Below are 55,744 nucleotides of genomic sequence, written 5' to 3' on the forward strand. Positions count from 1 at the left end.
CGGGGAGGCCGCGCGGCGGGCGGGCAGCGCGGCGTGAGGGGCCGGGCGGGACGCCGTCAGGCCGGCAACGCGAACCGCGTCACCGCGTCGCGCAGCGCCTCGGCCTGATCGCGCAGCGAATGCGCGGCCGCCGCGGCCTGTTCGACGAGCGCGGCGTTCTGCTGCGTGACCTGGTCCATTTCGCCCACCGCGCGGTTGACCTGCTCGATCCCGGCGCTTTGCTCGCGGGACGCGTGGCTGATTTCGTCGAGGATTTCGTTCACGCGCCGCACCGACTGCACGATCTCGGCCATCGTCTCGCCTGCATGCGTGACGAGCGTCGCGCCGTGCTGGACCGTCTCGTTCGACGATACGATCAGCGACTTGATCTCCTTGGCCGCCGTCGCCGAGCGTTGCGCGAGCGAGCGCACTTCGGCCGCGACCACCGCGAAGCCGCGGCCCTGTTCGCCCGCGCGCGCCGCTTCGACGGCCGCGTTCAGCGCGAGGATGTTGGTCTGGAACGCGATCCCGTCGATCACGCCGATGATGTCGCCGATCTTGTGCGAGCGGTCGGTGATCTCGTTCATCGTGCGCACGACGTCGTCGACCACCGCGCTGCCGCGCGTCGCGACCTGCGCGGCCTGGCCGGCGAGCGACGCGGCCTGCGCGGCGCTGTCCGCGTTCTGCTTCACGTTCGCGGTCATTTCATCCATGCTCGATGCGGTCTGCACGAGCGCGGCCGCCTGTTCCTCGGTGCGCTGCGACAGGTCCGTGTTGCCGGAGGCGATCTCGCTCGCGCCGACGTTGATGTTCTCGGTGCCCATCCGGACGCGCGACACCATGTCGATCAGCCCGCCCTGCATCGTATGCAGCGCATGCAGCAGGCTGCCGCGATCGTCGTGCTTCACCGTCACGCGCGCGGTCAGGTCGCCCTGCGCGATGCGCTGCGCGGCGTCGAGCGCCACTTCGAGCTCGCCGCCGAGGTTCGCGCGCACGCTTTTCAGCACCAGCACCATCACGGCGGTCGCGATTGCACCGAGCACGGCCGTCATCGCCAGCCAGCGGCCGACGCTCGCGAGCACCGCCGAGCGCACGTCGTTCATGTACATGCCGGTCACGAGATACCAGTCCCACGGCGCGAAGCGTTGCACGGCGCTGGTCTTGTCCTGCGGCTTGTCCGCGCCCGGCTTCGGCCACAGATATTCGACGAAACCCTTGCCGCCTTCCGCGTTGCCGGCCTTCACGATCTCGACGAACAGGTGCCGGCCGTTCGGATCGGTGAAATTCGACACGTCCTTGCCGTTGAGATCGGACTTGATCGGATGCATCACGATCACCGGCTTCGAATCGTTGATCGAGATATAGCCGTCTGCACCGTAGCGCATCGCGGCGATCGCCTCGAGCGCCTTCTGCTTCGCTTCGGCTTCCGGCAGCGCGTTCTGCTGCGACAGCTTGTAGTAGTGATCGGTCACGCTCGCGGCCTGCGCGACCAGCGACGCGAGCTGATCGCGGCGATCCGCGATCATCGAGGTACGGGTCTGCCATGCGCCCAGCCCGGCGATCACGAGCAGGCCGAGCCACAGGATGACGATCATCGAGGCGAGTTTCTGATTCAGGGAGAGAGTGCGCATGGTAGGAGGTCGGTCAGTCGTGGAAGCTCGCCGGGTCGGCGTGACGGGATAAGTCTCTTGACGGCGCGCCATGCGTGTCGCCGTAGACGGGAAATCCCTTAGAGGCGGCCATTTCCGCATGCCCGGGACGCAAGCGCGGGCATCTATGCATATGCATAACAGCGGCCGCTATACTGTCGGGCGATGGCGTGCGCGCCGCGCCCGCACGGGCGGCGGCGCGACGCCGAACCAAACCGAAGGGAGGCAACGATGCGGATTCTGGTGGTAGGGGCCGGCGCGGTCGGCGGATACTTCGGCGGCCGGCTGGCCGCGGCGGGGCGCGACGTGACGTTCCTGGTGCGCGACGGCCGCGCCGCGGCGCTCGCCCGCGATGGCTTGCTGATCCGCAGCCCGCGCGGCGACCTGACGCTCGCGAACGTGCAGACCGTGCGCGCGGGCGACGCGGGCGCCGACGTCGCGCCGTTCGACCTCGTGCTGCTGAGCTGCAAGGCGTACAGCCTCGACGACGCGATTGCGTCGTTCGCGCCGTTCGTCGGGCCGCAGACGCTGATCCTGCCGATGCTCAACGGGATGCGCCACCTCGACGTGCTGCGCGAGCGCTTCGGCGCCACGCAGGTGCTCGGCGGGTTGTGCGTGATCGCGGCGACGCTCGATCGCGAGCAGCGCATCGTGCACCTGAACGACACGCACGGCGTGTCGTTCGGCGAGCTGGCCGGCGGCGAATCGCCGCGCGTACGCGCGGTGGCCGACGTGCTCGGCGGCGCGGGCTTCGATGCCACGCTCAGCGACGACATCGCCGCGCGGATGTGGGAGAAGTGGGTGTTCCTCGCGACGCTCGCCGCGAGCACGTCGCTGTTTCGCGGGTCGATCGGCGACATTCTCGCCGCGCCGGACGGCCGCCGCCTGCTCGAGACGATGCTCGCGGAATGCAGCGCGATCGCCGAATACAACGGCCACCGGCCCGACCCGGCGGCCAGCGAGCGGATGCAGCGGATGGTGCTGACGCCGTCGCCGCTGACCGCGTCGATGCTGCGCGACGTCGAGAACCATGCGCGCGTCGAAGCCGATCACGTGATCGGCGACCTGCTCGCGCGGCGCGACCCGCAGGCGGCCGATACGCTGTCGCCGCTGCGGATCGCGTACAACCACCTGAAGACGTACGAGGTGCGCACGGCGCGCGAGCACGCGGCGGCGTAAGCCGGCGCGGGCGGCCGTCCGCGCCGTTCCGCGCTGCAACAAATTTGCCGTCCGGCACCGTTTATGGCCGGATTGCGCAAAAAAGTATCGGAAATCAGGCGTAAAGTTGGTGGAGCCGCGCGCTCGATCGACCTACATTGCTTCCCATGCGACCGGTCGCATCGCCGCGCGAGACACGCGGCGATGCGCGCACCGCCGAACAGGCCGGCCAGCGAACCATGGGAATGGAGACGCCAACATGATGCACCCCGATCTCGAAGTGGTCGAAGTGCGACGCGACGAGTCGTTCAAGGTCTGGTCGCATGGCTATCCGTATCGCACGATCCGCTGGCATTTCCATCCCGAATTCGAGCTGCACCTGATCGTCGCGACGCACGGCAAGTATTTCGTCGGCGATCACATCGGTTCGTTCGGCCCCGGCCATCTCGTGCTGCTCGGTCCGAACCTGCCGCACAACTGGGTCAGCGACATGGCCGAAGGCGAAACCGTCGAGCGCCGCAATCTCGTGATCCAGTTCGATCCGTCGTTCGTGCGCCGCTGCATGGACGCGTTCCCCGAATGCCGCGACGCGCAGGCGCTGCTCGACGATGCGCGGCGCGGGGTCGGCTTCGACGCGGCGACGAGCGCCGCGATCGCCCCGCTGTTCGATGCGTTGCTGACCGCGCGCGGGATGCGCCGCATCGCGCTGTTCATGACGATCCTCGAACGGCTGTGCGGCGCGGCCGAACGCACGTTGCTCGCGAGCCCCGCGTACGACCAGGCCGACGTCACGCCGACGCGGCTCAGTCATGCGCTGTCGTATATCGGCAAGAACCTCGCGTCCGAGCTGCGCGAATCCGATCTCGCGCAACTGACCGGGCAGAGCGTCAGCGCGTTCTCGCGCGCGTTCCATCGCCACACCGGCATGCCGTTCGTCCAGTACGTGAATCGTCTGCGGATCGAATCCGCGTGCCAGATGCTGCTCGCCGACGACGCGAGCATCACCGATATCTGCTTCCAGGCCGGCTTCAACAACGTGTCGAACTTCAACCGCCAGTTCCGCGCGGTGAAGGGGATGGCGCCGTCCGAATTCCGCGCGCTGCAGCGCCTGAACGCGCGCAGCCGCGAGCTGGCGCTGCATGCGGCGCCGACCGGCAATCCGCTGCCGCCGCGCGTGCTGACGCCCGGCGCCCCGGAGCTCGTGCCGCAGCCCGGATGATCGCCGGGCCGTTGCCCGCCTGAGTTTTCCTAACCGTTTCACCCCGCCGATCGCGCCGTTCACGTCGCGAGGGGCGCATTCACCCACGAAAAAGCTGCACACAATTCAGGAGACACCGTCATGACGCACGCATCGCCCGCTTCATCCCCCCGTCGCGCCGCCCGCCTGGCGGCCGTTGCCGCGCTCGCCGTCGCGGCCCTGTTGCCCGCCGCCGCGCATGCCGCGCCGCTGCGGATCGGCATGACGTTCCAGGAACTGAACAACCCGTATTTCGTGACGATGCAGAAGGCGCTGAACGACGCGGCCGCATCGATCGGCGCGCAGGTCGTCGTCACCGACGCGCATCACGACGTCAGCAAGCAGGTGAGCGACGTCGAGGACATGCTGCAGAAGAAGATCGACATCCTGCTCGTGAACCCGACCGATTCGACCGGCATCCAGTCGGCGATCACGCAGGCGAAGAAGGCCGGCGCGGTCGTCGTGGCGGTCGATGCGAACGCGAACGGCCCGGTCGATTCGTTCGTCGGCTCGAAGAATTACGACGCGGGCGTGATGTCGTGCGAATACCTCGCGAAGGCGATCGGCGGCAGCGGCGAGGTCGCGATCCTCGACGGCATTCCGGTCGTGCCGATTCTCGAGCGCGTGCGCGGCTGCAAGGCCGGGCTCGCGAAATTTCCGAACGTGAAGCTCGTCGACACGCAGAACGGCAAGCAGGAGCGTGCGACCGCGCTGTCGGTCACCGAGAACATGATCTCCGCGCATCCGAACCTGAAGGGCCTCTTCAGCGTGAACGACGGCGGCTCGATGGGCGCGCTCGCCGCGATCGACGGCTCCGGCAAGGACATCAAGCTGACGAGCGTCGACGGCGCGCCCGAGGCGATCGCCGCGATCCAGAAGCCGAACTCGAAGTTCATCGAGACGACCGCGCAGTTTCCGGCCGACCAGGTGCGCATCGCGCTCGGCATCGCGATTGCGCGCAAGTGGGGCGCGACGGTGCCGAAGGTGATTCCCGTCGACGTGAAGGTCGTCGATCGCGGCAACGCGAAGGGTTTCAGCTGGTGAACGACGTGCGACGCGACGCGAAGGGCGGCGGCGCGGCCGACGCCCTTCGCACGGAGAAGCCGATGGACACGATACTCAGGCTCAGCCACATCACGAAAAGCTTTCCTGGCGTGAAGGCGCTGTCCGACATCGATCTGGAGATCGCGCGCGGCGAGATCCATGCGCTGCTCGGCGAGAACGGCGCGGGCAAGTCGACGCTGATGAAGATCCTGTGCGGCATCCACCAGCCGGATGCCGGCACGATCGAGATCGACGGCGCCGCGCGCCATTTCGCGGACTATCACGACGCGGTCGCGGCCGGCGTCGGCATCGTATTCCAGGAATTCAGCCTGATTCCGCATCTCGATGCCGTCGACAACCTGTTCCTCGGCCGCGAGCTGCGCAACCGCTGGGGGGCGCGCGACCGCAAGCGGATGCGCGCGGCGGCCGCGGCCATCTTCGCGCGCCTGGGCGTGGCGATCGATCTCGACGCGCCGATCCGCACGCTGTCGGTCGCGCAGCAGCAGTTCGTCGAGATCGGCAAGGCGCTGTCGCTCGACGCGCGCATCCTGATCCTCGACGAACCGACCGCCACGCTGACGCCGGCCGAGGCCGAACACCTGTTCGCGATCATGCGCGAGCTGAAGCGGCAGGGCGTCGCGATGATCTTCATCTCGCATCACCTCGACGAGATCTTCGCGGTGTGCGACCGCATCACGGTGCTGCGTGACGGCCAGTACGTCGCGACGACCGAGGTCGCGCGCACCGACGTCGAGCAACTGGTGCGGATGATGGTCGGTCGCCGGATCGAAAGCAGCTTTCCGCCGAAGCCGGCGCTTGCGGCCGACGCGCCGGCCGTGCTCGAGGTCGACGCGCTGCAGATCGAGCGCGACGGCCCGGTGAACCGCTTCGCGCTGCGGGCCGGCGAGATCCTCGGCTTTGCCGGCCTGGTCGGCTCGGGCCGCACGGAAACCGCGCTCGCGGTGATCGGCGCGACGCGTGCGCATCGCAAGGAGTTGCGCGTGCGCGGCACGGCGGCGAAGCTCGCCGATCCGGCCGACGCGCTGCGCGCGGGCATCGGCATCCTGCCGGAAAGCCGCAAGACGGAAGGGCTCGTCACGTCGTTCTCGATTCGCGACAACATCTCGCTGAACAACCTCGGCAAGTACCGGTCGATGCGCTGGCTGATCGACCGGCGCGGCGAGGCGCGCACCACGCACGACGTGATGCGGCGCGTCGGCGTGAAGGCGCCGTCGATCCACACCGAGGTCGCGACGCTGTCCGGCGGCAACCAGCAGAAGGTCGTGATCGCGCGCTGGCTGAACCATCACACGTCGGTGCTGATCTTCGACGAGCCGACGCGCGGCATCGACGTCGGCGCGAAAGCCGAAATCTACGGGCTGATGCGCGAACTCACCGCGCGCGGCTACGCCATCATCATGATCTCGTCCGAGTTGCCGGAAATCGTCGGCATGTGCGATCGCGTCGCCGTGTTCCGGCAGGGCCGCATCGAGGCGACGCTCGCCGGCGACGAGATCGATCCCGACACGGTCATGACCTATGCCACGGCCGGCACGCGAGGAGCGACCCATGAACCTGCCTGATTCTTCTTCCACGCCTTCCACGACGCTCGCGGCCACCGCCGGAAACGGCGACGCGCCGCCGCCGCGCGCGATGTGGGCGCAGCTGCGCCGCTCGACGCTGTTCTATCCGCTCGTCGGCCTCGTCGTCGTGTGCATCGCGATGATGATCGCGAGCCCGAGCTTCCTGTCCGCCGCGAACCTCGAGAACGTGCTGCGCCAGGTGTCGATCAACGCGATCATCGCGGTCGGCATGACCTGCGTGATCCTGACGGGCGGGATCGACCTGTCGGTCGGCTCGGTGATGGCGCTGTCGGGCACGCTCGCGGCCGGGCTGATGGTCGCGGGCGTCAACGCGGTCGCCGCGCTGGCGATCGGCATCGCGGTCGGCCTCGGCTTCGGCTTCCTGAACGGCGTGTTCGTCGCGTTCGCGGGAATGCCGCCGATCATCGTCACGCTCGCGACGATGGGCATCGCGCGCGGCCTCGCGCTGATCTACACGGGCGGCTATCCGATCGACGGGCTGCCCGACTGGGTCGCGTTCTTCGGCAGCGGCAAGGTGCTCGGCATCCAGGCGCCGGTGCTGATCATGCTGGTGGTCTATGCGATCGCGTGGCTGCTGCTCGACCGGATGCCGTTCGGCCGCTACGTGTATGCGATCGGCGGCAACGAGCAGGCGACGCGGCTCACCGGCGTGCGGGTCGCGCGCGTGAAACTGATCGTCTACACGCTGGCCGGCGTCACGTCGGCGCTCGCCGCGATCGTGCTGACCGGGCGCCTGATGAGCGGGCAGCCGAACGCGGGGGTGGGCTTCGAGCTCGACGCGATCGCGGCGGTCGTGATGGGCGGCACGTCGATCTCCGGCGGGCGCGGCGCGATCCTCGGCACGCTGGTCGGCGCGCTGCTGCTCGGCGTGCTCAACAACGGGCTCAACATGATCGGCGTGAACCCGTATGTGCAGAACGTGATCAAGGGCGGAATCATCCTGCTCGCGATCTACATCAGCCGCGAACGGTCGCGGTAATGAAAAAATCATCGGTTATCCGAATCACTCAGGAAAGAGACAACTCATGACGACACCCGAAGCCCAGCCGCGCATGACCGCGGTCGTCTGCCACGGCCCCGAGGACTATCGCGTCGAACAGGTCGCGAAGCCGAATCCCGGCGCGAACGAGCTCGTGATCCGCATCGCCGCGTGCGGGATCTGCGCGAGCGACTGCAAGTGCTACACCGGCGCCAAGATGTTCTGGGGCGGCCCCAGCCCGTGGGTGAAGGCGCCGGTGATTCCCGGCCATGAATTCTTCGGCTACGTCGAAGCGCTCGGCGACGGCGCGGCCGAGCATTTCGGCGTCGCGCTGGGCGACCGCGTGATCGCCGAGCAGATCGTGCCGTGCGGCAAGTGCCGCTACTGCAAGTCGGGCCAGTACTGGATGTGCGAAGTGCACAACATCTTCGGCTTTCAGCGCGAGGTGGCCGACGGCGGGATGGCCGAGTACATGCGCATTCCGCCGACCGCGATCGTCCACAGGATTCCGCTCGGCGTATCGCTCGAGGATGCGGCGATCATCGAGCCGCTGTCGTGCGCGATCCATACGGTGAACCGCGGCGACGTGCAGCTCGACGACGTCGTCGTGATCGCGGGCGCGGGCCCGCTCGGGCTGATGATGACGCAGGTCGCGCACCTGAAGACGCCGAAGAAGCTCGTCGTGATCGACCTGATCGACGAACGGCTCGAGCTCGCGCGGCAGTATGGCGCCGACGTGACGATCAACCCGAAGCGCGACGACGCGCGCGAGATCGTCCGCGCGCTCACCGACGGCTATGGCTGCGACGTATACATCGAGACGACCGGCGCGCCGGTCGGCGTGAACCAGGGGCTCGACCTGATCCGCAAGCTCGGCCGCTTCGTCGAGTTCAGCGTGTTCGGCGAGGATGCGACCGTCGACTGGTCGATCATCGGCGACCGCAAGGAGCTCGACGTACGCGGCGCGCACCTCGGGCCATACTGCTATCCGGTCGCGATCGACCTGCTCGCGCGCGGGCTCGTCACGTCGAAAGGCATCGTCACGCACGGTTTCGCGCTCGAGGACTGGGACGACGCGATCCGCGTCGCGAAATCGCCCGAATCGATCAAGGTGCTGCTGAAGCCGGCCCGCTGACGGCCGGCGTGCGCCTCACCGGAGAGATCATGGAATACGTCATAGGCGTCGACATCGGCACGCAGAGCACCAAGGCGCTGCTGGTCGACCGGCACGGCGCGATCGTCGCGCGGCGCTCGGCCGGCTACCAGCCCGATACGCCGCGCCCGCTGTGGGCCGAGCAGTGGCCGCAGGTGTGGTTCGACGCGGTGCTCGACTGCATCGGCGGCTGCGTGAGCGACGCGCGCGCGCAGGGCGTGCCGGCCGACGCGATCCGGGCGGTGTGCGTGAGCAGCCTGTACGGCGGCTCGGGCATCCCGGTCGACAGCGACATGCGGCCGCTGCATCCGTGCCTGATCTGGATGGACCGGCGCGCGACCGCGCAAGTCGACTGGGTAGACGAACACGTGAACGTCGAGCGGCTGCGCGTGATCACCGGCAACGGCGTCGACAGCTACTACGGCTTCACCAAGATGCTGTGGCTGCGCGACCAGCGGCCGGACGTGTGGGCGAACGTGCGCTATTTCCTGCCGCCGAACGCGTATGTGATCTACCTGCTGACCGGTGAAGTCGCGGTCGATCACAGTTCGGCCGGCAATATCGGCGGCGTGTACGACGTCGCGCGCCGCGAGTGGTCCGACGACGCGCTCGACATGCTCGGCATTCCGGCGACGATGATGCCCGAGCGGCTGGTCGATTCGACGGACGTCGTCGGCGGCCTGCTGTCGCAATGGACCGCGCAACTCGGGCTGCCGGCCGGCACGCCGGTCGTCGCGGGCGGCGTCGATGCGGCGGTGGCGACCTTCGCCGCCGGCGCGACGCGCACCGGGCAGCACGTCGCGATGATCGGCACCAGCATGTGCTGGGGTTACGTGAACCGGCACGTCGATGCGCGGCACGGCCTCGTCAGCATGCCGCACGTGTTCAACGGGCAGCGCGACCTGTACGTGTTCGGCGGTGCGATCGCGGCCGGCGCATCCGTCGCGTGGTTTCGCGACCAGTTCTGCCACGCGGAAACCGACGCGGCGCGCCTGCTGCCGCACGGCGATCCGCACGTGCTGCTCGAGGAGGCGGCCGGGCGTGTGCCGGCCGGCGCCGACGGCGTGCTGTTCCTGCCGTATCTGATGGGCGAGCGCAGCCCGGTGTGGGATGCGAAGGCGAGCGGCGCGTTCGTCGGGCTGAGTCTCGCGCACACGCGTGCGCATCTCTATCGAGCGGTGCTCGAAGGCGTCGCGTTCGCGTTGCGTCACAACATCGAGGCCGGCCGCCGGGGCGCGGCGGCGCTGGACGATCGGTTGATCGTCGTCGGCGGCGCCGCGCATTCGGCGCTGTGGATGCAGATCATCGCGGACGTGACGGGTTTTCCGGTGTGGACGATCGAGCAGGACGTCGAAGCCGCGATGGGCGCCGCGCTGCTTGCGGGCGTCGGCGCAGGGCTCGTGTCGGACGATGACGCGCAGGGCGGCTGGGTCACGCTCGTCGAGCGCGCACGGCCCGATGCCGAGCGTGCGAACACGTACGACGCGCGTTTTTCGCTCTATACGGCGTTGTATCCGGCACTCAAGCCGATCATGCACAGGCTGGGCACCTCATCATGAACACACGATTCGATTTCACCGGGGCAACGGTGCTCGTCACGGGCGCGTCGAGCGGAATCGGCCGCGCCTGCGCGGTCGCGCTGGCGCAAGCGGGCGCGCGCGTCGTCGCGGCGGGGCGCGACATGGCCGCGCTCGACACGCTCGCCGGCGAGATTGCGTGCGATACGTTGCGCCTGGACGTCGGCGGTGACGAGCAATCGATCGATGCCGCACTCGCCGCGTACGAGGCGTTCGACGGCCTCGTCAATTGCGCGGGGATCGCGTCGCTCGAACCGGCGCTCGAGGTCGGCGCCGCGCAGTTCGATCGTGTGATGGCCGTCAATGCGCGCGGCGCGGCGCTCGTCGCGCGGGCCGTGGCGCGCAGGATGATCGAGCGCGACGGACGCGGCGCGGCGCACGCACGGGGCAGCATCGTCAACGTGTCGAGCCAGGCCGCGCTCGTCGGGCTGCCCGCGCATCTGAGCTATTGCGCGTCGAAGGCGGCGATGGACGCGATCACGCGCGTGCTGTGCATCGAACTCGGGCCGCACGGCATTCGTGTGAACAGCGTGAACCCCACCGTCACGCTCACGCCGATGGCGCAGTTCGCGTGGAGCGAACCGGAAAAGCGCGCGCCGATGCTGGCCGCGATTCCGCTCGGCCGGTTCGCGGAGCCGGAGGAGGTCGTCGAACCGATCCTGTTTCTGCTGAGCGATGCGGCGTCGATGATCAGCGGCGTGTCGTTGCCGATCGACGGCGGGTATACGGCGCGCTAGATCGCGTCACGGAAGTCGCGGCGCGGCCGGCGCGCGGCTAGACCGGGTCCTTGCTCGGCGGCCCGTCCGGTTGCTGCGGATTGTCGTGATGACCGGGCGGCGACGCGAACGGATCGTCTTCCGGATCGCGGTTCGGGTCGGCCGGTGGCTCGGGCGTCGGGGTCGTGTGATCGCTCATGGAGAACTCGCGCGGTGCGTGACGGCGGTGGCGCGGCGGATGCGCCTCGTCTCCGTTATAGCCAATCGGGCGCGTGTTTGCAGCGCGATTCTTGCGACCGGTGGACGATCGTCGGCGAAATTCGTCCATTGACGGTGTTCGTGCGGGATCGTGCAGAACCGCACCATCGAAGTCAGCGCAAATCCGCCGGCGTATCGACGTCGCGCAGGATGCCGGGATCGTCGACATCGAGCAGGGTCACCGGCACGCTGGCGAACAGCGCACGGGCGCCCGTGTCGCCGTCGAGGGCGGCGAGCGCATCGAAATGGTGCGCGGCGAAGCCGACCGGATGGCCGCGCACGCCGCGATGCGCGGGCGCGACGATCGACGCGTTGTCGGCTTCGAGCGCGCGGGTGACGGTTTCGTAGGTGGAAGCGGCGATCCACGGCATGTCGCCGAGCGCGACGAGCCAGCCGTTCGAATCGGGCGTGGTGCGGACGCCGGCCGCGAGGCTTGCGCCCATCCCGCGCAACGCATCGGGGGCATAGACGACCTGACAGCCGGCTTCATTCAGCAGAATCGCAAGCTTTTCGGCGCCGGGACGCACGACGGCGATCACGTCGGCGGTGGCGGCCGCGAGACGGCGCGCGGCGGCGACCGCCACCGGCGTGCCGTCGGGAAGCCGGGCGAGCAGCTTGCTGTGCAGGCCGCTCGGGTCGAAGCGTTGACCAAGGCCGCCGGCGAGCAGGACGCCGGTGGCGAGTGACGCATAGGACATCGGCGCGGGGGGAGGGAGACAGGTGCTGCGATTGTGCGGGAGCCCGCGGGGATCGGCAAGTGAGGATGTTACCGAGTCACGCGTGTCGGATCGGGAAAACCGTCATCGCGACGTTTCGTCGAGCAGGCTTTCGTCGACGGGACCGCAAATTGCGTGCGATTCGTTCTGCATGACGGCCCAATAGCGGTCGCCGTATGACCAATGCCACCATTCGGACGGGTAATGCGTGAGGCCGGCGCGGGTCAGTGCGTCGATCAGGAACTGGCGGTTTCGTGCGGCCGGGCGGCTGATGAACGGGTTATGTGTGTAGCAGGCGCCGGATGATTGGTGGTCGGTGGCATCGAGTATGCAGCCGATGTCGAGTTCGGCGGCTGCGGTCGTTTTGGTCAGACGAATCGCCGATATGCCAGAGTCTGGTGGAAGATGCGCCTCGGTTCGAGCGGCGGGGCCGGCGACGCTTGCCAGAGCGTCATGATGTGCGCGTACGCGCGGATTTTTTCGTCGCGGGTGTCAGCTGAGCGCCGAGTCGCGTACTGCCCACCACACCGATGCATGCGTATCCAGCACGATCACCGCGACGTCTCCCAATCCTCTTTCGCAATCGGATCGAGAGGATTGTCGTAGCGCATGACCGAACCGCGCAATATGTCCAACGGCTGAGCTTCGCGCGAGCGATACGGCCGAATCTCGAACGTCGGTTTGCCGTGGTCGGTGACGATCAATCCCTCGCCCGACACTTCGACGAGCCGGAAGTATTCGAGTGCGCGCCTTGAATTCGGATTTCGATACGGGAGCGTGCGGCATCATGATATGAGCAGGGTCATTTGACGAGGTCGTTTTGGACCCGTCTTTCGACGCGGCATGACCGACTCACGCTACGCATCCGCCCACTTCCTCAACAGGTTGTGATAAATCCCGGTGAGCGAAATGACCATCGGATCCTTCGCCCCTTTTTCCGCGGAAAGCGCTTGAATCTGCGTATCGAGCTGAAACAGCAGCGTGCGATCGCCGTCGTCGCGCACCATGCTCTGAATCCAGAAGAACGACGCCACGCGCTCGCCGCGCGTGACCGGCGTCACATGATGCAGGCTCGACGCCGGATACAGCACGAGGTCGCCTGCCGGCAGCTTCGCGCGATGCACGCCATACGTGTCCTCGACGCACAGCTCGCCGCCGTCGTACGCATCGGGTTCCTCGAGGAACAGCGTCGCCGACAGATCGCTGCGCACGCGGAAATCCGTGCCGCGCAGCAGCCGGATCGCGTTGTCGACGTGCGTGCCGAACGTTTCGCCGCCTTCATAACGATTGAACAGCGGCGGAAACACCTTGAGCGGCAGCGCCGCCGAAAAGAACAGCGGATGGCGCGCGAGCGCATCCTGGATCGCGTCGCCAACGGTGCGTGCGACCGGCGAGCCTTCCGGCAATTGCCGGTTGCGTTTCGCGAGCGCCGACTGCGCGCCGGACGTTGCGTTGCCGTCGACCCATTCGGCGGCATCGAGCAGTTCGCGGCATTGCGCGACTTGCGCTTGGGTCAGTACGCCGGGGATGTGAAGCATCATGATGCGGATTCCATTGCGTGCGGCGCGAGTTGCATGGCCGCCGAACGAAAAGCATCGAGCGGCGACGACACGAGATACGCGCGCATTTTCGCGATGAACGCGGGGGTCGCGGTGGCCGGCACCCGCGCGAGCCAGACGAGCGCCTCGTCGACGCGCCCGCGTTCGGCGAGCAGCCGCGCATAGTTGAACTGGCCGCGGAAGTCGCCGGCGACGGCCGCGCGGCGATAGTGGTCGAACGCGGCGTCGGTGTCGACCGCGACGACCCATCCGTCCTCGTAGAAACCGCCGATCAGGTTGATCGATTTCGCATGGCCGAGCGCGGCCGCGCGGCGGAACCAGTCGAGCGCGTCGGTGCGGTTCTCGTCGACGCCGTTGCCGAGAGCGAGTGCGGTCGCGTAGTTGTACATGCCCCAGTCGAGGCCCGCCTGCGCGGCCAGCCGGTACCAGTACACGGCGACCGGCGCGCAGGCGGCCGTGCCCCAGCCGAACTCGTAGCAGCGTCCGAGCATGTTCATCGCCATCGGGTGGCCGGCTCGCGCCGCGTGCCGGAACCAGTTGAACGCGGCGGCCGGATCGCGTGCGACGCCGTGCCCGTCGAGCAGGTATTGCCCGTAGACAGCCTGCGCATCGACGATGCCGTGCTCGGCCGCCGCCGCGACCCACGCGGCGGCGCGCTCCGGCGGCCCGGCCAGGATGTCGGCGAACTCGCGCGGCGATACCGACGCGAGCGCCTTCAGCGATACGGCCTCCATCGATCAGTAGCGCGCGTTCAGCGTGACGAACGCCGAACGGCCCGGCGCGATCGACGCATAGTGCGCCGGATACGCCTGATCGAAGTAGGTGCGGTTGAACAGGTTGTTCACGTTCAGTTGCAGGTCGAGCTTCTTGTTGATCCGGTACTGCGCCATCGCGTCGAAGCGCCAGTACGACGGTACGGCGCGCAGGTTCGCGGGATCGCCGAACACTTCCGACATGTAGAACGCGCCGCCGCCGACCGTGAATTTCGGCGTGACGTCGTAGTTCGACCACATCGTGAGGCTGTGCTTCGGCGTATTCGGGAAGCGGTTGCCGTTGTTCGCGGTGTCCTTGCCGTTGTCGCGCAGTTCGCTCTTCATGTACGTGTAGCCGCCGAACACCTGCCACTGCTTCGTGATCTGGCCGGCGAGGCCGAGCTCGAGACCCTGCACGCGTTTGTTGCCGACCATCGCGTACTGGTTGTTCGGCAGCGTCACGCGTGCGTTCGTCGTGTCGATCTGGAACAGCGCGGCCGTCAGCGACAGCTTGTCGTTCAGCACGTTCCACTTCGTGCCGAGTTCGATGCTGCGGTTCTTTTCCGGCGAAAGCTGATCGGCGTTCGGGCCGACGCCGCCGCGGCCCGGCGTGAGCGACTGCGTTTCGCTGCCTTCGCCGAGCAGCATGCCGGCAGGCGTCGACGACGTCGCATACGACGCATAGATGCTGCCGTTCTGCGCGGGCTTGAACACGAGGCCTGCCTGCCAGTTGAAGAGCGTGTCGTCGCGCGTGTACGTCTTGCCGCCATTCGCCTTGGTATCGGTGAAGCGGGTCGAGTAGTCGTCGACGCGCACGCCGGCGTTGACCTGCCAGCGCGGCGTGATCTCGATCGTGTCGAAGCCGTAGATCGACTTCGTCGTGGTGCGCGCATGCGCATAGTCGTTGTTGCGCGTGATCGAGCCGGCCCACGGATCGTTCGGGTTCGGCGACCACAGGCTCGTGCAGTTGTAGCCCGACGGCGCGCCGATGCCTTTCTGGCAGATCGTGCCCTTGTCGGTCGCGACCGTGTACGAATCGCGCTTGCCCCATTCGCGCGACAGTTCGATGCCGGTCGTGAAGCTGTGCTTGAACGGGCCCGTGCGGAATTCGCCGAACAGCTCGGTCAGGTTCGCGAGGCTGTTGATCGAGCTGTTGCGGTTGTTGTTGCGGCGCCAGACCTTGCCGTTCACCACGTTGCCCTGGCTGTCGTCCGGCTGCGTCCAGATGTAGTCCTGCGTCGATTCCGTGTAGCGCGTGGTGTTGCGCACCGTGAGGTTGGGCGTGATGTCGTGCTCGATCTTGATCGTGCTGATGTCCGACGTGGTCTTGCGGAAGTCGCGGTCGATCAGGCCGTAGAAGTTGTGGCGATCGACGGGCGCCGGATAGATCGTGTCGACGTTCGCGGGTTTGTTCGACGTCGTGTAGAAGTACGGGATGCCGCCGTCGGGCATGTCGTCCGTTTGCAGGTGGTAGTAGCTCGCGGTCACGCGCGTCGACGTGCCGAGGCCGAACGCGATCGACGGCGCGACGCCCCAGCGCTCGTTGTTGACGGCGTCGCGGCCGGCGACGTCGTTGTTGTGGCTCATCAGGTTCAGGCGGAACGCGGCGTGATCGGCGAACTGCCAGTTGCCGTCGGCGGTGAAGCGGCGATAGCGGTCGGTGCCGAGGCCCGCGCTCGCGGCGGCCGTCGTGCCGAGATGCGGGGCCTTCGTGATCAGGTTGATGCTGCCGCCGGCGCCGCCGCGGCCGCCGTACGCGCCGTCGGAACCCTTGGTGATCTCGACGCGCTCGGTGTTGAAGATCTCGCGCGTGGTGGCGCCCGTGTCGCGCATGCCGTCGACGAACATGCTGCCCTGCGTGTCGTAGCCGCGGATGAACGGACGGTCGCCGAGCGGGTTGCCGCCTTCGCCGGCGCCGAACGTGATGCCGGGCACGGTGCGCAGCGCTTCGGTCAGCGTCGCCGCGCCGCTGCTCTGGATCAGTTCCTGCGGGATCACGGTGACGGATTTCGGCGTGTCGACGAGCGGCGCGGTGAATTTCGCGGAAGCGGAAAAGTCGGCCTTGTAGCTGTGCTCGGTCTTGCCCTGGATCTCGATCGGCGCGAGATGGCCTTCGGTGCTGGCGGGCGCCGCGGGCGGCGTGCCGTCGGCGAACGCGGGGCTGGCGGCGAGCACGCTGCAGAGGGTGGTGAACTTGCCGAGCTTCAGCTCGTCGGGACGGGACTTCATGGTGCGCTTCGACCTCGCGGTGTGGCCCCGGGGCAGTGCGCTGCGGAAATGTGCATGCCGGCGGGAATTATTACGATTTGTTTTCAGGCGGCATTCTATGTAATTTCCTGTTAAATGAGAAGCGTTCTTGTTCGCGTTTGTGGGGGAATTGTTGACGAATGTGACGGGGTGGTCGCGAGGCGGCCCAGGAGGCGCAAGCATGGCCGAATGGCTGGATATGACGGACCGGCAGGTCGGATTGGATTGGTTGTGTCGCGACGCTCGCCATGACAGCAAAGTGATAGTAGGGGCGTGTCATGCCGGTGATCACCGTTCGAAATTTGCCCGATGAAGCGCGCCGCGCGCTTCGGATCCGTGCGGCCCGACACGGGCGCAGTACGGAAGCGGAGGTGCGCGACATCCTGGAGCAGGCCGTTCTGCCGGGCGGGCGGCTCGAGCTCGGAACGCTGCTCGCGGAAATCGGGCGGGAAGCGGGCGATGTCGATATCGGCGTGCCGCGCGACGAGACGCCAGCCGGTCCGATGGGCTTTGAATGATCCTTGTCGATACGAACGTCATGTCCGAACCGCTGCGGCGTGAGCCGAACGCGGCGGTGATCGAGTGGCTCGATGCGCAGAACGTCGAGACGCTGTATCTCGCGGCGATCGGTCTCGCGGAATTGCGGTTCGGCGTGGCTGCATTGCGGGAAGGGCGCAGGCGGGATTGGCTGCAGCAGAGTATCGGGCAGCGTGTGCTGTCGCTGTTTCGCGGTCGGATCCTGCCGTTCGACGACGCGGCGAGCAGGGCGTACGCGAGCTTTTGCGCGCGGACGCGTGCCGCGGGCAACGCGATCGCGGTCGCCGATGGCTACATCGCCGCGACGGCCGAGGCAAACGGCTCGATCGTGGCCACACGCGACGTCGCGCCGTTCCAGGCGTTGGGGCTGCGCATCATCGATCCATGGGCCGTCCGGTTCGCGATCGCCGGTTCTTTTGGCGTGCCGAAATGCAAAACGCGCCGTGCGTGGCGGCGCGTTTTGAATCGAACCATCAGGCTCGTTCCCTGACGCAACGGCGGCAGGGCGCGAGCGTTTCGCAGTGGCGTCAATCGATCCCGTGAAACACCGCGTCTTCCGGGCCGAGGTACGCCGGCGGACGCCACGTCGCGTCGCGCATCGAATGCTGGACGAGATTCTCGACACCGAGCAGCACCGCGAAGATCGCCATCCGCACCGGAATGCCGTTGTCGGTCTGCCGGAAGATCGCGAGACGCGGGTCGCGGTTCAGGTCGACCGACAGGTCGTTCGCGCCGGGCCGGCTGTCGCGCGGCAGCGGGTGCATGATCAGTGTGTCCGGCTTGCATACCGAGTCGACGAGCGCCTGATTGATCTGGAAATCCGGCGTGTAGCCTTCGAACGACTCGTCGGTGAAGCGCTCCTTCTGAATTCGCGTCGCGTAGACGACATCCGCGCCGCGCAGCCCGGCCGCGAGGTCGGTCGTCTGCTCGACCACATGGCCGTTCGTCGCGATCTGGTCGACGATGTACGCCGGCATCTCGAGCGTCGGCGGCGATACGAGCGTGAACTTCAGCCCGCGGTACAGCGCGAGCAGCTTGACGAGCGAGTGCACGGTGCGGCCGTACTTCAGGTCGCCGACCAGCGCGATGTGCGCGCCGTCGACGATCTTGCCGAGCCGCGAGAATTCGCGCTGGATCGTATAGAGGTCGAGCAGCGCCTGGCTCGGGTGCTCGCCGGGGCCGTCGCCGCCGTTGATCACCGGCAGGTTGGTCGCGCGCGCGAATTCGGCCACCGAGCCTTTTTCGGGATGGCGGATCACGAGCGCGTCGACGTAGCCGGCCATCACGCGGCTCGTGTCGTAGATCGATTCGCCCTTGGCCATCGACGAGAACGTGAAGCCCGTCGTGTCGCACACCGAGCCGCCGAGCCGGCAGAAGGCCGCGCCGAACGACACGCGTGTACGCGTGCTGGCCTCGAAGAACAGGTTGCCGAGCACGGCGCCTTCGAGCACGCGCGAAATCTTGTGGCGTCGCGCAATCGGCTGCATGACGTCGGCCACGCGGAACAGCGCCTCGACCGAATCCCGCGAGAACTGGTCGACCGAGATCAATTGCGGCTTGCCTTCGAACAGGAACTGCTTCGCGAGCCCTTGTTTGTCTACGCTTTGCGTATAGTTCTCGCCATCCGGCGCCGAGCGCTCGACGATCTCCGACACGAAGCGCTCGACGATCTCGGGCATCCCTCGCGATTCCTGCGAATCGTCGGGAAGTAGCCAGGTATCCAGCGCGCGCCGGCTGACGCCGATGCGATTCGCGAACGCCTCGCGGGTCATGTTGAGGCGGCGCATCGCGTCGCGGAGGAAGGCTTGCTGGGGAACGGTCATCGGCGGCTCCTGGGCGGAAAATATACGCGGTGCGTATATTAGTTCCTGGCGCAATGAAGTCAAGAAAAATCTGCGTGCAAGCGGGGTGTGGCGCGCATGACACTCGGCGGGGCCGTACTGGCGCGCGGCGTGCGTCTCCGTATAATCAGGTCAGGCCCCGTGTCCGGCAGCGTGCCGGGCGCCAGCCGCACACGATTCGCCCGATCGGGCATGTTGATTCGAAGGAGAATGAGAATGACGCGTACGATTGCTGCAATGCTGCTGGTGGTGACGGCGGCGCTCGCCGGGTGCAATACGGTCGCCGGCGTGGGCCAGGACATTTCGAAGGGCGGCCAGGCGATCAGCGATTCGGCTGAAAAGGCCAAGTAAGCCGACCGGTTCCGGCATGCAGAAGGCGCCGGCCTTCCCGCGGTTGCGGGGAGGCCGGCGCCTTTTTTTGCGCCCGAGTCGACGCCGGCGGCGTCAGGCGCGCTCGACGAATGCGTAGCGGCCGTCGACCTTGCGCGGCGTGAACCAGCCGTAGTCGGGGAACACCCGGTTGCGGACGAACCATACGTAGCCGACCAGCACGACCGTGATCGCAAGGCTCGGCAGCGCGGCCGACGGATCGCGCCCGAGATCGGCGACGGTCTTCGGTACCTGCAGCAGCGACAGCAGAATGAACGCGTGATACGCGCCGACACGATGGGTCGCAAAACCCCAGATGAACAGCAGCGACAGCGGCACGGTCAACGCGAGGAACACGGTGACCAGCACGCCGCCGGCGCCGGACGCGAAGAAGTAGTACGCGAGCATCAGGCTGATGACCAGCTGCGCGATGCCGAGCGCGATCAGGATCCGGATGTGCACCTTGTTCTTGCGGCAGCGTTCGGGGTCCGGGCGCGACGCGATCAGATGCGCGAGCACGCGATCCTTGAGCCCCTGTCCGGACAGCTCGGCCAGTGCGTCGGCCTTCCTCGTTCCCGCGGACAGCAGCACCGCGATTCTTGTTTTGGCTTCCTTCCTGTTCATTGCTTGGCCTGGCGGATTGTTGTTCGATGGTTGTCAAAGGGTCCGGCCACGCGAATATTGCATCTTGCGCAGTCGTGCGCAACGGTTTTGCGGGGCGCGGACACATTCCTACAGTCGTTGGCTGCATGGCCGGAAGGCGGTGCGACGGGAAGACGCCGCCATCGTTTTCGGCGGGACCAAGGAACGCGAGTCAATCGGTGGCGGTTCGCGCGGCGAGCGTGGCGGGTGATTCGACGGGCGGCTCGCGCCGCCGCGTCGCGCCGACGAGCATGCCGGCGACGACGAGCGCGATGCCCGCGACACGCGTGCCGGTCAGCGTTTCGCCGAACAACGCGACCGCGAACAGCACGGCCGAAACCGGCGCGACCGCCGTGAACAGGGCGGCCTCGGTGCCGCTCGTGCGCGCCGAGCCCGCATACCAGCACAGGTAGCCGAGCACGGTCGGAATCAACGCGTAGTAGACGATCGCCGACACGGCGCCGACGGTCCAGCCGCTCGCCACCGCGCGCCATTCGAACGCGGCCGGCACGAGTGCGAGCACGAAGCCGAGGCCCGACATCGCGGTGGAAAGCGCCAGCGGCGGCAACGGCGCGGCAAGCCGCCGGTTGAGCAGGATGAAGACCGCTTCGCAGGCGACGGCCGCCAGCACCAGCGAATCGCCGGCAAGCGTCTGGAGCGACGGCATCGCGTGGCCCGGCGCGAACGTGACGAACAGCACGCCGGCCGTGGCGAGCGCGGCGGCCAGCCAGTCGCGCGGCGTCTGCCGCTCGCGCAGCACGACGGCCGCGATCAGCGTCGACATGGCCGGCAGCGTGCCGAGCATCACGCCGGCATCGAGCGGCGACGACAGTTTCGTGCCGCTGATCAGCAGCACCGTATAGCCGACGCCGCCCGCCGCGGCCTGGATGACGAGCAGCACGGCGTCGCGTGCGGCAATGCGCGGCCAGCGCATGCGCTGCGCACGCATCAGCGCGAACAGCAGCGGCGTCGCGATCAGGAAACGCAGCGCGGTGGCCGCGAACGGCGGCAGGCCGCCGGCCGCGAGACGGCTCGCGATGACGGTGCTGCCGACGCCCGCCATCGCGGCGGCGAGATAGAGATAGCCGATCAGTCGTGTCTTCATGCGCCGCATCGTCGCGTACGGCGGTGGGGGGTGTCTTGAACGAAATTGCAGCGGGGCGGGCGTCGAATGTGGTGCGCCGTCGACATGCACCGACGCAAGAGGTCACGGCTGACGTCTAGGCGGCAACCGCCGTCGAATGCAATGCGCGCGGCGGCCCGCGGCCCGCGCACCGACAGCGCTATTGACCCGCCTGCGTGAACCGCCCCGGCGTGATCCCGAACTGGCGCGCGAACGCGCGCGTCAGGTGGCTCTGATCGGCGAAGCCGGCCTCGGCCGCAGCCTCGGCGATCGGCAGGCCGCCGGCCAGCAACGCGCGCGCCAGCCGCGTGCGCGACTGAACCAGATAGGCGTGCGGCGTGATGCCGAGCTCGCGCGCAAAGCCGCGCAGCAACTGGAAGCGGCTCACGCCGCTCAGGTCCGCCAGCTCGGCGAGCGATACGGGTACGGCCGGCGCTGCGTCGAGCCGCTCCCGGGCGACGCGGACCGCCGGCGCGACACCGGCCGCCGGCAGCGTGCGGCTGGCGTGCCGGGCGAGCAACCCTGCGACGAGCATCACGAGCGCTTCGTCGCGAGCCAGCGGCTGGGTTTCGCCTGCGACGATGCGTGCATGCAGCCGGCCGACGGCGGCCGCGAGCCGCGCGTCGCGCACGGCCGGGTGCGCAAGCTCGACGCCGCCGAGGCCTTCTTCCGCCGCGACGCCCGCGACCAGCGCCGGCGCGAGGTACAGCATCCGCCAGCGACGGCCGGTGCCGGCCTCGAGCGGCGAGCCGTCGTGCATTTCGCCCGGGTTGACCATGATCGCGTCGCCGGCCAGCGCGTCGACTTGCCCGCGGCCGCTCCACGACCGGTGCGCACCGCTGACGATCACGCCGACCCCGAATTCGTCGTGCGCGTGGCGCGGAAACGCGCGATCGGATTCGAGGCTGATCGCCTCGATGCCTTCGCCGGTGCGTCGGTAGTGGGTGACACGGTGCATGTGCGCTCCTCGCGCCGGTCGCGGCGCGGATCACGTGCACTTTAGCGCGTTCCGGCGCCGTGCGCCCTTCATCCTTTTGGCGGATACCGCGCGGCGCGCGCAGCCCGCACCATGTGCACATCGGCAGCGTACACGGCCCGCCGGGCCTGAAGCTGCGCGGGAGACGGCAGGTGGAACGACAGGATCCGGTATTCATTCAGGTGGGCGCGCTCGCGGACGGCTTCGCGCCGGAGGCGAACACCCTCGCGCCCGTCGACGCGCTCGTCGGGCGGACGCTGGCGCTCGAAGACGCATCGGGCGTATGGCGCGTCGATACGTTCGAGCCGGGCGCGTTGCAGTGGCGCGATGCGGCGACCGATACGGGCGGCCGCGCGCCGTGCCGCGTGACGCGGCTGCGCGACGGTCTGTACTTCGTCGACTACATCGATACCACTGCCCGCGCGACGTCGGTCAGCCTCGTGATCGATCTCGACAACGGCGTGTGGACGTCGGTCGTCGGTACGCTGCCGACGGAGGCCGACACGCGCATCGATGCGTTCACGCGCGTCGCGCGCGGGCTGCCGCTGACGGCCGTCGACGCGCAATTCCGGCACGGCACGCTTGGCGGCCACGCCCGGCCGGGGCCGCTGCATGCGCCCACGCGCGAGCTGATCGGCAAGCGGACGATGTACCGCTACAGCCCGACCGAATGCTACGAGCACATCTACCTGAACGAGAACTTCTACGCGTGGCAGTGCCTGCAGGGCGTGGAAGGTGGGCTGGCCGACGTCGACCGCTGTCATTACTTCAAGATGGCCGATGAGCTGTATCTGTTCGTGTGGCGCGAAAAGGTGGTGCCGACGCTCGGCGTCGTGCTGATCGACCTCGCGCAGCGCAAGACCGACGGCAAGATCTTCGGCTACCAGGGCGGCGATTTCGGCACGCTGTCGAATTTCCAGATCGGCGCTTATGCGCAGGTGCTGAACGAAACCGTGCATCCGCTCGGCGGCGAGGCGCAACGATGACTGCCGTGCTGGGCAGCGGCCGCCTGCGTGCGGATTTCGGCGGACGCGTCGTGCTCGTCACGGGTGCTGCGCAAGGGATCGGCGCGGCGATCGCGCGCCGTTTCGCGGAATCCGACGCATTCGTCGCGGTGGCCGACCTGAACGGCGAAGCAGCCGCCGCGCAGGCCGAGGCGCTGGTCAGCGCGGGCGGCGAGGCACGCGCGTATCAGGTCGACGCCGCGAGCCGGGACGAACTGGATGCGCTCGTGGCGGCAGTCGAGCACGACGGCGGCCGGCTCGATGTCGTCGTCCACAATGCCGCGTATTTTCCGCTGACGCCGTTCGAGCAGATCGACGCGCCGACGCTCGACCGGACGCTGTCGGTCAACCTGTCGGCACTGTTCTGGCTCGCGCAGGCTGCGTTGCCGGCATTCGAGCGCGCGGGGGCCGGGCGGCTGCTCGTCACGTCGTCGGTGACCGGGCCGCGCGTCGTCTATCCGGGGCTCGCGCATTACGCGGCGTCGAAGGCCGGCGTGAACGGCTTCATTCGCGCAGCGGCGCTGGAACTGGCGCGCCGCCACGTGACGGTCAACGGCGTCGAGCCGGGGATGATCCGCACGCCGGCGGCCGGCAATCTCGGCGACGCATCGGTCGCGGCGCAGATCGCACGCGACATTCCGCTGGCACGAATGGGCGAGCCGGAGGACATCGCGAACGCGATGCTGTTTCTCGCGTCGGCCGACGCGGCGTACATCACCGGGCAGACGATCGTCGTCGACGGCGGAGCGACGTTGCCGGAAAGCGGGGCGGTGCTGGCGGACGGGTAGCGGTAAGCCCGCGAGGGGGGGAAGCGTCGAGGCCGTGTCGGCGTAGGCGTGCGACCCACGCCATGGAGGGCCGCGCTATACGCGCCCGCCGCGACTACAGCCAGCCGTTGCGGATGAACTCGACGATCGAATAGCGACGATGCTCGAGATCGTGCCGGCGGACGGCCTCGACGATGCGCGATACGCCATCCGCATAGGGCGTATCGCCGGACACGCGCGATTCGAACTGCAGGCTGCATGCGCCGTCGTCGATGCGTATCCGGTGAAGCGCATGGCGGCCGAGCTGATCGTCGCGGATGCCGAATTCGCCGCGCTGCACGGCCGGGTCGCGTACGGAGCGAATGTCTGCCGGCCGCACGCCGAGCGACTCGGCGATGCCGACGGCCGTGCCGGGGACGGACGTCTTGCCGGCCTGATGCGACTCGGTCACGCTGATGTCGCAGTCGCGGAACAGGTGGCCGCTGGTTTCCAGCATGCTCATGAACTTGAGCATCAGGATGTTCGTGTTCGGACACAGCACGACCGGAAAGCCGTATGTCCCGGTTTCGAGGTCGGAGCCGGTCGACAACTCGACGAGCGGCGATGCGGTGGCCTGGCAGAACGCGATCGCCGCGGCGAGTTCGCGGCCGGAACCGGCATGGACGACGATCGACCGGGCGTCGGTTCGCGTGGCGTCCGACCACGGCATCACGCGACAGGTGGCCGGGTCGAGCCGGTGCGAGCCGAGCAACTCGTTGGCGAGCTTGCCGGTTCCGATGACGAGTACTTGCATGGGATGGACGGGTTGAGGTTCGGGATGCGTGTCCGCAGTGGCGCAGGCCGTCGGGCGGGCCACGCTGGTCCGACTGTCGTGCCGCGCGCCACGCCTGGCGGGCATCGCGCATTATGCCCGGCCGTGCGACCGCGCGCTCGTCGAGCCGCGCCCGCGACGTCGCGGCGCCCCGCGCCGCATGGATCGCGATCCATCTCGCGATGCCGCCAACCGCGCTTGGCGCCCGATAACCACGGCGAAACGACAGCGGAACTGCGCTGCCGCACCGTCATCCCGTTCGCACGAACGCGTGAACGGCGCTACGCTGTCGGCATTTCATCTCATCACCCTCGATCCAGGAGAACACATCGATGGAACACGACCTGAACGGCAAGGCAGTCGCGATCACCGGCGGCTTCGGTCATCTGGGCGTCGCGACGGCCGCGTGGCTCGGCGCGCGCGGCGCGCGCGTCGCGCTGATCGGCCGCGGCGCGGCCCCGGCGACGCAGGCGCTGCCCGGCGTGCCGGCCGATGCGCTGCGCATCGGCGGCATCGATCTCGTCGACCCGCAGGCCGCCACGCAGGCGCTCGAAACGGTCAACCGCGAATTCGGCCGGGTCGACGCGCTCTTGAACATCGCCGGCGCATTCGTGTGGCAGACGATCGCCGACGGCGATGCCGCCACGTGGGATCGCATGTACGAGCTGAACGTGAAGACGGCGCTGAACGCGTCGAAGGCCGCGCTGCCGTACCTGATCGCGAGCCAGGCCGGCCGCATCGTCAACATCGGCGCGGGCGCGGCGTTCAAGGCCGGCGCGGGGATGGGCGCGTATGCGGCCGCGAAGGCCGGCGTCGCGCGGCTCACCGAGGCGTTGGCGGCCGAGTTGCTCGATCGCGGCGTGACCGTGAACGCGCTGTTGCCGAGCATCATCGACACGCCGCCGAACCGCAAGGACATGCCCGACGCCGACTTCTCGCGCTGGGTCCGGCCCGAACAGCTCGCGGCGACGATCGGCTTCCTGCTGTCGGCCGACGCGCAGGCGATCACCGGTGCGTCGATTCCGGTGAGCGGCCGCGTGGCGTAGTGCGCCGAGGGCGGGCTCGTCGGGTCCGGGCGTGCGTACAATGTCGCACCGGATTGCGCGCCCCGAACCCATGACTCAGCCCACCATCCTGATCGTCGAAGACGAACAGGCGATCGCGGATACGATCGTCTACGCCCTCGGCACCGACGGCATGCAGACCGTCCACTGCACGCTCGGGCAGACGGCGCTCGACCGCCTGCGCGGCACGCGTGTCGATCTCGTGGTGCTCGACGTCGGCCTGCCGGACCTCAACGGCTTCGAGGTATGCCGGCGGCTGCGCACGTTCACCGATGTTCCGGTGATCTTCCTGACCGCGCGGCACGACGAGATCGACCGGATCGTCGGGCTCGAGATCGGCGCTGACGACTACGTCGTCAAGCCGTTTTCGCCGCGCGAGCTGGCGGCGCGGGTGCGCGTGATCCTGCGCCGCTTCCACCGGACGGCCGCGCCGGAACCGACACCCGCAACCGCGCCGGCCGATGCGCCGGCACCGGTCGCGTCCGGCTTCACGCTCGACACCGACGGCGCGCGCGTGTCGTGGCTCGGCCACGCGCTGGACCTCACGCGCTACGAATTCGGGCTGCTGGCGCTGCTGGTCCGGCATCCGGGGCGCATCTACTCGCGCGAACAGTTGATGGATCTCGTCTGGCACGAGGCACTCGATTCGGCCGACCGCACGGTTGACACGCACATCAAGACGCTGCGCGCCAAGCTGCGCGCGATCGATCCCGAGCGCGACCCGATCCGCACGCATCGCGGGATGGGTTATTCGCTGCAACCGTAACGACCGGCACCACCCATGCATATCGGCCTGCGCATCTTCTTCGGTTTTTTCCTGATCGTCGGTCTGGCCGCGCTGATCACGCTGCGCGTGTTCGTGCAGGAGGTGAAGCCCGGCGTGCGCGAAGCGATGGAGGACACGCTCGTCGACACCGCGCAGGTGCTGGCGACGCTGGCCGCCGACGACATGGCGAACGGCCATATCGCCGACGGCACCTTCGCGCGGCAACTCGGGAAACTGCACGAGCGGCCGGTCAGCGCGAACGTGTGGGGCATCCAGAAGAACGCGATCGGCTACCGCCTCTACATCACCGACGCGCACGGCATCGTCCGCTACGACTCGTCCGGCAGCGCGGTCGGGCAGGATTATTCGCGCTGGAACGACGTGTACCGGACGCTGCGCGGCGAATACGGCGCGCGCAGCACGCGCAGCGATCCGAACGACGACAGCAGTACCGTGATGCACGTCGCCGCGCCGATCCGGCGCGGCGACGAGATCATCGGCGTGCTGACGATCGCGAAACCGAACCAGACGGTCGCGCCGTTCATCGCGCGCAGCCAGCGCAAGATCATGCTGTACGGCGCGTTGCTGATGGGCGGCGCGATCCTGATCGGCGCCGCGTGCACGTGGTGGCTGGTGCTCGGGCTGCGGCGCCTGCAGCGCTATGCGCGCGCGATCGCGGCCGGCGAGCGCGCGTCGATGCCGCTGCAGGGCGCGAACGAGCTGGCCGAGCTCGGGCGCGCGGTGGAAAGCATGCATCAGCGGCTGGAGGACCGGCAGTACGTCGAAACCTACATCCACACGCTCACGCACGAGATGAAGAGCCCGCTGGCCGCGATCAGCGGCGCGGCCGAGCTGTTGCAGGAAGACATGCCGGTCGCGAACCGCCGGCGCTTCACCGAGAACATCCGCCGCCAGGCCGGCCGCCTCGAACAGATGATCCGCAAGCTGCTCGCGCTGGCCGAGGTCGAGCAGAAGCAGCGCCTGTCGGTGCACGAGCCGGTCGCGCTGCGGCCGGTGCTCGAACAGCTCGTCGACGATATCGAGCCGCGCGCGCGGCAGCGCGGCGTGAGCCTGCGGATCGATGCGAACGACGCGGCCGAGCCGGCGGTCGTCGACGGCGATCCGTTCCTGCTGCGGCAGGCGCTCGGCAACCTGCTCGACAACGCGCTGGATTTCGCGCCGCGGGGCAGCACGATCCGGATCGCGCTCGAACGGCAGCCGGCGGGCAGGGCGCACGTCGCGGTCGTGCGCGTCGCCGACGACGGCCCCGGCGTGCCCGACTATGCGCTCTCGCGCGTGTTCGAACGCTTCTATTCGCTGCCGCGCCCCGACGGGCAGGATCGCAGCACGGGCCTCGGGCTGTGTTTCGTCCGCGAAGTCGCGATGCTGCACCGCGGCCAGGTCGCGCTCGCGAACCGCGCGGAAGGCGGCGCGTGCGCGACGCTCACGCTGCCGTCGGCGGGCTGACCGCGCTTCACGCCCACCACACATTCGCTTCACGCCGGCTTCAATCGCCCTTCACCGGGGCCGCTCATGCTGACCGTACCTTCCACTCCGGTACCTCCCAGCAATGAATCGAGTCCTGTTGTTCAAGTCCATGATCACCGCGTTGCTCGCGCTGGCGATCCTGATCCCGCTGCAGATGGTCCAGAGCATCGTGCGGGAACGCGCCGACTATCGGCAGAGCGCGCTGCAGAGCATCTGGGCGAGCTATGCGGGGCCGCAGACGGTGACGGGGCCGGTGCTCGTCGTCCATTACACGGAAGTCACGCGCGCGAGCGACGACGTGCGGGCCGGCGGCAAGGCGAAAACCGTCCTGAAAAGCGAGGCGAAACGGCTGCTCGTGTTCCCGAAGACGCTGAACGTCGACGGCACGCTGTCGGTCAGCACGCGCTATCGCGGCATCCACAAGGCGCTCGTGTACGGGCTCGACAGCCGGATGACGGGCACGCTGCCGCTGCCGGACCTGAAGAAGCTGCCGCAGGCCGACGGCCACGTGAGCTTCAAGATCGACAGCGCGGTCGTCGCGCTCGGCATCGGCGACCTGCGCGGGCTGAAGGCGCAGCCCGACCTGCGCATCGGCGGCAAGCGGATCGACGTTGAGCAGGGCACGCGGCTCGAGAGCCTGCGCCAGGGCGTGCATGCGAACGTCGATCTCGCGGCGCTGGCGGAGGCAAACGCCGGGGCGACGGTCGTGCCGTTCAGCATCGGCCTGCCGCTGGCCGGCGCGGAATCGGTCGCGTTCGCGCCGGTGGGCGACCAGAACGACTTCTCGCTGAAATCGACGTGGCCGCATCCGAGCTTCGGCGGCGAGTTCCTGCCGGCCGAGCGCACGATCGACGCGCGCGGCTTCGTCAGCAACTGGCACGTGACGTCGTTCAACACGAAGGCGCGCGAGCAGGTGGCGTCCGGCAACGGCAACGGCGACGGCGGGATCGAGATGGCGTCGGTGTCGGTGATCGAACCCGTGAACGTCTATCTGCAGGCCGAGCGCGCGACGAAATACGGTGCGCTGTTCGTGATGCTGACGTTCGCGAGCTTCTTCATGTACGAGCTCGTGAAGCGGCTGCGCATTCACCCGATCCAGTACACGCTGGTCGGCCTGTCGCTCGCGCTGTTCTTCCTGCTGCTGCTGAGCCTGTCCGAACACATTGCGTTCGGCTATGCGTATCTCGCGGCGAGCGGCGCCTGCATCGGGCTGCTCGGCTTCTACCTGTCGTTCGTGCTGCACAGCGTGAAGCGCGGCGCGACGTTCACCGCGCTGCTCGCGATGCTGTACGCGGCGCTCTACGGGCTGCTGCTGTCGGAGGACAATGCGCTGATGCTCGGCTCGCTGCTGCTGTTCGCGATTCTCGCCGGCATCATGACGCTCACGCGCCGCGTCGACTGGTATTCGCTCGGCGCGGCGTGGCAGCCGCTGGCCGACAAGCCGACGGCCATGAAGCCGGGCGCGCCGGCGAAGTAAGCCGGCGGGCTGCAGGCGAGTGCGCGCGCCGGCCGGGAATGCCGCGACCGGCGCGCGCTTTCATGCGAGCCCGATGCGTTTCACGCAGCCGTCTCGGGACGACGGAACCGCGCCCGCGGAATCTCGGCGATGGCCGCGATCTCGATCAGCAGGTCGGGATGGTAGAGACGCTCGACCTGGACGGTCGTCGTCACGGGATAGGGGGCGGCGAAGTACGTGTTGCGGATGTCGCCGGCCTGCATGAATGCGTCGATGTCGGTCGCGTAATGGACGAGCGAGATCACGTCGCGCATCTGCCCGCCCAGTGCGGCCAGTACGTCGCGGAGATTGCCGAGTGTCTGGCGAACCTGCGCGCGCATGTCGCCGGCGCCGACTACCTGCCCGTCGCGGTCGAGCGCGACTTGCCCCTTCAGATGCACGATCCGGCCGTCGCCCTGGATCATGGCCATCGAGAACGCGCCGAACGGCGCCCAGACTTCCGGGGGATTCACGGCTTCGGCCATCGCGCAGCTCCTATGGAACGGAAACAGGACGAACGCAGCGGCATGCGGCGTCCGACGATCGCACCATGATGGACGCGTTCATCGTCGATCCGGCCGCCCTGCCGAAAGCGGCGGCGGCCCGGATCGCCCTATACTGACCACTCCACCTTACCGGACCACGCCGTGCCGAACCAAGTTTCCGGAGATCCGTCCGTCGACGATCCCCGTCCGACCCCGCCTGTCCAACCCGAACTGGAAGACTGCTGCAACAGCGGCTGCTCGCCGTGCGTCTTCGACCTGTACGACGAAGCGCTCGCGCGCTATCGCGTCGAGCTGGCCGAATGGGAGGCGCGGCAGGCGCAGCGCGAGCCTCACCGATGAACCGGAGGCCGACGAGCCGTCACGCCGCGCCGCGCATGCGCCGTGTCCGTGTCACGCACCTCCACTGACGGTGCGGATTCCGTCGCGTGTCGCGCGTCACGCATCCGCATGCAGCCGCCGATGCAGCGGGCCGAGCGCCATCGACAGCGCGATGCAGGCCAGCAACACGACCGTCAGCGTGAACATCGACGCCCTGAATCCCTGCACGTAATCGAGCGCGGCCGGATGCACGCCGAGCCGCGCGAAGAACACGCCGCCGATCGTCGCGGCGCCGACGGCCGCGCCGATCTGCAGCATCGCGCTGACCATCCCCGACGCGACCCCCGCGCGGGCCGCATCGACTTCCGCGAGCACGATCCGCACGACCGACGGCAGCACGAGCCCTTGCCCGACGCCGATCGCCGCGATGCCCGCGTAGAAGCCGGGGCCCGGCGCGCCGTCGCGGGCGAGCGCGGCGGCGATCGCGACGCCCGCCGCGAGCATCGCGAAGCCGAGCGTGAGCACGCGATAGCCTCCGAACCGGGCGACGAGGCGCGGCATCAGCAGCGGGCTCGCGAGGAAGCCGAGCCCGAGCGGCAGGATCGCGAACCCGGACGCGAGCGGCGACCAGTTCAGGCAGCCCTGCAGATAGATCCCGTAGCTCAGGAAGAACGCGCTCAGCGTGTAGAACAGGAACGCGAGCAGCAGCCCGAGCGCGACGACCGGGTTGCGGAACAGGCGCACGTCGAGCAGCGGATCGTGGCCGCGCGCGAGCCGGCGCGCTTCCACTGCCAGCAACGCGCCGAGCATCGGCAGCGCGCCGACCCCGCACGCGATCATCCATAGCGGCCAGCCGGCTTCGCGACCGTGCGTGAGCGGGTACACGAGCATCAGCAGGAACAGCGACATCAGCACCGTGCCCGGCACGTCGATGCGCTGGCCGCGCGGCGGGCGGTTTTCCGGGATGAAGCGCCAGCTGCCGAGCAGCGCCAGGATGCCGATCGGCAGATTGACGAGGAAGATCGCGCGCCAGCCGAGCCCGAACGGATGCAGGCTGATCAGCGCGCCGCCGCCGAGTTGGCCGATCACGGCCGCGAGGCCGAACGCGAACCCGTAGAAGCCCATCACGCGCACTTGCTCCTGCGGGCTGAACACGCTGCGGATCGTCGCGAGCACCTGCGGCGCGAGGATCGCGGCGAACAGGCCCTGCAGCACGCGGCCGCCGACCAGCACCGTGCCGTTGCCGGCGAGCCCGCACAGCGTCGACGCGAGCACGAAGCCGGCCATGCCGATCATGAACATGCGCTTGCGTCCGTACAGGTCGCCGAGACGCCCGCCGGTGATCTGGACGACCGCGTTCGCGCACGCATAGGCCGACACGACGAGCTGCAGCTCGGTCTGGCGCGCGCCGATGCCGTCGCGAATGGCCGGCAGCGCGAGGTTCACGATGAAGTAGTCGAGCGGCGGCAGAATGGCGCCGACCAGCAGCACCACGAGCGCCCAGCCGCGGTGGCTGCGCGGCGTCGCCGCGGCAGCCGCGCCGGCCGGCGCGCAGGGAGCGAGGGTGTTGTTCGTCATGAAAGCAGGATCCAAAAAAATGAGGGCCCGATAGTCGATCGACGGATGTAGGCCGTTGCCCCCGTATTCTGGGGATCGCTCATGTTTCGGAAAAGCGGGAAAGAGTGGTAGCATCCATCGGGTTAATCGATGGATAAGGAATGACGATGCGCGGTTTCGATCTGGACCAGTTGCGCACGTTCGCGGCGGTCGCGGACGCCGGCAGCCTGACGGCCGCCGCGCCGCTGCTGCACCTGTCGCAATCGACGGTCAGTGAGCAGGTGCGCAAGCTCGAATCGCGCGCCGGCGTGCCGCTGTTCGTGCGCAGCAAGCGCGGCGTCGAACCGACGCCCGCCGGCTCGCGGCTGCTGCAGCACGCGCGGCGCATCGTCGCGCTGAACGAGGCCGCGTTCGACGAGCTGCGCGGACAGGCGATCAAGGGCGAGCTGCGCGTCGCGATCACCGACTATTACCGGACGAATGAAGTGGCCGGCATGCTGGCGCGGCTGCGCGAGTGCTATCCGCAACTGAGCCTGCACGTGAGCGCGATGAAGAGCGTGGAGATCGAGGCGGCGCACGCACGCGGGCAGATCGATCTCGGCGTCGTGATGAACATGTCGAGCGGGCCGTTCCGGCCGGCGTCGGCCGACACGCGCTGGGTGCTGCGGCGCGAACCGCTGTCGTGGGTCGCGTCGCCCAAGCTCGCCGAGCAGTTGCCGGAGCCGCTGCCGCTGGTGTTGCTGCCGGACGACTGCATGATGCATCAGGTCGCGGTGCGCTCGCTCGACGAGCAGCACACGCCGTACGTGCTCGTGCATAGCGCGTCGGGCGTCGCCGGGTTGCAGTCGATGCTCGCGGCGGGGCTCGGGGTCGGTTGCCTGTGCGCGTCGGCGATCGGCGACGGCCTGATGCGGCTCGGCACGAAATACCGGCTGCCGCCGCTGCCCGACGCGGTGTTTTCGCTGACGCCGCCGCTGCCGGGCGAACGCGAGACCGTCACCCAGGCGCGCGAGGTGCTGTCGCGTCAACTGCTGATGTAAAACCATGCCGCGCGACACGCGGCGGCGCGTCGCCGAGCGGCGCGCCAGGGGGCCACAGGCATGAACGACGACGAACTGAAGAACCAGATGGCCGCGAAGCTGCAGCACGCGCTGGAGCGCGTGGTCGACGAGCGTACGCTGATCCACTTCCTGCGCGTGCTCGGCCATGACTGGCACACGGAGCGGCAACTCGAGGCCGACGCGCCGCTGTCGCCGTACGCCCGCGCGGCGCTCGGCTGGGAAAACCGGTCGATCGGCGAGTACCTGGAAGCGATGATCGACTGGGCGGAGGCGTCGGAAGAAGGGCTGCGTTTCTACGATGTGCCCGACAACCCGTGGCGGCGCATCGCGGACATCCTGTTCGCCGGCAAAATCTACGAATAGCGCGGCCCGCGGATTCACGCACGCCGCTTTCTACTCGGCGCCTTCGCCGTCCGCATACGCACGCAGCCCGTTGGCCAGCGCATCGAACACGGCCCGGCAGCGCGGGCTCGCCCGCAAGTCCTCATGCATCACGACCCAGGTTTCCAGCCGAATCGCGGGCCCGTTCGGCAGCACGCGCACGAGCCGCGCGTCGCGTTTCGCGAGCGCCGTCTGGCAGAAGCCGATCCCGTAGCCGGCGCGGATCATCGCGAGTTGCGCGAGGTTGCTGTCGGTGCGCAGCGCGAACGCGTCGCGTTTCCACAGCGGCATGCCGCGCCCCGCCGAGCGGATGAACGGCGTGACCGTATCGAAGCCGATCAGCGCGTGATGCGCGAGCGCGTCGGTTGTCGCCGGCGCGCCGTGGTGCGCCAGGTAATCGTCGCGCGCATACAGCCCGACCTCGATTGCGCCGACGCGCCGCGCGACGAGCGCGTCCTGCGCAGGCGGCGCCATCCGGACCGCGATGTCGGCCTCGCGCTTGAGCACGTCCTGGACGCGGTCGGTCGGCACCAGTTCGATCACGAGCCCCGGATGGTCGCGCCGCAATTGCGCGAGCATCGGCGGCAGCACCTCGACGGCGATCACGTCGCTGGCCGAGATCCGCACGATGCCGCGCACGCCGGCGCCGTGGCTGGCCGCCGCGCGCTCGAACGCGGCCGCCGCGCTGCGCAACGCCTCCGCATGGCCGCGCAGCGCGAGCGCGGCTTCGGTCGGCAGCAGGCCCGACGGCGAGCGCGTGAACAGCGTCTGGCCGAATGCGGCCTCGAGCGCCGCGACATGGCGGCCGGCCGTCGGCTGGGTGATGCCGAGGGCCCGTGCTGCGCCGGACAGCGAGCCTTCCGTCAGCACCGCGAGGAAGGTACGGTAGCGTTCCCAGTTCAGATCGGTGGTCATACATAAATGTATAGCTGATCTGCTGGGTTCAGCAATTCCTTGATGGTGATCGGCGCGCCAGAATGCGTGTCGTGACGGTTCCATTCAAGGAGGGCGGCAATGACGACGGACGCAGGCGGGACGCAACGGCTGGCACTCGTGCTCGGCGCGAGCGGCGGGATTGGCGGGGAAGTCGCGCGGCAGTTGCGCGATGCGGGCTGGCAGGTGCGCGCGCTCAAGCGCGGGCTCGATGCCGAAATCGCGGAGCGCGACGGCATTGCCTGGGTGCGCGGCGACGCGCTGGATCGCGACGCGGTGGTGCGCGCCGCACGCGGCTGCAGCGTGATCGTGCATGCGGTGAACCCGCCCGGATACCGGAACTGGGCCACGCAGGTGCTGCCGATGGTCGACAACACGATCGCGGCGGCCCGGGCCGCGCAGGCGACCGTCGTGCTGCCGGGCACGGTCTACAACTTCGGCGCCGATGCGTTTCCGGTGCTGCGGGAAGACGCGCCGCAGCATCCGGCGACCCGCAAGGGCGCGATCCGCGTCGAACTGGAGCGGCGGCTGCAGGACGCCAGTGTGCACGGCGTGCGGGCGATCGTCGTGCGCGCCGGCGATTTTTTCGGGCCGCAGCTCGGCAACAGCTGGTTTTCGCAGGGGTTGGTCAAGCCGGGGCGGCCCGTCGCGGCCATCAGCGTGCCGGGCCGCGGCGTCGGCCATCAATGGTCGTATGTGCCGGACGTGGCGCGCGTGATGGTCGAGCTGATCGAGCGGCGCGAGATGCTGGAGCCGTTCGCGCGCTTTCATCTGGGCGGGCATTGGGATGAAGACGGCCTGCAGATGGCGCAGGCCGTGCAACGCGTCGCGCAGCGGCACGGCATGCGGCCGGCGCTGCGCGATTTCCCGTGGTGGCTCGTGTGGGCGGCCGCGCCGTTCGTCACGACACTGCGCGAATTGCTCGAGATGCGTTACCTGTGGCGCGAACCGATCCGGATGGACAACGCGCGCGTGACCGCGGTGCTCGGCCGCGAGCCGGTGACGCCGCTTGATACGGCGGTGGAGGCGACGCTGGCGGGGCTCGGGTGTCTCGGGTGAGCAACGGTGGGTAGCACGGGCAGCGCCCGGGCATGGAAACGCACCACGGCGAACCGATGAAGCCCCCGGACCACAATTCTCCACATACCCGCGTGCGTCGGATGCGCATCATGTCGGTCAACACCGATAGGGCGAAAACGGGGGCGAGATGGTGCATTTCGGATGGAAAGCGTCGGTTGCGGGCGCAATCATGTTCGCATTGAGCGGGTGTACGGATCTGGCCGGCGTGCTGTATTGCGACAACTCGCAGTTCAACTTTCCCGACTATCACTGCTTTCAGCCGTACCGGTAGGGCTGGCACGGCGACTGAACGCCGTCGCCTCCGTATGCCGTGCAGTTTCCCGTTCCCGTCAAGCCACGACCGGCAACACCTCGACCGCATAGCGATGCGTGAGACTGCGCCCGAGCACCGGATCGTGCAGCTCCATCTCGAATGCGTCGCCGTCGTCCATCGCCGCGATCGCGCCGTGCACGGCGACGGTCCCGCCATACATCGCGCAGCGCGCGGGCATCGTGCGGCGGTCGTCGAAACGCTGCCACAGCACGTCGGGCGCGAGCAGGCCGCTGACCGCGCCGTGCTGGTACGCCACCCGGTCGCCATCGCGCGCAATCAGCCACGAACGCATCTCGAGCGCATCCCAGTGATCGGCGACATCCGCATAACGCCACGCGTCACGGCCGAGCGGCTTCGCACACACCTGCTTCGACACGGCGACGCCGTACGCTTCGACTTCGCGATCCGTGTGATCGGAGCCGACCGTGACCAGCGTGCCGGCCGGGCTGTCGACCAGCACGCATTCGATCTCGCCGCCCGAGCGCGCGCCGAGCACGCCGATCGACGGCGCCTGCGTGAGCAGCGCGGACGACACGCGATAGAAGCACGGCGTGGTCGACGGCGGCGCGACGCCGAGCGCCGCGAGTTCGTCGATGTGCGCCTGGATCGCGGCCGGGTCGCGGCCGGCCCAGCCGGCGATCACGACGCGTTCGACGTCGACGTCGACGGCGGCCGGCGCGCGGTGCAGGGAAATCACGTTGAACGACAGGGTTGGCATGCGGCTATCCGTTTGAAGTGCGAATGAATGGTCGGCGGGTGGCGGCGCTCAGTCGTCGAGCGGCCGGTGCGCGGTCTCGCGCGCGGCGACGAGCGCGATCGACGTGACGACGAGCGCGGCGGTGACGTACAGCGACACGGCCGTCGTCGTGCCCGTCTGCCGGAACAGCGCGGCGATCACGAGCGGCGCGAAGCCGCCGCCGACGATGCCGGCGAGCGTGTACGCGAGCGACGAGCCCGCGTAGCGCACGCGCGTCGGGAACTGTTCGGTCACGAACGCGCCCTGCGGGCCGTACATCACCGCATGGATCACGAGGCCGATCGCGACGGCCGCGACGATCGCCGCGGGGCGCGCGGAATCGAGCAGCGCGAAGAACACGAACGCCCACACGATGCCGGCGAGCGCGCCGGCGAGATACACGGGCCGGCGGCCGAAGCGGTCCGACAACGCGCCGAAGAACGGCACCGCGAGCGCATTGCAGGCCGTGCCGATCATCACGGCCGTCAGCGCGACGGGGCGCGACAGGTGCAGCACGGTCGTCACATAGGTGAGCGTGAACACGACGATCAGCGCATACAGCACGTCCGAACCGATGCGCGAGCCGCCCGCGATCAGCAGGCGCTTCCAGTGGTACTTCAGCACGTCGGCGACAGGCACGTCGGCGGTCGCATGCGATTCGGCGAGCTGCTCGAACTGCGGCGTTTCGTCGACGCCGCGCCGCAGCCAGAAGCCGAACACGACGAGCAGCGCGCTGGCCGCGAACGGCACGCGCCAGCCCCACGACAGGAAGGTGTCGGACGTGGTCGACAGCGTGACGAGCGCGATGCAGCCGGTGCCGAGCAGCGTGCCGAACGACGGGCCGATCTGCGTCCACGACGCGGACAGCCCGCGCCGTTTCTGGTCGCCGTGCTCGACCGACAGCAATACCGCGCCGGCCCATTCGCCGCCGAGCGCGACGCCCTGCACGAAGCGCAGCGCGACGAGCAGGATCGGGCTCAGGATGCCGGCCTGCGCGTAGGTCGGCAGCGCGCCCATCAGCGCGGTCGTCACGCCCATCAGCACGAGCGTGAGCATCAGCACCGCGCGGCGGCCGATGCGGTCGCCGAGGTTGCCGAATACGAAGCCGCCGAGCGGGCGCGACACGTAGCCGACCGCATAGGTCGAGAACGCGAGGATCGTGCCGGCCAGCGGATCGACCGACGGGAAGAACAGATGGTTGAAAACGAGCGCGGCGAGCGTGTTGTAGATCGTGAAGTCGTACCACTCGAGCGACGTGCCGATCATGCTCGCGGTCGCGAGTCGGCTGTTGCGGACACGGCGGGGCGCGTGGGCGGCGGGCTGGACGAGAGTGCTCATGGTATCGGGCAGGTCGGGACGGATGACGGGATGAAGCGCGGGCCGGCGTGGGCGGCGGCGTCGAGCGTTCAGGCAGGCAGGGCGGCAGCGGTCGCGGCGGCGGCCGTTTCGGCTTCGACGTCGCATCGCTGGACGGGCAGCGGCGCGGCGGCGCGCCACAGCAGGTCGAAGGTGCGCACGTCGTCGTGTCCGGCGAGCGTGGCGGCGACGCGGCGCGTGGCCGTTGCGTCGCTGCCTTCGATCAGCACCAGCGCATCGGCGGCCGGGCGGGCGGCGGCGGCGCCGAGCGGTGCGGACAGGTCCGGTGACGTGCGGAAAAGCCGTGCGGCATGGATGCCGGGTTCCTGCAGCGCGGCGTCGAAGCGCGCGCGCAGGTGCGGCACGTCGATGCGATCGGGGGCCAGCACGAACAGCGCGAGATGCGCGCCTTCACCGTCACCGGCCTCGATCGTCAGCTCGCCGACGCGCCGCTGCGTACCCGTCATGCGCTCGAAGTTCGCGAGCGACCACGCGGTCTGCTGCGTGAACGCGCGCCGGTATGCATCGCCGCGGAACACGTCGAGCGCGTCCGTCACGTACAGCGCGAGGTATCGGCGCGGGCCGCCGTCGGTTGCACGAAACCGTCGCGCATGCGTGAAGCCGGGAATCGCGACACGCTCCTGCATGTGCTCGCGGTCGTACCACGCGTTGAAATCGGCTTCGTGCGCGGGGTCGATATCCGTCCAGACGCAAAGCTGGCCGTGCGGAAGGGAAAGGCGGGTCATTGCGGGGTTCCTCGTGACGCGGTGGGGCAGGAACTGCAGTGTCCCGAAGACGGGTCGCGCCCGTCCAACAAGAAAACAAATTCGCGGTGAACAGGTTTTCTTATGAGCGGCGTGGGCGTCGTTTTGCGGCGGGCGCGGCAGGCGGAGCCCCCTTCGTCGTGCGCTTCGTTGTCGTCGGTGCGTTCGTCTTTGTCGTGGTCGCCTTGCGCGCGGGCGTTACATCGACGAGCGTTGCGTCGACGCGCTCGGTGGCCGGCTTCGCGAGATTCCCGGCAGCCGCCATCGCGCGCGCCACTTCGCTCGCGAGTTCCGCGATGCGCGCGGCGACCGGCAGCCCCTGGCTGCGGTAAGTCGCGACGAGTGGCAGCGGCGGGAATTCGGGCGCGACGTCGAGCAGTTCGAGCGTGCCTTCGTGCAGCTCGCGCCCGATGATCGCCGGCGGCAGCGCGGCCACGCCGAAGCCGTCGGCGACGAGGCGGATCATCGCCGCGACCGACGTGATGCAGTTGATGCTGGCCGGCCGTTCGACCGCCGCGAACAGCCGCTCGATCGTCGCGTGCGGCCCCGAGTGGCGCGAGAAGCTGATGATCGGAAAACCGGCCAGCCGCGCGACGTCGAGCGGCTGGCCGCCGAGTCCGAGGCGCGGGCTCGCGGCCCAGCGCACCGGGAATTCGCACAGCGGCAGGTTCGTGAAGTCCGGGCCCGGCACCGGGTCGGTCTGCAGGATCAGGTCGACGCCGTCGGTGCTGAGCAGGCGAATCAGATGCAGCGTCGTGTCGCTCGTGATCTCGACGTCGAGGCGCGGATAGCGCTCGCGCAGTTGCGCCATCAGCGCGGGAAACCAGCTGTGCACGATCGATTCGATCACGCCGATCCGGATCAGGCCCGCATCGCTGGCCGCGTCGATGTCGCGCCGCATTTCCCCATCGAGCCGCACGATCCGCTCCGCGTAGGCCAGCATGCGCCGGCCCGCCGGCGTGAGCGTGGCCGAGCGCGTGTTGCGGTCGAACAGGCGCACGTCGAACGCTTCCTCGAGCGATGCGATGCGGCTCGACACGGCAGCCTGCGTCGTATGCAGTTTCTCGGCCGTGAGCCGGAAGTTTTCCAGCTTCGCGAGCCAGACGAAGGTTTCCAGAAACCGGATGTTCATCGAATTCCGAACGGTGAGGCGGTGCCGCGCCAGGCGGCGGATCGGGACGATGTTAACGGATTCGGAAGCGCGTACGCACGCGCCGCACGTTCGGGTGGCGTCAAAGCCGGTCGAACGCGAGCGTCGGCACGTCGACGACCATCGCGCCGCCGTCCGCGACGAGCGTCGCGCCGGTCACGAACGACGCGTCCGGCGACGCCAGGAACGCGCAGACGGCCGCGATCTCGTCGGGATCGGCCGCGCGCCGCAGCGGCACGTCGGCGCTGACGCGGGCGTACGCACCGTCGAGCGAATCGCCGTGCGCGGCCATCAGCGGCTCCATTTCCGCGTCGGCCATCGGCGTGCGGACCCAGCCCGGGCAGACGGCGTTCGCCCGCACGCCGTGCGGACCGTAGTCGCGCGCGAGCGATCGCGCCAGGCCGAGCAGCGCGTGCTTGCCGACCGTGTAGCCGCATACGCCGGGCCCGGCCGCGAGCGCCGCGATCGACGCGACCAGCACGATATTGCCGCGCTGCGCGATCAGGTCGGGCAGGCACGCGCGCGCGCTGACGAATGCGGTGTCGAGGTTCGCATGCATCGCAGCGCGCCACTGCGCGTCGTCGGTTTCGTCCGCACGGCCGATGCCGTGGCCGCCCGCGCAGGCGACAAGCGCATCGACGCGGCCGAAGCGTGCGGCGATGCGCGGCAGGAAGCCGGCCCAGTCGGCGGCGCTCGCGGCGTCGCCGGCCAGCGCGAGGCCCCCCGTTTCGGCAGCCAGCGCGTCGAGCGGCGCCTGGCGGCGCCCGATCAGCACGACGCGGTCGCCGCGGCGGGCGAAGCGGCGCGCGCAGGCGGCGCCGATGCCGGTGCCGGCGCCGGTAATGGCGATCGTGCGGGGGGGCGGGTGCGTCATGTCGTTCTCCGGAAAGGGGGCGTTCCGGCCACTTTAGGCGGCGCCGGCGCGCGCCGGTATCCACCGAAAGGATGAACGCGGGTCGTCCGAACGGCCGGCGTGGCGGGCACGGTGGCCTTGGCCCATTTTGCAAAGGCTGACGATGTCCGACGCCGAATCGCTCTATCCTCCACATTTTTGCGATAAGCCACGAAAGCCCGGCAAAATAGCGCGGGCGGGCGCGCAGCGACGGGCGGCGCGTCGGCCGCCGATTCCGTCGTACGAATGGCGCGGCCGGCAATGGCGCGAGCGGGCGTCCGATGCGCAGGTATCGCGTCTGCCGACGGAGCGTGTCGCCACGGCGTATCGCCCGGTTGCGCGCTGGCGCGATCGGACCATCGACAAAAGAACAGGGAGGGGCCGGCAATGAGGCTGGACGACGAAAGGGAAAGCACGAACGTCGAGGATCGACGCGGCGCCGGCGGGTTCGGCGGCGGGCGCGCGACGATCGGCATCGGCACGATCGTGATCGCGCTGGCTGCCTCGTATTTCTTCGGAATCGACCCGCGCGTCGTGCTCGAAGGTGCGTCGGCGCTGCAGGGCCGCCAGCAGCAGGCGCAGCCCGCGCCGACCCAGCACCAGGGCGTACCGGCGAACGACGCCGGCGCGGTGTTCACGCGCAAGGTGCTCGGCAACATCGAACGCACGTGGACGGGCGTGTTCAACACGCAGCTGCATGCGCAGTACGAACCGCCGAAGCTCGTGATGTTCACGAACTCGACGCCGACCGCGTGCGGCACCGGCCAGACCGCGATGGGGCCGTTCTACTGCCCGGGCGACCGCAACGTGTACATCGATCTCGGCTTCTACGACGAACTGCGCAAGCGTTTCGGCGCCGGCGGCGACTTTGCGCAGGCCTACGTGATCGCACACGAAGTCGGCCATCACGTGCAGAACCTGCTCGGTATTGCCGACAAGGTCGACGCCGCGCGCCGGCGCTCGAGCCAGGCGCGCGCGAATGCGCTGTCGGTGCGGATGGAGCTGCAGGCCGACTGCTTTGCCGGCGTGTGGGCGAACAACGCGCAGCGCGCGAACCAGCGGCTGATGGAACCCGGCGATTTCGAGCAGGGGCTGAAGGCCGCCGCGGCGATCGGCGACGACCGGCTGCAGCAGCAAGGGCAGGGCTACGTCGTGCCCGAAAGCTTCACGCACGGCACCAGCGAGCAGCGCGTGTACTGGCTGCGGCGCGGGATGGAGTCGGGCGAGGTGAGCGCCTGCGACACGTTCGCCGCGAACGCACGCTGAAGCCAGGCGCGCGCACCGTCGCGCGCCGGCATCGTCCCGGCTGAACCGGTTGAACCAGCCACCTGGCCGGCCCGGGACGATTTGCCGATTTGTGCTCACCGGCGCTTTTCGGCGCCGGTAGGCTGGCCCGGACGTTGAAATTCGACGCGTTCGCCACCCAGCCGATTTCCGATGCCGACCTCATCCGTTCCCGCCGACCACGCTCCCGCCGACTGGCCACGCGCGCTGCGCGCGTGCGTGGACGCGTTCGATGCGTTCGCGAGCCCGTCGGCGATCGTGTTCTACCGGCTCGACCAGAGCGGCGAACCGGCCGATTTCGAGCTGTTCGGGATGCCGGAATCGATGCACCGCACCTATGTCGCCCGCTACCGGATGCTCGATCCGCTGCACCCGTCGCGCTGCGCGGCGGGCGACCGCGCGGTCGTCACGCTCGCGTCCCAATTGCCTGACGAGCGACGTGACGCATCCGCGTACTGGACCCGTTTTCTGCGGCGGCACGACGTGGCCGACGTCGTCGAGATCTGGCTGCGCGACGCGGGCCGCACGGTCGGCGCGTTTTCGCTGCTGCGCTTCGGCATGGGCGACGCGAATCGCAACGGCAACGGTACGGCAGGACGCTTCGCACCCGGCGAGATCGACGCACTCGCGCGGCTGCAGCCTGTCGCCGAAGCCGCGCTGAGCCCGCTGCTGCGCGCCCGGCGCGGGATCCACCGGATCGGTTGCGAGGAACGGCTGACCTACCGCGAGGAGCAGATCGCGCGGCTCGTGCGCGACGGTTGCTCGAACAAGGAAATCGCGCGCGATCTCGCGCTCGGACAACCGACGATCAAGACCCACCTGATGCGCATGTACCGCAAGCTCGGCGTGTCGAATCGCACGGAGCTGGTCGGCGCGCTGTTCCTGTAATCGTTCTGCAAGCTGGCCCGCGAGATCGTGCAGTACCATGCGCGCTCGTCGTATCGATAACAATTCAAGAAAAGGGCCGGGAACATGGACGTCGCGATCATTGCCGCTTCGATTTTGGTCATCGCGTTGAGCGTCGCGCTGCCGATCTTCATCGTCAGGACGGTCAGAAGCGGAACCTACGACTCGCTGTACTTCCTGATCCCGCTTGCGCTCGGCGTGTATTGGCTGGACTACCAGGCGTACGACTTCCTCGCGTCGATGGCGCACGGTTTCAGAAACTGACGATTCAATGACCGGACCCCGGTCCGGCATCCAAACCACGGCAGCCCCCGGCGGATCGCGCACGTCGCCCGCGGGCCGCGTCGCGGGCTCGAACCGCTACCGCGCGCCACGCGCTGCCAATTTGCGCTCACCGGGCGCGATTCCTCGTCGATACAGTGGTCCGACGCCCGCGTGCCTCGCCCGCACGCGGTCCAGCCACGACAATCAACGAGACGCCCATGAGCAACACGAACTTCGTCGCCGTCAGCGACACCGTGCGCACCTTCGTTGCGCGCGATTTCGGCCTCTTCATCGACGGCGCCATGCAGCCCGCGCACGCGGCCGCGCGGCTCGACGTGTACGACCCCGCGACGGGCGAGCGGCTCGCCACCGTCGCGGACGCCGACGCACACGACGTCGACCGCGCGGTCGCCAGCGCCAGACAAGCGTTCGACGCGCGCGTGTGGAGCGGGCTGCGGCCGGCCGACCGCGAACGCATCCTGCTGAAACTCGCGGACCTGATCGAAGCCGACGCCGAAACGCTCGCGCAGCTCGAAACGCTGAACCAGGGCAAGTCGATTCACGTGTCGCGTGCGATCGAAGTCGGCGCGAGCGTCGAATACGTGCGCTACATGGCCGGCTGGGCGACCAAGATCACCGGCCAGACGCTCGACGTGTCGATCCCGTTTCCGCCCGGCGCGCGCTATACGGCCTATACGCGCAAGGAGCCGGTCGGCGTGGTCGCCGCGATCGTGCCGTGGAATTTCCCGCTGATGATCGCGGTGTGGAAGCTGGTTCCCGCGCTCGCGGCCGGCTGCACGATCGTGCTGAAGCCGTCGCCGGAAACGCCGCTCACCGCGTTGCGCCTCGCCGAGCTCGCGCGCGAGGCCGGCGTGCCGCCCGGCGTGTTCAACGTCGTCACGGGCGGCCGCGTCTGCGGCGCGGCGCTCGCCAGCCACCCGTCGATCGCGAAGATCTCGTTCACGGGCTCGACCGCGACCGGCAAGCTGGTCGGCGCGGCGGCCGTGCAGAACATGACGCGCTTCTCGCTGGAGCTCGGCGGCAAGAACCCGATCGTGATGCTCGACGACGTCGACGTCGCGCAGGCGCTCGACGGCGTCGCCGCCGGCGCGTTCTTCAACCAGGGGCAGGTGTGCGCGGCCGCGTCGCGCATCTATGTGCATCGCAGCAAGTTCGCGCAACTCGCGGACGGCCTCGCGGGCGTCGCGCGGTCGATGAAGCTCGGCGCGGGCCTCGACACCACCGCGCAGATCAACCCGCTCGTGTCCGCGCACCATCGCGACAAGGTCGTCCAGCACATCGAAGGCGCGCGCCGTGCGGGCCTCACGTTCCTCGCGGGCGGCACGCCGGCCGACGATCTGCCCGGCTATTACGTGAAGCCGGCCGTGATCGCCGATCCGCATCCGGACAGCGCGATCGTGCGCGACGAGGTGTTCGGCCCGGTGATCGTGGTCGTGCCGTTCGACGACGCGGCCGACGCGGTGCGCCTCGCGAACGCGTCGCCGTACGGCCTCGCCGCGAGCGTCTGGAGCAACGACCTGAAACGTGTGATGAACCTCGTGCCGCAGATCGAGGCCGGCACGGTGTGGGTGAACTGCCATATTCCGCTCGATCCGTCGATGCCGTTCGGCGGCTACAAGCAATCGGGCATCGGTCGCGAATTCGGCCAGTACGCGATCGAAGGCTTCACCGAAACCAAATCCGTCTGCATCGCGCACTGACGCGCGACGCTCGAACCCGATTCAACGATCCGACAGTGGAGACTGCAATGAGCTACAACGAAGCGAAATTCTGGCACCCGATGCTGCACCCGAACGAGATGAAACAGCGCAAGCCGATCCGCATCGTGCGCGGCGACGGCTGCTACGTGTTCGACGAGGCGGGGCGCAAGCTCGTCGACGGCGTCGCGGGCCTGTGGAACGTGAACGTCGGTCACAACCGCCAGGAAGTGAAGGACGCGATCGTGCGCCAGCTCGACGAACTCGAATACTTCCAGCTGTTCGACGGCATTTCGCATCCGCGCGCCGAGGAGTTGTCGAAGAAGGTGATCGACCTGCTCGAACCGGAAGGGATGCGCCGCGTGCTGTACAGCTCGGGCGGCTCCGATGCGATCGAGACCGCGCTGAAGATCGCGCGCCAGTACTGGAAGGTGCGCGGCCAGGCCGATCGCACGAAGTTCATCTCGCTGAAACAGGGTTATCACGGCACGCACTTCGGCGGCGCGTCGGTGAACGGCAACACGGTGTTCCGCCGCAACTACGAGCCGAACCTGCCCGGCTGCTTCCACGTCGAGACGCCGTGGCTGTACCGCAACCCGTTCACGCAGGACCCGGAGGAACTCGGCCGGATCTGCGCGGAAATGCTGGAGCGCGAGATTCAGTTCCAGAGTCCCGACACGGTCGCCGCGTTCATCGCGGAGCCGATCCAGGGCGCGGGCGGCGTGATCGTGCCGCCGGCCAACTACTGGCCGCTGGTGCGCGAGGTGTGCGACCGTTACGGCGTGCTGCTGATCGCCGACGAAGTCGTGACGGGCTTCGGCCGCAGCGGCTGCCTGTTCGGCAGTCGCGGCTGGGGCGTGCGCCCGGACATCATGTGTCTGGCGAAGGGCATTTCGTCGGGCTACGTGCCGCTCGGCGCGACGGTCGTGAACGCGCGGATCGAGGATGCGTTCGCCGCGAATGCCGATTTCGGCGGGGCGATCATGCACGGCTACACGTACGCCGGCCATCCGGTCGCATGCGCGGCCGCGATCGCGAGCCTCGACATCGTCGTGAAGGAGGACCTGCCGGCAAATGCGGCGAAGCAGGGTGCGTATCTGCTCGAAGCGCTGCAGCCGTTCGCGGAGCGCTTCGCGGCGGTCGGCGAGGTGCGCGGCAAGGGGCTGATGCTCGCGCTCGACCTCGTCGCGAACAAGGACACGCGCGAGCCGATCGATCCGCTGTCGGGCTATGCGAACGCGGTCGCGGAAGTCGCGCGCGAGAACGGCGTGCTGGTGCGCCCGGTCGGCACGAAGATCATCCTGTCGCCGCCGCTCGTGATCCAGCGCGAACAGCTCGACCGGATCGTCGACGCGCTCGCGGCCGGCTTCGAGGCCGTGCCGTTCGCGTAACGGCGTGATCGCACGACGGCCAATCCGCGGCGGAAGGGGGGAACGCCGTCGCGGGTTTGCCGATTTGCGCTATGACCGGATTATTTTGCCTGCGTATTTTTTCGACATCGGATCACGCCGTGATCGACAGGGGCCCGGGATCGAAGCGCTGAAGCGCCGACCGGGGCCGACCGCAGAGCATCTGGCCCCCGGCCGCTGACGAAGCGCCGGTTCGGGCCAACCTACGAAGGAGACAACGATGTCGGGATGGTCAGGAGTGACCGGCGCCGCGGGCGATACGCCTGGCGGCTCGCCGGCTGAAGCGGGCGGCGGCACCGCGTTGAAGGCGGGGGCGGTCGGTTTTCCGACCGCGCTGGCGAGCGCCGTCGGGCTCATCATGGCGAGCCCGGTGATCCTCACCGCGACGTCGGGCTTCGGGATGGGCGGCTGGGCGTTCGCGGTCGCGATGATCATCGCGTTCGTGATGATGCAGGCGCAGGCCACCACGTTCTCAGAAGCCGCCGCGATGCTGCCGACGGCCGGCTCGGTTTACGATTACCTGTCGTGCGGGCTCGGCCGCTTCTGGGCGATCACCGGCACGATTTCCGCGTATTTCCTCGTGCACGTGTTCGCCGGCACGGCGGAGACGATCCTGAGCGGCATCATGGCGCTCGTGAATTTCGAATCGCTGAACGCCGCGTTCGAGCAGCACAACAGCTCGTGGCTCGTCGGCGTCGGCCTCGTGGTCACGTTCGCGATCACCAACATCATCGGCATCAAGGTGTTCAGCAAGCTCGAGATCGTGCTGACGGCCGGCATGTGGCTGTCGCTGATGATCTTCGGGATCCTCGGGCTCGCGGCCGCGCCGGCCGTGCATCTCGACGGCTGGTTCGGCGGCTCGGAAGTCGGCACGTCGATTCCGGCCGTGCTGTCGCTGGTCGGGATGGCGATGTTCATGTTCGTCGGCTGCGAGTTCGTCACGCCGCTCGCGCCGGAAATGAAGGCGCCGGGCCGCACGATTCCGCGCGCGATGGCGCTCGGCCTCGTCGGCGTCGCGATCTGCATGTTCCTGTACGGCGCGGCGATCCGCCGCCAGGTCGCGAACGTGCCGGTGAGCCCCGACGGCCTCACGCACCTGCTCGACACGCCGGGCGCAATTCCCGCGTTCGCGCTGCAGGTGCTCGGGCCGTTCGGCCGCGTGTGGTTCGGCATCGCGTTCCTGTGCGCGGGCGCCGCGACGATCAACACGCTGATGGCCGGGCTGCCGCGCATCCTGTACGGGATGGCGATCGACGGCGCGTTGCCGCGCTGCTTCGCGTACCTGCATCCGCGTTTCAAGACGCCGGTGGTCGGCATCGTCGCGGCGGCGATCGTGCCGATCTTCCATGCGTGGCTGATCAACGGCAATCTCGACAGCATCCTGCATCTCGTGCTCGCCGCGACCTGCGCGTGGGGCACCGCGTACCTGCTCGTCACCGCGTCGGTCGTGATGCTGCGCATCCGCCGCCCGGACCTGCCGCGGCCGTACCGTTCGCCGCTGTTCCCGCTGCCGCAGATCGTGTCGAGCGTCGGCATCGTGCTCGCGATCTGGTACATCACGCCGCCCGGCATGAACCCGCGCGACATCTACGTGCCGTTCGGCGCGATGCTCGGGCTCACCGCGCTGTACGCGCTGTTCTGGACGCTCGTCGTGCAGCGCCGGCATCCGTTCAGGCCGGTGCCGGTCGAGGACGTGCTGCGCAACGAGCACGTCGCGTCGTGAAGGCCGCGCTTGCCCCGCGGCGCGCGGCGCCCGATGCGCCGCCGCCCGGCCATCGGCCCGGCGCGATCGCCGCGCGCGTGCTCGCCGACCTGCGGGCCGTGCGCGATACGGATGTGGGCGGCGCCACGGCGCGGCTGCCGAACGGCGTGCATGTGAGCGTCGACGAGCGCGTCGAGCGCCAGTTCCTGATGCATACGGTCAGCGTGAAGGTGACGGTAGCCGCCAACGGCCCGGCCGCGCGGGGCCGCGCGCGCGTGCGGCAGACCGGCTGGCTGCGCCGCACGGGCGTCGATGCGGTGCCCGGACCCGGATGCGACCGGGTCTTCATCGACACGCTGGCCGCGCTGCTCGCCGAGCCGTCGCTGGCCGACGCGCTGCGGCCGCTGCACCTGACCGACTGCGTCATCGACGCACACGGCGGCGTTGCCCGCAACGGCCGCTGGACGCTCGCGGTCGTGCCGTTCGGCGGCAGCGAGATCGTGAACCGGATGCCGTCGTTTCGCCGCTACGTCAGGCTGATCGACGAGCAGGCCGCCGCGCTGTCGGCGGCCTGTCTTGCGTTCGAAACCGCACTACACGGGATTTTGCGAGGGTAAGCTGTGGCGATGCGTGCCGCGCAAACCCGGCGGCCGCATCCAGGAATCAGGGTTTTACCGGAGATGCCGATGCTGTTCCAGTCACGCTCACACGAAGACGTGCACGATCACGGGCTCGCGATCGCGGGCTGGCATCAGGTTTACCGTCAGATGACGCCGGGCCGCTTCAAGGGCACCGTCACGCAGGTGCTGTACGACGATTTCCACTTCTTCCGCGAAACGACCAACCGGCGCGTCGCGCAAACCGGGCTCGCACCGGTCGCGCGCACGTCGCTCGCGGTGCCGCTGTCCGTGCCGCTCGCGGGCACGTTCCAGGGCCAGCCGGTCGACGGCTATGCGCTGCTCGCGCTGCGCGCCGGCGAGGATTTCGAATTCCACACGCCGGAAGGGATGGGGCTCGTCGGGATCAGCGCGGCGTCCGACATGGTCGACGAGCTGTGCGAAGCCGAATTCGGCGCGGCCGGCGCGCGCCGGCTGCGGCACGTGACGCGGCTGTCCGACGCGCAGGGCGTCGCGCTCGGCGTGCGGCTGTCGGCGCTGATCGACGAGGCCCAGCGCAACCCGGGCTGCCTCGAATACGCGGCGACCCGCAAGATGTTTCGCGACGCGATGCTCGGCATGTTCCTCGATGCGCTCGAACAGGGTATCGGCGTCGAGCGCCGCGACATCACGCACGCCACCTACAGCGATATCGTCAGCCGCTGCGAGAAGCATCTGCGCGACCGGCCCGAAGAACCCGTCACCGTGCTCGAACTGTGTCGCGCGCTGCGCTGCAGCCGCCGCACGCTGCAAACGAGTTTCCAGCGCGTGGCCGACGTCACGCCGGTCGGCTACCTGCGCACGATCCGGCTGAACGCGGTGCGTCGCCTGCTGCGCACGACGTCGGCGCAGCAACTCGGCGTCGGCGAAGCCGCCGCGAGCTGGGGTTTCACGCACCTCGGCTATTTCGCGCGCGAGTATCGCGACCTGTTCGGCGAGCTGCCTTCCCAGACCACGCGTCCCGAATGACGCACGCGCATCGCGACGGCGCCGCCCGGCGTCGTCGCGGGTCGCCCCCCCCACCGTTTGCCGATTTGCGATAGAGGTCCGGAATTTTCGCTGGATAAAGTCCTGTCACCCATATCGAAAACACCATCGGTTCGCACTGCGAATCGATGATCACAGAGGGGCGGGACATGAAGAACGGACGACGACTGACCGCAGCCGCGGCCATGCTGGGCTGCCTGCACGCACACGCGCAGACTTCGGGGAGCGTGACGCTGTACGGCACCGTGGACACCGGCATCATCTATTCGACGAACCAGCAGTTCACACGCGCCGACGGCAGCACGGGCGGCGGCCATGCCTGGCAGATGGGCGGCGGCAACCTCGTGCCGTCCCGCTTCGGCTTCCAGGGCGCCGAGCCGCTCGGCGGCGGCCTCGATGCGGTGTTTACACTCGAGCAGCAGTTCCTGTCCGCGAACGGGCAGGCGCTGCAGGGCGGCACCGCATTCAGCCGGCAGGCATGGGTCGGGCTGCGCCAGGACGGAATCGGCACGCTCGGCCTCGGCCGCCAGTACGACTCGTACACCGACATGCTCGGCGCGTACGTATCGAGCAACAACTGGGCGACGCCGTACGGCTCGCATCTCGGCGACGTCGACAACCTGAATGCCGCGTTCAACTTCAACAACGCGGTGAAGTTCACCAGCGCCGATTTCAACGGCTTCACGTTCGGCGGCACGTTCAGCTTCGGCGGGCAGGCCGGCGATTTTTCCGCGAAGCGCGGCTATGCGGTGGCCGCGACGTACACGCGGGCGCCGGTGGCGTTCTCGGTCGGCTACCTCGACCTGCACCAGCCGCTCGACGCGGCGCTCGGCGGCGCGAGCGGCTATATCGGCGATTTCGCGTGCAGCAACCCGGGCGCGATGTACTGCCTGCTGCAGGATGCCGGCTCGATGCGCGCGTTCGGCGCAGGCGGGTCGGTCACGCTCGGCGCGGCGACGGTCGCGCTGACCTATACGCACACGCGGCTCGGCGACAGCCGCTATTTCTCGACCGACGCGCAGCCGCGCACGCAGGCGTTCACGTTCGACATCGGCGAGCTGAACGTCACATACATGTTCACGCCGGCGCTGCAAGGCGGCGTCGCGTACATCTTCAACGCCGCGCATACGGACGGGCGCGGCACGACGCGGTTCCACCAGGTGAACGTCGGCGCGAACTACAGCCTGTCGAAGCGCACCGCACTCTATGCGGTTGCGATCGGCCAGGTCGCGAGCGGCACGGGGCTCGGCACCGACGCGGACGGCAACGCGGTCAACTATGCGCAGATTCCGGTGCTCGCGAACAGCAATTCGAGCCGGCAGCTGGCGGTGATGGCAGGGATTCGTGTGAACTTTTGACCTCGAACGGCGGGCGGCGGCACGCCGGTCGCGTGCCGCCGTGCGGTCTTCACGGGCATGGGGCGGCATCGGGCGATCGATGGAAAGCCATGCTTGAAAAAAATCGTCCGTATGCTTGACTGAATGGACCCGGATCGACGGCATCCGCGCGTCAGGTTGCCCGGCTTGCGGCTTGCCACAATACCTTCACGGTCTGCGTGAACAATGGCGACGCTTCAGGCGACTTGACCCGTCGCCGGCGTTGCACACGTGTGCAACGCATGATTGTTCCGCTCCATACGCCGATCGAGAGAGACCACATGACCCTGCTGAGCCGCCTGCGCGCGCTGTCCGCCGCCGTTGCGCTATCCGTTGCCGCCACGCACGCCTTCGCGGCGGATCTCGTCATCGCGGGCCGCGACGACATCTACGGCAAGGGGCTGGCCGACGCCGTCGCCGGCTTCAACAAGCTGCATCCGGGCACCGAGATCGAGCTGCTCAAGCTGCCGAACGCGAACCTGTACCAGAAGCTCAAGCTGTCGATGCGCGAAGGCACCGGCGCGTACGACCTCGTGATGATGGACGACACGTGGGCGCCGGAATTCATCGGCAACGGCTGGCTGAAGCCGCTGCCCGCGTCGCTCGCGGACGCCGATCTCGTGCCGTCCGCCGTCGCGCTCGGCCGCAATGCGGCCGGTGCGCTGTACGCGCTGCCGATCGTCGGCAACGTCGAGATGTTCGCGTACCGCAAGGACCTGCTCGCGAAGTACAAGCTGCAACCGCCGCGCAACTGGGACGACGTGCTGAAGATCGCGCAGACCGTCGGCGGCGTGGACAAGAGCGTGTCGGGTGTCGTGTTCCGCGGCACGAAGGGCAACCCGGTCGTCACGGGCTTCCTGCCGATCCTGTGGGCGTACGGCGGCGACGTGTTCGACCACGCCGGCAACGTGACGATCGATTCGCGCGAAGCGCAGGCCGCGCTGAAGACGTTCCTCGCGCTGAAGGCGTTCGCGCCGAAGGACGTCGACGTGTACGGCGCGGCGGAAGTGCGCGACGCGCTGCAACGCGGCACGGCCGCGCAGTCGATCGAGGTGTGGCCGGCGTGGGTGCCGGCGCTCGACGACGCGAAGCAGTCGCGCGTGGTCGGGCAGATCGCGCTGCAGCCGCCGCCGGGGCAGACCGCGGGCCCGGCGCCGATGCTCGGCATCTGGCAGATGGGCATTCCGAAGGACGCGCCGCACGCGAAGCTCGCGCAGGATTTTCTCGCGTACCTCACCGCGCGCGACACGCAGACGCGCCTCGCCGGCATCGGCATTCCGCCGACCCGCCGCAGCGTGTTCAACGATCCGGCGCTGGTGCGCCAGTACCGCTGGTATCCGGATCAACTGAAGGCGCTCGAGGCCGGCCGTGCGCGGCCGCGTGTGAAGGACTGGCAGCAGGTCGAGAGCATTCTCGGCGATCAGTTGCAGCTCGCGCTGACGGGGCAGGCCGCGCCCGACGCCGCGCTGCGCCAGGCGCAGCAGAAGATCGCGCAGGCGACGGCCGCGGCCGGCAAGTGACGGCTCACGTCGATCCGCTGGCCGGAGCTCGCGCATGAAAGCGTTCGGCCGCAGCCTGCCGTTCGTCGCGCTGCTCGGGCCCGCGCTGTTGGTGCTCGCCGCGCTCGCGCTGTATCCGGTCGCGCAGGTGCTGATCGACTCGTTCTGCCGGGTCGACTACTCGGCCGGCCGCCGCGCGTTCGCGGGGCTCGCGAACTATCGCGCGGTGCTCGGCGACGACGCGTTCGCGGCCGGCTTCGGCAACACGTTGCGCTTCACGATCGTCGCGTCGCTCGCCGAAGTCGCGCTCGGCTTCGGTCTCGCGCTGTTGTTCGTGCGCGCGTTTCCGGGCCGACGCATCGCATTGCCGCTCGCGATCCTGCCGATGATGCTGTCCACGCTCGTGTGCTCGGCGATCTGGCGCAACTGGCTGAACTTCGACGGCTTCCTCAATGCGCTGCTCGCGGCGTTCGGCATCGAAGGCGTGCGCTGGCTGTCCGATCCGCATCTCGCGCTGTGGTCGCTCGCGCTCGTCGACGTCTGGCAGTGGACGCCGATGGCGTTCCTGATCGTGCTGGCCGGGCTGCAGTCGATTCCGCAGGAACTGTACGAAGCCGCGCGCACCGACGGCGCGAGCGAGTGGCAGTGCCTGCGCGACATCACGCTGCCGCTCGCCGCGCCGCAGATCGGCCTTGCGCTGCTGCTGCGCTCGATCGACACGTTCAAGCTGTTCGACAAGGTCTATGCGCTGACGGGCGGCGGCCCCGGCAACGCGACGCAGACGCTGTCGACCTATATCTACGACACGGGCTTCCGCTTCTTCAACGTCGGGCCGGCGAGTGCCGCGTCGGTGCTGATGCTCGCGGCGTCCGCGCTGCTGGTCTCGGGGTACGTATGGCAGACGGTTCGCAAGCGGCGCGCATGACGACGCGATCGACGGGTATCCCGCGCGCCCGAACGCGCGCCGCATTCGGTCAAACGGTGCCGTGGGCGCTGCGCATCGTCGCGCTCGCACTGTTGCTGCTGCCGTGCCTGTGGATGGCCGGCGCGGCCTTCATGCCGACGCTCGAACGCCTCGATCATCCGTTGCGGATCTGGCCGGCCGCGCCGACCGTCGAGCATTTTGCGTCGGTGTGGTCGAACGGTATCGGCGCGCCGCTGTTCAATTCGCTGCTGGTCGGCTTCGGCACGACGCTGCTCGCACTGGCGCTCGCGTTTCCGGCCGCGTATGCGCTCGTGCGGCTGCGGTTTCCGGCGCGGCTCGACCTGCTGTTCCTGGTGCTCGTGCTGGCGTTGAAGCTGATGCCGCCGATCACGATCGCGGTGCCGCTGTTCGCGCTCGCGAAGCGGCTGCACCTGCTCGATTCGACGCTCGGCCTGATGCTCGCGTATCAGATCTATGCATTGCCGATGGCGATCTGGATGCTGCTCGCGTTCGTGCGCGACGTCCCGATCGAGTACGAAGAGGCGGCGTGCATCGACGGCGCGGGGCTCGCGCGGCGGCTCGTGCAGATCGTGCTGCCGCTGTGCGCGCCGGGGCTGATCGCGACCGCGATCTTCGTGTTCATCGCGGCCTGGAACGAATTCCTGATCGCGCTGCTGTTCGTGTCGACGCCGAGCCGCTTCACGCTGCCGCTCGCGATCGCCGGCTACGTGACGGAGAACGGGATCGACTGGGGCGACCTGATGAGCGCGGGGCTGATGGCGTCGCTGCCCACGCTCGCCGTGGCCGGTTACGTGCAGCGCTACCTGTTGCGCGGGTTCGCGGGCGGATTGAAGTGACGCGCGGGGTGACCGCGCCCGGTCCTGCGTCGTCACGCGCAGCTGTTTCGCACCACCTGCGTGACCGGCACGACGCGCGTGCGCGACGGGCCGTCGAACGTCTGCAGCCGGTCCGCAAGCAGGTCGATCGCCGCGAGGGCGAGGCCGCGCGTGTCCTGCCGCAGTGTCGTCAGCCGATAGGCGTCGTATTCGGCGGCGGGGATGTCGTCGAAGCCGATCACGCGCAGGTCGTCCGGTACGCGCAAGCCGAATTCTCGGCGTGCGACGTCGATCACGCCGAGCGCGAGCAGGTCGGACGAGCAGAACACGCCGTCGGGCCGCTCGCCCGTCGCGAACAGTTGCCGCGCCGCGTCGATTCCGCCGGCGTGGGTGTCGGACGGCGTGTCGAGCACGCGGACGAGCGTCGCGTCGAATGCGTCGCGTTGCGCGAGCGCCTGTTCGAACGCCGCGGCGCGCGACCGCGCGCTGTAGCTCGTGCCGCGCGGCCCGACGAACGCGAGCCGGCGCGCGCCGGCCCGCACGAGCCGCTGCGCGGCGTGGACCGCGCCCGCCGCGTTGTCGCTGACGACCACGTCCGCGCCCGGCAGGTTCGCTTCGCGGTTGATCATCACGACCGGAATCCGGTGTTCGAGATACTGCTGCGCGACCGACAGCGGCGGCGACGCGGACGTCATCACGAGGCCCGCGATCCGATAGCTGAGCAGTTGTTCGAGCGATTGCCGGATCTGGCGCGGGTCTTCCGCATTGGTCACGAGCGGCGTGAGCGCGCGCTGCCCGAGCGCGGCCATCAGGTCCGACAGCAGCCGCGCGCGAAACGGGTTCTCGAATCCGGCCGTCACGACGCCGATCATGCTGCTGCGCTGCGTGATCATGTCGCGCGCGATCAGGTTGACCTGGTAGCCCAGCGCCCGCGCGGCGACCATCACGCGTTCGCGTGTTTGCGGCGCGATGCTTGCCGTCGGCGAGAACGCGCGCGACACTGCGGAGCGTGAGACGCCGGCCCGCGCCGCGACATCCGACGCCGTGACCCACGGTTTTCTTTCCTTGTCATTCATCGATTCATGATCCCTTCGAGCCACGATACGTGCGTGCCGCCTGCCGACTGGATGTCGGCGCTCGACGACGCGCGGCCGCTGCATACGCTGACCCTACCGGGCAGCCATGACACCTGTGCGTATACGGTCGACGATTTGCTCGTGCGCACGCAGCGCGCGCCGCTCGAGGCGCAGCTCGCGCATGGCGTGCGGCTGCTCGACATCCGCTGCCGGCACGTGCGCGATGCGTTCGACATCCATCACGGCGGCATCGCGCTCGGCATGACGTTCGACGACGTGCTGGCAACCTGTACGCGCTTTCTCGATGCGCATCCGCGCGAATGCATCGTGATGTCGGTGAAGGACGAATGGCCGGCGCATGCGTGCACGCGCGGTTTCGATGCGACGTTCGACGCGCATCGCGCGCGGCATCCGCGGCTGCGCTGGCATGCCGGCGGCACGCTGCCGACGCTCGGCGACGTGCGCGGCGCGGTCGTGCTGTTGCGGCGCTTTCGCAGCGGCCGGCCGCTCGGCATCGACCTGACCGCGTGGCCCGACAACGCGACGTT

54 protein-coding genes and 2 pseudogenes (1 of these 56 cut by a window edge) are annotated in these 55,744 nt (G+C 68.8%); 34 read left to right on the forward strand and 22 right to left on the reverse strand.

Features of this window, described 5'->3' with window-relative positions; translation table 11 throughout:
* Positions 1–56: 56 nt before the first annotated feature.
* Complete coding sequence (locus H0X95_RS24385; protein WP_034202125.1) at positions 57–1,610, reverse strand: methyl-accepting chemotaxis protein; 1,554 nt, start codon at positions 1,608–1,610, stop codon at positions 57–59.
* 249 nt (positions 1,611–1,859) lie between these two features.
* Between H0X95_RS24385 and panE the strand changes: the two genes are divergently transcribed.
* The 8 genes from panE to H0X95_RS24425 all read left to right on the forward strand — a co-directional run bounded on the left by panE (position 1,860) and on the right by H0X95_RS24425 (position 11,117).
* On the forward strand, positions 1,860–2,807 hold the full coding sequence (gene panE, locus H0X95_RS24390) for a 2-dehydropantoate 2-reductase (RefSeq protein WP_059722020.1): 948 nt from the start codon (positions 1,860–1,862) through the stop codon (positions 2,805–2,807).
* Positions 2,808–3,045: 238 nt separating this feature from the next.
* Positions 3,046–4,005, forward strand: coding sequence for an AraC family transcriptional regulator (locus H0X95_RS24395; RefSeq protein ID WP_006485849.1), 960 nt, complete (start codon positions 3,046–3,048; stop codon positions 4,003–4,005).
* Between the two features lie 120 nt (positions 4,006–4,125).
* Positions 4,126–5,067, forward strand: coding sequence for a substrate-binding domain-containing protein (locus H0X95_RS24400; protein ID WP_059722022.1), 942 nt, complete (start codon positions 4,126–4,128; stop codon positions 5,065–5,067).
* Positions 4,986–6,650, forward strand: a complete 1,665-nt coding sequence (locus H0X95_RS24405) for a sugar ABC transporter ATP-binding protein (RefSeq protein ID WP_374762763.1) — start codon at positions 4,986–4,988, stop codon at positions 6,648–6,650. The genes H0X95_RS24400 and H0X95_RS24405 overlap by 82 nt, the downstream gene beginning before the upstream one ends.
* Positions 6,637–7,650, forward strand: a complete 1,014-nt coding sequence (locus H0X95_RS24410; protein WP_058903298.1) for an ABC transporter permease — start codon at positions 6,637–6,639, stop codon at positions 7,648–7,650. The genes H0X95_RS24405 and H0X95_RS24410 overlap by 14 nt, the downstream gene beginning before the upstream one ends.
* A 46-nt stretch (positions 7,651–7,696) precedes the next feature.
* Positions 7,697–8,785: an erythritol/L-threitol dehydrogenase gene (locus tag H0X95_RS24415; RefSeq protein WP_006496169.1), complete on the forward strand. Its 1,089-nt coding sequence runs from the start codon at positions 7,697–7,699 to the stop codon at positions 8,783–8,785.
* A gap of 29 nt (positions 8,786–8,814) precedes the next feature.
* Positions 8,815–10,362 carry an FGGY-family carbohydrate kinase gene (locus H0X95_RS24420; protein WP_059722075.1) on the forward strand — a complete coding sequence of 516 codons (1,548 nt, stop codon included), beginning with the start codon at positions 8,815–8,817 and terminating at the stop codon, positions 10,360–10,362.
* Positions 10,359–11,117: an SDR family oxidoreductase gene (locus tag H0X95_RS24425; protein ID WP_059722024.1), complete on the forward strand. Its 759-nt coding sequence runs from the start codon at positions 10,359–10,361 to the stop codon at positions 11,115–11,117. The genes H0X95_RS24420 and H0X95_RS24425 overlap by 4 nt, the downstream gene beginning before the upstream one ends.
* A 37-nt stretch (positions 11,118–11,154) precedes the next feature.
* On the opposite strand, the gene H0X95_RS24430 is transcribed toward H0X95_RS24425, so the two are convergent.
* From H0X95_RS24430 to H0X95_RS24460, 7 genes and pseudogenes are all read right to left on the reverse strand, one after another.
* Complete coding sequence (locus H0X95_RS24430; protein WP_162838543.1) at positions 11,155–11,295, reverse strand: hypothetical protein; 141 nt, start codon at positions 11,293–11,295, stop codon at positions 11,155–11,157.
* A gap of 172 nt (positions 11,296–11,467) precedes the next feature.
* A complete protein-coding gene (locus tag H0X95_RS24435) occupies positions 11,468–12,052 on the reverse strand; it encodes a nucleotidyltransferase family protein (RefSeq protein ID WP_006485855.1) in 585 nt (194 codons plus the stop codon).
* Positions 12,053–12,154: 102 nt separating this feature from the next.
* Complete coding sequence (locus H0X95_RS24440) at positions 12,155–12,517, reverse strand: M15 family metallopeptidase (protein WP_310495847.1); 363 nt, start codon at positions 12,515–12,517, stop codon at positions 12,155–12,157.
* A 104-nt stretch (positions 12,518–12,621) separates the two neighbouring features.
* Positions 12,622–12,859: pseudogene (locus tag H0X95_RS24445) on the reverse strand (type II toxin-antitoxin system Phd/YefM family antitoxin).
* A 68-nt stretch (positions 12,860–12,927) separates the two neighbouring features.
* On the reverse strand, positions 12,928–13,611 hold the full coding sequence (locus H0X95_RS24450; protein WP_058903293.1) for a Fe2+-dependent dioxygenase: 684 nt from the start codon (positions 13,609–13,611) through the stop codon (positions 12,928–12,930).
* Positions 13,608–14,363 (reverse strand): tetratricopeptide repeat protein, encoded by a 756-nt coding sequence (locus H0X95_RS24455; protein ID WP_006485843.1) that lies wholly within the window; start codon positions 14,361–14,363, stop codon positions 13,608–13,610. The genes H0X95_RS24450 and H0X95_RS24455 overlap by 4 nt, the downstream gene beginning before the upstream one ends.
* 3 nt (positions 14,364–14,366) lie before the next feature.
* On the reverse strand, positions 14,367–16,610 hold the full coding sequence (locus H0X95_RS24460) for a TonB-dependent receptor (protein ID WP_058903292.1): 2,244 nt from the start codon (positions 16,608–16,610) through the stop codon (positions 14,367–14,369).
* A 296-nt stretch (positions 16,611–16,906) separates the two neighbouring features.
* Here H0X95_RS24460 and H0X95_RS24465 point away from each other — a divergent pair, with 296 nt between their 5' ends.
* Both H0X95_RS24465 and H0X95_RS24470 read left to right on the forward strand, forming a co-directional pair.
* Positions 16,907–17,146: a FitA-like ribbon-helix-helix domain-containing protein gene (locus tag H0X95_RS24465; protein ID WP_059722025.1), complete on the forward strand. Its 240-nt coding sequence runs from the start codon at positions 16,907–16,909 to the stop codon at positions 17,144–17,146.
* A pseudogene (locus H0X95_RS24470) lies at positions 17,143–17,556 on the forward strand (type II toxin-antitoxin system VapC family toxin); the annotation flags it as partial. The gene H0X95_RS24465 and the pseudogene H0X95_RS24470, both read left to right, overlap by 4 nt.
* Positions 17,557–17,692: 136 nt before the next feature.
* Here H0X95_RS24470 and H0X95_RS24475 read toward each other — a convergent pair.
* Complete coding sequence (locus H0X95_RS24475) at positions 17,693–18,988, reverse strand: aspartate carbamoyltransferase (RefSeq protein WP_006485851.1); 1,296 nt, start codon at positions 18,986–18,988, stop codon at positions 17,693–17,695.
* 234 nt (positions 18,989–19,222) lie between these two features.
* Between H0X95_RS24475 and H0X95_RS24480 the strand changes: the two genes are divergently transcribed.
* A complete protein-coding gene (locus H0X95_RS24480) occupies positions 19,223–19,357 on the forward strand; it encodes an entericidin A/B family lipoprotein (RefSeq protein ID WP_006485835.1) in 135 nt (44 codons plus the stop codon).
* 93 nt (positions 19,358–19,450) lie between these two features.
* Here the strand turns inward: H0X95_RS24480 and H0X95_RS24485 are convergent, their stop codons facing one another.
* The 3 genes from H0X95_RS24485 to H0X95_RS24495 all read right to left on the reverse strand — a co-directional run bounded on the left by H0X95_RS24485 (position 19,451) and on the right by H0X95_RS24495 (position 22,098).
* Positions 19,451–19,999: a hypothetical protein gene (locus tag H0X95_RS24485; RefSeq protein WP_006485834.1), complete on the reverse strand. Its 549-nt coding sequence runs from the start codon at positions 19,997–19,999 to the stop codon at positions 19,451–19,453.
* Positions 20,000–20,189: 190 nt separating this feature from the next.
* The gene (locus tag H0X95_RS24490; protein WP_034202133.1) at positions 20,190–21,122 is read right to left on the reverse strand and encodes a DMT family transporter; all 933 of its coding nucleotides are present in this window, start codon (positions 21,120–21,122) and stop codon (positions 20,190–20,192) included.
* A gap of 178 nt (positions 21,123–21,300) precedes the next feature.
* Positions 21,301–22,098 (reverse strand): AraC family transcriptional regulator, encoded by a 798-nt coding sequence (locus H0X95_RS24495; protein WP_125331693.1) that lies wholly within the window; start codon positions 22,096–22,098, stop codon positions 21,301–21,303.
* 170 nt (positions 22,099–22,268) lie between these two features.
* Here H0X95_RS24495 and H0X95_RS24500 point away from each other — a divergent pair, with 170 nt between their 5' ends.
* On the forward strand, positions 22,269–23,102 hold the full coding sequence (locus H0X95_RS24500; protein ID WP_059722077.1) for a molybdenum cofactor biosynthesis F family protein: 834 nt from the start codon (positions 22,269–22,271) through the stop codon (positions 23,100–23,102).
* A complete protein-coding gene (locus H0X95_RS24505) occupies positions 23,099–23,908 on the forward strand; it encodes an SDR family oxidoreductase (protein ID WP_059722030.1) in 810 nt (269 codons plus the stop codon). Before H0X95_RS24500 ends, H0X95_RS24505 begins: the two co-directional genes overlap by 4 nt.
* A 94-nt stretch (positions 23,909–24,002) precedes the next feature.
* On the opposite strand, the gene H0X95_RS24510 is transcribed toward H0X95_RS24505, so the two are convergent.
* On the reverse strand, positions 24,003–24,680 hold the full coding sequence (locus H0X95_RS24510; protein ID WP_006496184.1) for a dihydrodipicolinate reductase C-terminal domain-containing protein: 678 nt from the start codon (positions 24,678–24,680) through the stop codon (positions 24,003–24,005).
* 350 nt (positions 24,681–25,030) lie between these two features.
* Here H0X95_RS24510 and H0X95_RS24515 point away from each other — a divergent pair, with 350 nt between their 5' ends.
* From H0X95_RS24515 to creD, 4 genes are all read left to right on the forward strand, one after another.
* Positions 25,031–25,744 (forward strand): SDR family NAD(P)-dependent oxidoreductase, encoded by a 714-nt coding sequence (locus H0X95_RS24515; protein ID WP_058903288.1) that lies wholly within the window; start codon positions 25,031–25,033, stop codon positions 25,742–25,744.
* A gap of 70 nt (positions 25,745–25,814) precedes the next feature.
* Positions 25,815–26,528, forward strand: coding sequence for a two-component system response regulator CreB (gene creB, locus H0X95_RS24520; protein ID WP_059722032.1), 714 nt, complete (start codon positions 25,815–25,817; stop codon positions 26,526–26,528).
* 15 nt (positions 26,529–26,543) lie between these two features.
* On the forward strand, positions 26,544–27,995 hold the full coding sequence (gene creC, locus H0X95_RS24525; protein WP_058903286.1) for a two-component system sensor histidine kinase CreC: 1,452 nt from the start codon (positions 26,544–26,546) through the stop codon (positions 27,993–27,995).
* Positions 27,996–28,098: 103 nt separating this feature from the next.
* The gene (gene creD, locus H0X95_RS24530; RefSeq protein WP_034202138.1) at positions 28,099–29,493 is read left to right on the forward strand and encodes a cell envelope integrity protein CreD; all 1,395 of its coding nucleotides are present in this window, start codon (positions 28,099–28,101) and stop codon (positions 29,491–29,493) included.
* 80 nt (positions 29,494–29,573) lie between these two features.
* On the opposite strand, the gene H0X95_RS24535 is transcribed toward creD, so the two are convergent.
* Positions 29,574–29,996 carry a RidA family protein gene (locus tag H0X95_RS24535; RefSeq protein ID WP_058903285.1) on the reverse strand — a complete coding sequence of 141 codons (423 nt, stop codon included), beginning with the start codon at positions 29,994–29,996 and terminating at the stop codon, positions 29,574–29,576.
* Between the two features lie 162 nt (positions 29,997–30,158).
* Between H0X95_RS24535 and H0X95_RS24540 the strand changes: the two genes are divergently transcribed.
* On the forward strand, positions 30,159–30,356 hold the full coding sequence (locus tag H0X95_RS24540) for an oxidoreductase-like domain-containing protein (protein WP_006492647.1): 198 nt from the start codon (positions 30,159–30,161) through the stop codon (positions 30,354–30,356).
* Positions 30,357–30,452: 96 nt separating this feature from the next.
* On the opposite strand, the gene H0X95_RS24545 is transcribed toward H0X95_RS24540, so the two are convergent.
* Entirely contained in the window at positions 30,453–31,913 is a 1,461-nt protein-coding gene (locus tag H0X95_RS24545) for an MFS transporter (RefSeq protein WP_006496843.1), read from the reverse strand.
* A 146-nt stretch (positions 31,914–32,059) separates the two neighbouring features.
* On the opposite strand from H0X95_RS24545, the gene H0X95_RS24550 reads away from it, so the two are divergent.
* Together H0X95_RS24550 and H0X95_RS24555 are read left to right on the forward strand one after the other, a co-directional pair.
* Positions 32,060–32,932, forward strand: coding sequence for a LysR family transcriptional regulator (locus H0X95_RS24550; RefSeq protein WP_034203325.1), 873 nt, complete (start codon positions 32,060–32,062; stop codon positions 32,930–32,932).
* Positions 32,933–32,992: 60 nt separating this feature from the next.
* Positions 32,993–33,316, forward strand: a complete 324-nt coding sequence (locus H0X95_RS24555) for a DUF7660 family protein (protein ID WP_006485664.1) — start codon at positions 32,993–32,995, stop codon at positions 33,314–33,316.
* Between the two features lie 30 nt (positions 33,317–33,346).
* Here the strand turns inward: H0X95_RS24555 and H0X95_RS24560 are convergent, their stop codons facing one another.
* Entirely contained in the window at positions 33,347–34,249 is a 903-nt protein-coding gene (locus H0X95_RS24560; protein ID WP_006492639.1) for a LysR family transcriptional regulator, read from the reverse strand.
* A 99-nt stretch (positions 34,250–34,348) separates the two neighbouring features.
* On the opposite strand from H0X95_RS24560, the gene H0X95_RS24565 reads away from it, so the two are divergent.
* Positions 34,349–35,326 (forward strand): NAD-dependent epimerase/dehydratase family protein, encoded by a 978-nt coding sequence (locus H0X95_RS24565; RefSeq protein WP_059722036.1) that lies wholly within the window; start codon positions 34,349–34,351, stop codon positions 35,324–35,326.
* Between the two features lie 350 nt (positions 35,327–35,676).
* Here H0X95_RS24565 and H0X95_RS24570 read toward each other — a convergent pair whose 3' ends face one another.
* The 5 genes from H0X95_RS24570 to H0X95_RS24590 form a co-directional block, all read right to left on the reverse strand.
* On the reverse strand, positions 35,677–36,378 hold the full coding sequence (locus H0X95_RS24570) for a DUF2848 domain-containing protein (protein WP_059722038.1): 702 nt from the start codon (positions 36,376–36,378) through the stop codon (positions 35,677–35,679).
* Between the two features lie 48 nt (positions 36,379–36,426).
* Positions 36,427–37,746 (reverse strand): MFS transporter, encoded by a 1,320-nt coding sequence (locus H0X95_RS24575; protein ID WP_034178639.1) that lies wholly within the window; start codon positions 37,744–37,746, stop codon positions 36,427–36,429.
* Positions 37,747–37,802: 56 nt separating this feature from the next.
* Entirely contained in the window at positions 37,803–38,498 is a 696-nt protein-coding gene (locus H0X95_RS24580) for a DUF4286 family protein (protein ID WP_059722039.1), read from the reverse strand.
* Between the two features lie 100 nt (positions 38,499–38,598).
* Positions 38,599–39,648, reverse strand: a complete 1,050-nt coding sequence (locus H0X95_RS24585) for a LysR family transcriptional regulator (RefSeq protein WP_059722041.1) — start codon at positions 39,646–39,648, stop codon at positions 38,599–38,601.
* Between the two features lie 100 nt (positions 39,649–39,748).
* On the reverse strand, positions 39,749–40,540 hold the full coding sequence (locus tag H0X95_RS24590; RefSeq protein ID WP_006496856.1) for an SDR family NAD(P)-dependent oxidoreductase: 792 nt from the start codon (positions 40,538–40,540) through the stop codon (positions 39,749–39,751).
* Between the two features lie 405 nt (positions 40,541–40,945).
* On the opposite strand from H0X95_RS24590, the gene ypfJ reads away from it, so the two are divergent.
* The 12 genes from ypfJ to H0X95_RS24650 all read left to right on the forward strand — a co-directional run bounded on the left by ypfJ (position 40,946) and on the right by H0X95_RS24650 (position 54,141).
* A complete protein-coding gene (gene ypfJ / locus H0X95_RS24595; protein WP_059722043.1) occupies positions 40,946–41,824 on the forward strand; it encodes a KPN_02809 family neutral zinc metallopeptidase in 879 nt (292 codons plus the stop codon).
* A 171-nt stretch (positions 41,825–41,995) separates the two neighbouring features.
* On the forward strand, positions 41,996–42,730 hold the full coding sequence (locus H0X95_RS24600; protein WP_058903281.1) for a helix-turn-helix transcriptional regulator: 735 nt from the start codon (positions 41,996–41,998) through the stop codon (positions 42,728–42,730).
* Between the two features lie 84 nt (positions 42,731–42,814).
* Positions 42,815–43,012, forward strand: a complete 198-nt coding sequence (locus H0X95_RS24605; protein ID WP_006483979.1) for a hypothetical protein — start codon at positions 42,815–42,817, stop codon at positions 43,010–43,012.
* Positions 43,013–43,230: 218 nt separating this feature from the next.
* On the forward strand, positions 43,231–44,733 hold the full coding sequence (locus H0X95_RS24610; RefSeq protein WP_059722045.1) for an aldehyde dehydrogenase family protein: 1,503 nt from the start codon (positions 43,231–43,233) through the stop codon (positions 44,731–44,733).
* 47 nt (positions 44,734–44,780) lie between these two features.
* Positions 44,781–46,121 (forward strand): aspartate aminotransferase family protein, encoded by a 1,341-nt coding sequence (locus H0X95_RS24615; protein WP_006483976.1) that lies wholly within the window; start codon positions 44,781–44,783, stop codon positions 46,119–46,121.
* Between the two features lie 238 nt (positions 46,122–46,359).
* Positions 46,360–47,862 (forward strand): APC family permease, encoded by a 1,503-nt coding sequence (locus H0X95_RS24620; protein WP_006493968.1) that lies wholly within the window; start codon positions 46,360–46,362, stop codon positions 47,860–47,862.
* Positions 47,859–48,458, forward strand: coding sequence for a DUF3156 family protein (locus H0X95_RS24625; protein ID WP_196446247.1), 600 nt, complete (start codon positions 47,859–47,861; stop codon positions 48,456–48,458). The genes H0X95_RS24620 and H0X95_RS24625 overlap by 4 nt, the downstream gene beginning before the upstream one ends.
* 69 nt (positions 48,459–48,527) lie before the next feature.
* Positions 48,528–49,466: a helix-turn-helix domain-containing protein gene (locus tag H0X95_RS24630; RefSeq protein ID WP_006485599.1), complete on the forward strand. Its 939-nt coding sequence runs from the start codon at positions 48,528–48,530 to the stop codon at positions 49,464–49,466.
* A gap of 167 nt (positions 49,467–49,633) precedes the next feature.
* Positions 49,634–50,842, forward strand: a complete 1,209-nt coding sequence (locus tag H0X95_RS24635; RefSeq protein WP_196446248.1) for a porin — start codon at positions 49,634–49,636, stop codon at positions 50,840–50,842.
* Between the two features lie 299 nt (positions 50,843–51,141).
* Positions 51,142–52,380, forward strand: coding sequence for an ABC transporter substrate-binding protein (locus H0X95_RS24640; protein ID WP_196446249.1), 1,239 nt, complete (start codon positions 51,142–51,144; stop codon positions 52,378–52,380).
* 34 nt (positions 52,381–52,414) lie between these two features.
* A complete protein-coding gene (locus H0X95_RS24645; RefSeq protein ID WP_006480925.1) occupies positions 52,415–53,284 on the forward strand; it encodes a carbohydrate ABC transporter permease in 870 nt (289 codons plus the stop codon).
* On the forward strand, positions 53,281–54,141 hold the full coding sequence (locus H0X95_RS24650; RefSeq protein ID WP_059722053.1) for a carbohydrate ABC transporter permease: 861 nt from the start codon (positions 53,281–53,283) through the stop codon (positions 54,139–54,141). Before H0X95_RS24645 ends, H0X95_RS24650 begins: the two co-directional genes overlap by 4 nt.
* Positions 54,142–54,173: 32 nt before the next feature.
* On the opposite strand, the gene H0X95_RS24655 is transcribed toward H0X95_RS24650, so the two are convergent.
* Positions 54,174–55,196, reverse strand: a complete 1,023-nt coding sequence (locus tag H0X95_RS24655; protein WP_059722055.1) for a LacI family DNA-binding transcriptional regulator — start codon at positions 55,194–55,196, stop codon at positions 54,174–54,176.
* Positions 55,197–55,202: 6 nt separating this feature from the next.
* Here H0X95_RS24655 and H0X95_RS24660 point away from each other — a divergent pair, with 6 nt between their 5' ends.
* Positions 55,203–55,744, forward strand: the 5' portion of a protein-coding gene (locus H0X95_RS24660; protein WP_154641173.1) for a phosphatidylinositol-specific phospholipase C. The gene runs 379 nt beyond the window's last position; 542 of the gene's 921 nt are visible here — the first part of the coding sequence; it begins with the start codon at positions 55,203–55,205; its stop codon lies beyond the right edge, outside the window.

The organism is Burkholderia sp. 9779_493 (genome assembly GCF_015712215.1).
GTDB lineage: Bacteria > Pseudomonadota > Gammaproteobacteria > Burkholderiales > Burkholderiaceae > Burkholderia > Burkholderia cenocepacia.

Excerpts from the sequence above, each read along its gene's own strand:
- H0X95_RS24385 (WP_034202125.1), bottom strand. The coding sequence starts at position 1,610 with ATGCGCACTCTCTCCCTGAATCAGAAACTCGCCTCGATGATCGTCATC.
- panE (WP_059722020.1), top strand. The coding sequence starts at position 1,860 with ATGCGGATTCTGGTGGTAGGGGCCGGCGCGGTCGGCGGATACTTCGGC.
- H0X95_RS24395 (WP_006485849.1), top strand. The coding sequence starts at position 3,046 with ATGATGCACCCCGATCTCGAAGTGGTCGAAGTGCGACGCGACGAGTCG.
- H0X95_RS24400 (WP_059722022.1), top strand. The coding sequence starts at position 4,126 with ATGACGCACGCATCGCCCGCTTCATCCCCCCGTCGCGCCGCCCGCCTG.
- H0X95_RS24410 (WP_058903298.1), top strand. The coding sequence starts at position 6,637 with ATGAACCTGCCTGATTCTTCTTCCACGCCTTCCACGACGCTCGCGGCC.
- H0X95_RS24415 (WP_006496169.1), top strand. The coding sequence starts at position 7,697 with ATGACGACACCCGAAGCCCAGCCGCGCATGACCGCGGTCGTCTGCCAC.
- H0X95_RS24420 (WP_059722075.1), top strand. The coding sequence starts at position 8,815 with ATGGAATACGTCATAGGCGTCGACATCGGCACGCAGAGCACCAAGGCG.
- H0X95_RS24425 (WP_059722024.1), top strand. The coding sequence starts at position 10,359 with ATGAACACACGATTCGATTTCACCGGGGCAACGGTGCTCGTCACGGGC.
- H0X95_RS24430 (WP_162838543.1), bottom strand. The coding sequence starts at position 11,295 with ATGAGCGATCACACGACCCCGACGCCCGAGCCACCGGCCGACCCGAAC.
- H0X95_RS24435 (WP_006485855.1), bottom strand. The coding sequence starts at position 12,052 with ATGTCCTATGCGTCACTCGCCACCGGCGTCCTGCTCGCCGGCGGCCTT.
- H0X95_RS24450 (WP_058903293.1), bottom strand. The coding sequence starts at position 13,611 with ATGATGCTTCACATCCCCGGCGTACTGACCCAAGCGCAAGTCGCGCAA.
- H0X95_RS24455 (WP_006485843.1), bottom strand. The coding sequence starts at position 14,363 with ATGGAGGCCGTATCGCTGAAGGCGCTCGCGTCGGTATCGCCGCGCGAG.
- H0X95_RS24460 (WP_058903292.1), bottom strand. The coding sequence starts at position 16,610 with ATGAAGTCCCGTCCCGACGAGCTGAAGCTCGGCAAGTTCACCACCCTC.
- H0X95_RS24465 (WP_059722025.1), top strand. The coding sequence starts at position 16,907 with ATGCCGGTGATCACCGTTCGAAATTTGCCCGATGAAGCGCGCCGCGCG.
- H0X95_RS24475 (WP_006485851.1), bottom strand. The coding sequence starts at position 18,988 with ATGACCGTTCCCCAGCAAGCCTTCCTCCGCGACGCGATGCGCCGCCTC.
- H0X95_RS24480 (WP_006485835.1), top strand. The coding sequence starts at position 19,223 with ATGACGCGTACGATTGCTGCAATGCTGCTGGTGGTGACGGCGGCGCTC.
- H0X95_RS24485 (WP_006485834.1), bottom strand. The coding sequence starts at position 19,999 with ATGAACAGGAAGGAAGCCAAAACAAGAATCGCGGTGCTGCTGTCCGCG.
- H0X95_RS24490 (WP_034202133.1), bottom strand. The coding sequence starts at position 21,122 with ATGAAGACACGACTGATCGGCTATCTCTATCTCGCCGCCGCGATGGCG.
- H0X95_RS24495 (WP_125331693.1), bottom strand. The coding sequence starts at position 22,098 with ATGCACCGTGTCACCCACTACCGACGCACCGGCGAAGGCATCGAGGCG.
- H0X95_RS24505 (WP_059722030.1), top strand. The coding sequence starts at position 23,099 with ATGACTGCCGTGCTGGGCAGCGGCCGCCTGCGTGCGGATTTCGGCGGA.
- H0X95_RS24510 (WP_006496184.1), bottom strand. The coding sequence starts at position 24,680 with ATGCAAGTACTCGTCATCGGAACCGGCAAGCTCGCCAACGAGTTGCTC.
- H0X95_RS24515 (WP_058903288.1), top strand. The coding sequence starts at position 25,031 with ATGGAACACGACCTGAACGGCAAGGCAGTCGCGATCACCGGCGGCTTC.
- creB (WP_059722032.1), top strand. The coding sequence starts at position 25,815 with ATGACTCAGCCCACCATCCTGATCGTCGAAGACGAACAGGCGATCGCG.
- creC (WP_058903286.1), top strand. The coding sequence starts at position 26,544 with ATGCATATCGGCCTGCGCATCTTCTTCGGTTTTTTCCTGATCGTCGGT.
- creD (WP_034202138.1), top strand. The coding sequence starts at position 28,099 with ATGAATCGAGTCCTGTTGTTCAAGTCCATGATCACCGCGTTGCTCGCG.
- H0X95_RS24535 (WP_058903285.1), bottom strand. The coding sequence starts at position 29,996 with ATGGCCGAAGCCGTGAATCCCCCGGAAGTCTGGGCGCCGTTCGGCGCG.
- H0X95_RS24545 (WP_006496843.1), bottom strand. The coding sequence starts at position 31,913 with ATGACGAACAACACCCTCGCTCCCTGCGCGCCGGCCGGCGCGGCTGCC.
- H0X95_RS24550 (WP_034203325.1), top strand. The coding sequence starts at position 32,060 with ATGCGCGGTTTCGATCTGGACCAGTTGCGCACGTTCGCGGCGGTCGCG.
- H0X95_RS24555 (WP_006485664.1), top strand. The coding sequence starts at position 32,993 with ATGAACGACGACGAACTGAAGAACCAGATGGCCGCGAAGCTGCAGCAC.
- H0X95_RS24560 (WP_006492639.1), bottom strand. The coding sequence starts at position 34,249 with ATGACCACCGATCTGAACTGGGAACGCTACCGTACCTTCCTCGCGGTG.
- H0X95_RS24565 (WP_059722036.1), top strand. The coding sequence starts at position 34,349 with ATGACGACGGACGCAGGCGGGACGCAACGGCTGGCACTCGTGCTCGGC.
- H0X95_RS24570 (WP_059722038.1), bottom strand. The coding sequence starts at position 36,378 with ATGCCAACCCTGTCGTTCAACGTGATTTCCCTGCACCGCGCGCCGGCC.
- H0X95_RS24580 (WP_059722039.1), bottom strand. The coding sequence starts at position 38,498 with ATGACCCGCCTTTCCCTTCCGCACGGCCAGCTTTGCGTCTGGACGGAT.
- H0X95_RS24585 (WP_059722041.1), bottom strand. The coding sequence starts at position 39,648 with ATGAACATCCGGTTTCTGGAAACCTTCGTCTGGCTCGCGAAGCTGGAA.
- H0X95_RS24590 (WP_006496856.1), bottom strand. The coding sequence starts at position 40,540 with ATGACGCACCCGCCCCCCCGCACGATCGCCATTACCGGCGCCGGCACC.
- ypfJ (WP_059722043.1), top strand. The coding sequence starts at position 40,946 with ATGAGGCTGGACGACGAAAGGGAAAGCACGAACGTCGAGGATCGACGC.
- H0X95_RS24600 (WP_058903281.1), top strand. The coding sequence starts at position 41,996 with ATGCCGACCTCATCCGTTCCCGCCGACCACGCTCCCGCCGACTGGCCA.
- H0X95_RS24605 (WP_006483979.1), top strand. The coding sequence starts at position 42,815 with ATGGACGTCGCGATCATTGCCGCTTCGATTTTGGTCATCGCGTTGAGC.
- H0X95_RS24610 (WP_059722045.1), top strand. The coding sequence starts at position 43,231 with ATGAGCAACACGAACTTCGTCGCCGTCAGCGACACCGTGCGCACCTTC.
- H0X95_RS24615 (WP_006483976.1), top strand. The coding sequence starts at position 44,781 with ATGAGCTACAACGAAGCGAAATTCTGGCACCCGATGCTGCACCCGAAC.
- H0X95_RS24620 (WP_006493968.1), top strand. The coding sequence starts at position 46,360 with ATGTCGGGATGGTCAGGAGTGACCGGCGCCGCGGGCGATACGCCTGGC.
- H0X95_RS24630 (WP_006485599.1), top strand. The coding sequence starts at position 48,528 with ATGCTGTTCCAGTCACGCTCACACGAAGACGTGCACGATCACGGGCTC.
- H0X95_RS24635 (WP_196446248.1), top strand. The coding sequence starts at position 49,634 with ATGAAGAACGGACGACGACTGACCGCAGCCGCGGCCATGCTGGGCTGC.
- H0X95_RS24640 (WP_196446249.1), top strand. The coding sequence starts at position 51,142 with ATGACCCTGCTGAGCCGCCTGCGCGCGCTGTCCGCCGCCGTTGCGCTA.
- H0X95_RS24645 (WP_006480925.1), top strand. The coding sequence starts at position 52,415 with ATGAAAGCGTTCGGCCGCAGCCTGCCGTTCGTCGCGCTGCTCGGGCCC.
- H0X95_RS24650 (WP_059722053.1), top strand. The coding sequence starts at position 53,281 with ATGACGACGCGATCGACGGGTATCCCGCGCGCCCGAACGCGCGCCGCA.
- H0X95_RS24655 (WP_059722055.1), bottom strand. The coding sequence starts at position 55,196 with ATGAATGACAAGGAAAGAAAACCGTGGGTCACGGCGTCGGATGTCGCG.